This window comes from Vibrio sp. 1078-1 (genome assembly GCF_033340475.1).
On sequence record NZ_JAWOWM010000006.1, the window covers coordinates 1 to 57,671 of the forward strand.

Consider the following 57,671-nt stretch of genomic DNA (forward strand, 5'->3'; position numbering starts at 1 on the left):
TACGGCCAAGAGCAAGAAATCAACATCAGCGCAAAAGCGGGTGACGATATCGAAGAGCTTGCGACTTACATTAACGGCCAAACTGACCTAGTGAAAGCCTCTGTAGACCAAGACGGTAAACTGCAAATCTTCGCTGGCAACAACAAAGTTGAGGGCGAGGTCGAGTTTTCAGGCGGTCTATCTGGTGAACTAGGTTTGGGCGAAGGCAAAAAAGTAACGGTAGATACTATCGACGTAACCTCAGTTGGTGGCGCACAAGAATCTGTTGCTATCATCGATGCAGCACTGAAATACGTAGACAGCCACCGCGCAGAGCTAGGTGCATTCCAGAACCGTTTCAACCACGCAATCAGCAACTTGGACAACATTAACGAGAACGTGAATGCGTCGAAGAGCCGTATCAAAGATACAGATTTCGCGAAAGAAACGACGGCAATGACCAAGTCACAAATTCTATCGCAAGCGTCAAGCTCAATCCTTGCGCAAGCGAAACAAGCGCCAAACTCAGCGCTAAGTCTGCTAGGTTAATTTCAAACCTAAGACGAGAACCTCATTGGCTCGTGGTGAGAGATGAGCGAGTAAACCCAGCTTCGGCTGGGTTTTTTTCTGTCTTTTGGGGCCCCAGGATTTCTGCGAATCACGACATTAGAGCTTCATCACATTTCAGTAAGCCAAAGAAAATAATCGCAAAAAATTGAAAATTTCTTCTAAAGGATATTCATCGGTCGCCGTTAAAGGGACTGAGAGAAATGAGATGTACCTAAGTGAGGTGAGAGACACGACGGTACATTCACTAAAGCCTTAAGGAGATCAATTATGGCGATTAACGTTAATACTAACGTTTCTGCGATGACTGCACAGCGTTACCTAAACCAGGCAGCTGACGGTCAACAAAAATCAATGGAGCGTTTGTCTTCGGGTTATAAAATCAATAGCGCGAAAGACGATGCTGCAGGTCTACAGATTTCAAACCGCTTGAATGCACAAAGCCGTGGCCTAGACATGGCAGTGAAAAACGCAAACGACGGTATTTCTATTGCACAGGTTGCTGAAGGTGCAATGAATGAATCTACCAACATCCTACAACGTATGCGTGATCTTTCGCTTCAATCGGCGAACGGCTCTAACTCAAAAGCAGAACGTGTAGCGATCCAAGAAGAAGTAACAGCGCTAAACGACGAGCTAAACCGTATTGCTGAAACTACCTCTTTCGGTGGTAACAAGCTTCTAAACGGTACTTACGGTACTCAGTCTTTCCAAATCGGGGCGGACTCAGGTGAAGCAGTGATGCTTTCTATGGGTAACCTACGCTCAGACACTTCAGCAATGGGTGGTAAGAGCTACGCAGCAGAAGAGGGTAAAGACGCATCTTGGACTGTTGGTGAGAAAACAGAGTTCAAAATGAGCTACACCAACAAGCAGGGTGAAGAGAAAGAGCTATCAATCAGCGCTAAGCAAGGCGATGATATTGAACAGCTAGCGACATACATCAACGGTCAAAACGATGATGTAAAAGCCTCTGTTGGCGAAGATGGCAAACTACAAGTATTTGCTTCTTCTCAAAAAGTTGAAGGTGATGTTGAGTTTTCTGGCAACCTAGCAGACGAGATCGGCTTTGGTGGTCCGAAAGACGTAACAGTGAAAGACATCGACGTAACCACAGTAGCTGGCTCTCAAGAAGCAGTAGCGGTTATCGACGGCGCTCTTAAGTCCGTAGACAGCCAACGAGCTTCACTCGGTGCTTTCCAAAACCGCTTCAACCACGCAATCAGCAACCTAGACAACATTAACGAGAACGTTAACGCGTCTAAAAGCCGTATTAAAGATACTGATTACGCGAAGGAAACCACTGCGATGACTAAGTCGCAAATTCTTCAGCAAGCAAGTACTTCAATCCTGGCTCAAGCGAAGCAGTCTCCATCTGCAGCGCTAAGCTTGTTGGGCTAAGTGGTAAACCCAGCCTGAGGTCAACACCTTAGTGCTGGGGCACCAAAGCGATAGATTCTATCGTTAGCCCATAAGGTGGAAGGGAGATTGTAATGGATATATCCTCCTACGCATCGAACATCCAGCCTTACGGCACGCCAAATGGCACAAAGTTTGCAAATAAAAATGGCAATGATATAGGCACGTCTAGCCCAGCAAATTCAAATGGTGAGATTTCGCCGCAAAAAGCGAAAAACACCGAATACGACTTCTCTGTTCAAGCTGCGATCGAGATGGCTGAAAGTCGTCAAGAACTGAACAAAGAAGAACGTGAAAAATTGGTCGCACAAATGAATGAATTTGTAACGTCCATAAACAAAGGAGTCGCATTTCGAGTGGATGAAGAATCCGGACGAGATGTGGTGACGATTTATGAAGCCAATACCGGTGACGTGATTCGTCAAATTCCTGATGAAGAAATGCTAGTGGTATTGCGTCGCCTAGCTGAGCACACAGCCAACAGCGGGTTGTTGACTGAAAAAGTGTAAGTCGTTTTTAGAGGTGATTTGATGAGTTTAGGCCCTTTGGGGATGTCTGGCGGCATGGATATTAATTCCATGGTCAGCAAAATTGTGGATGCCGAACGCGTACCAAAGCAGCAACGCATCGACAACGAACGCACGACAATTAATGCCAGTATCAGTGCTTACGGGCGACTCAGAGAATCATTGGATACGATGAAAAATCTCATGGCGAACTTTCGTCAGGAGAAAGCATTTGCCGTTCGCACCGTCGAAACGACCAATGACAATATTGTATCTGCCACGGCAACCACAGATGCTATCGCTGGCAAATATGCTATCGATGTGTTGCAGCTTGCTCAGAGCCATAAAGTCGCTTCTGACGTATTGCCAGAAGACGCAAAATTTGGCCCTGGTAAGCTGCAGATTTCGCTTGGTGACGAGCGTTTTAATATCGATGTTCGTTCCCGATCTAAGCTCATCGATGTCGTACGCGGCATTAATGGCGCTAAAGATAACCCTGGCGTTCGTGCATCTCTTATTAACGACGTCGAAGGTCCACGCCTTATCCTTGCTTCTAACCTCTCTGGTAAGGATCATCAAATCAGAGTCAGTGTGGAGGCAGAAAAAGGCAACCCTCTTAAATATTTCGAATACCAAACACTTGAAGACCGCGTCAACGCGCTTGAAGAAGCTCGTTCAGCGGCGGAAGATGTCTTAGGTCCTCTTAAATTTCCGGAACAACCAGCAGAAGAGCTGGATGCAAACGGCAATCCTCTACCTCCAGAAGAGCAAAAAGCGGCAGACGATGTACAAGATGATGCATCGCAAGCGCCAATCTCTGCGGCGGGTGCAGAAGCAGCCAAAGCTGGTCAAGAAGCCATTGATGAAGCCAACCGACGCGCGAGTTTACGCCCTGAAGACAGAATTCCAGGGTGGACAGAAACTGCGTCAGGTACTTTGTTGGACTCTTATGAAGAACCAGAGCTCGAACTCGACGAAAAGGCAATAGAGAAGGCACCAGATGTACCAGGCTGGAATAATGCCGCATCGGGCACCCTAACCGATTCTTACGTTACGACGAAAGAGGCTAAGCAGCTTCTTGAGCAAGAAAAAGCGGAAATCGAGCAAAAAATTGCGAGTGAAAAGCAAGCGTTAGACGAAAAAGTGGCACGTGGTGAACTTTCCGAAGCGCAAGCTAAGCAAATTCATCGCGCTAAACTTGATCCTCAAGAACGTGAGCGTCTGGAAAAAATTGATGAAGCAGAAGCGAAAATCGCAAAGGCACAATCTGCTTTTGAACAATACCTTGGAATGACAGAAGTACAAGCAGGGCAAGATTCAGAAGTTCTGCTTGATGGCGTGGCAAAGCTATCTAGCCACAACAATGTGATTGAAGATGCGATCGAAGGTGTTGATTTAACACTAAAAGGCAAATCAGAACCGAATAAACCGCCTGCTGAAATTGGTGTCGAGTACGACCGTCAAAGTGTACGCAACGATATCGAAAACTTTGTGGCAGCGTATAACTCGTTTTATCAAACCTCCCAAGCGTTGGCGAGTGTGGATCCGGTAACTGGTCAAAAAGGGCCGTTGTCAGGTGACAGCACCGTACGCAGTGCAGATTCACGATTAAAATCGGTCTTTTCTACTCGAATCGATAAGGCGCCTGAAAACCTAAAGTCCTTAACAGAATTTGGCATTACGACCACACGTCAAGGCACCCTAGAAATCAACTATGACATGCTAGATCGCCAGTTGAACAATAACTTCAACGAGTTAGAAAAGTTCTTCGGTGGCAACACAGGTTTTGCTAAACGAGTAGAAGATGCGATTCACGGTATCACAGGTATTACAGGCAGTATTCGTACTCGAGAAAAAAGTCTCACAGAACAAAACTACCGTTTGAGTGACGATCAAGCGGCATTAGATCGCCGCATGGAAAGCCTAGAGAAGCGTACTCATGCGAAGTTTACCGCGATGCAAGATGCGACCGGTAAAATGCAAGGCCAGTTAGGCGCTTTGATGAGTGCGTTGGGTTAATAAATGCAAAAAGAACTCATGGAAATTAGTGATATAGATCAACTAATTACGCAAGAATTAGAAAAAATTGATTTTAATGCTGAAGAAATTCTTCGCTTGGTCGATATCAGGGAACGGTTATTGCAAAACCTGTTACCAATTATTCATCAAAATCCTTTGGTTAAGCAGGATGCAGAGTGGCAAGCATTGCTAACTCGTACCAAAAGAATTGTCGAGCTGATGCAATCGGAAACGTCAAAGGTCGGAAAAGAGCTCCATAAGTTTCGTTATGGCCAGCGTTCACTTCAGCAGTACAAAAAATTTATTTAAAAGAGGATTACTATGCGCGGTTCTTTGCAAGCATACAAAAAGGTATCAGTCGACAGCCAGCTTAGCGCGGCTTCTCCGCACAAAGTCATTCAAATGCTTATGGCTGGTGCGATTGAGCGCCTTATTCAAGGTAAAGCAGCCATGCAAGCAGGCAATATTCCAGCAAAAGGTGAGCGCTTGGGTAAAGCGTTAGACATCATTATCGCGCTACGCAGCTGTCTATCTATGGATGACGGTGGTGATATTGCTTCAAACTTAGATTCACTGTATGAGTTTATGATCACGCAAATTTCTGCTGCTAACCATCAAAATGAGCCTCAGCTGATCGACGACGTTATCGACATTATCCGTGAGATCAAGTCCGCTTGGGACCAAATCCCAACAGAGTTTCATAATCTTACCGCTGCTGAAGTTGGTATTTAATAGTCAAAACAATGCGTTAAGATACTAGACGAATATATTTGTCAATTGCGCAACGAGTTGTGTAGCAAAGTTTCTATCAAGCTCACACCTCTCCATTGCTTGGTTGCCTTATTTTTATATTCAAATAAAATAGAAGCCATTAGTAGCCCTAATGGCTTTTTTGTTGCTGATTTTCCTATTTTGTCTATCGTAAATTGAGTGTGGTGGTTCTGCCTTCTTTAGCACCCAATTGCGCAAATCAAGGTTTGGCCGCAACGCACCTAAAATAAAGGCAATCATTCTTACTTATGCATGGTTTGGCAAAGCTGCTTGTAATTGATGATGACGCATCAAGTCGTTTAAATTTAAGCAATATATTGGAATTTGTTGGAGAAAATTGCGAAGCGGTCAGTTCTGATCAGCTCAGCGTTGTTGATTGGTCTAGCGTATGGTCGTGCTGTATTGTTGGTAATATTCCAGCAGGTCAAGCGGCGAGTACGGTTATCTCTCATTTAAACAGCGCTTACCACATCCCTCTTCTAGTCATGGGCCGTTTTCCTTTGCCTGTTGATGATCTTCCAAATTTTGTTGGTGAACTAGAGCTGCCGCTTAATTACCCACAGCTTAGTGAAGCGTTACGCCACTGCAAAGATTTTCTGGGGCGAAAAGGAGTGAATGTTGTTGCTAGTGCACGCAAAAACACGCTTTTTCGCAGCTTAGTTGGTCAAAGTAGAGGTATTCAAGAAGTTCGACACCTGATTGAGCAAGTATCAAACACGGAAGCAAACGTGTTGATCTTAGGTGAGTCCGGTACAGGTAAAGAAGTTGTTGCGCGTAACATCCACTATCACTCTTCATACCGCGATGGCGCATTTGTACCTATTAACTGTGGTGCAATACCGCCTGAGCTCCTAGAAAGCGAATTATTTGGTCACGAAAAAGGCGCGTTTACTGGTGCGTTAACTGCCCGTAAAGGTCGATTTGAGCTCGCAGACGGTGGCACGATCTTTCTTGATGAGATTGGCGATATGCCAATGTCGATGCAAGTAAAGTTGCTTCGTGTATTGCAAGAACGCTGCTTTGAACGTGTAGGTGGCAATAGTACCATCAAGGTAAATGTTCGAGTTGTGGCGGCGACACACCGTAATCTAGAAAATATGATTGAAGAAGGTACGTTCCGAGAAGACTTGTTCTATCGTCTGAACGTGTTTCCAATTGAGATGCCAGCGCTGAAAGAGCGCAAACAAGATATACCATTGCTGCTGCAAGAACTGATGACACGTTTAGAGGCGGAGGGCGGACAACCTATCTGCTTTACACCTCGTGCAATCAACTCACTGATGGAGCATAACTGGCCGGGCAACGTACGCGAGTTGGCTAATCTTGTTGAGCGAATGATTATTCTGTATCCAAATAGCTTGGTGGATGTAAACCATCTACCAACCAAATATCGCTACAGTGACATCCCAGAGTTCCAACCAGAGAGCAACCCATTTGTTTCGGTGGAAGAGCAAGAGCGTGATGTATTCCAAGATATCTTCTCTGAAGATTTTAGCTTTGAAGATCAAGACGACCTTGATCACAGCATGAACGCCCCGCAAGCGCTGCCACCGGAAGGGGTTAATTTGAAAGAGCTGCTGGCTGATTTAGAAGTTAATATGATCAGCCAAGCATTAGAAGCGCAGGGTGGCGTTGTAGCAAGAGCGGCCGACATGCTGGGTATGCGACGTACTACGCTGGTGGAAAAAATGCGTAAGTACAACTTACAGCGCTAGGTAAAGTGAAGTTTTAAGACGATATCTGAATAATCACTTGGGCTGGTTAACATCGTTTTTCTGGCATCCAAAACCGTTATCTCTGAGTGTCAACTTATTGTCGATAGCTTAACGTCCTGATAAATATAGAAAATAGCTTGGTATGCTAATTGCTTACCAAGCTATTTTAGTTTTAGCGGCGATATTTCGACAGGCAGTAATGGATAACAACACCAATCAATCCCATTTAGATTCCGTAGAGAATCAGGTTGAGCGCTACAAACAGGTGCTCGATGTGATGCCTGCTGGAGTGATTTTGCTCGATACGTACGGAGTAGTGCGTGAAGCAAATCCAGAAGCGCACCGAATTCTTGAGATTCCACTGGTTAACGAAAAATGGTTCAACGTTATCCAGGCGGTGTTTGACCCACGTGAAGATGATGGCCACGAAGTTTCATTACGTAATGGCCGTAAAGTTCGACTCGCCATCTCGGCGTCCACAACAGGTCAATTGATCCTGATTACCGATTTAACCGAAACCCGTTTACTTCAAGCTCGTGTCAGTGATTTACAGCGCTTATCGTCGTTAGGACGTATGGTTGCGTCGCTTGCTCACCAAGTAAGAACGCCGCTGTCGAGCGCTATGTTATATGCATCCAATTTGGGAGCGCCAAATCTTCCTCCAGCGACAAAAGATCGCTTCCAAACCAAATTAATGGATCGACTGCACGATTTGGAAAAGCAGGTTAATGATATGCTGCTTTTTGCTAAAGGTGGTGATAATAAAGTCATTAAGCCATTCACGATTGCCCAGTTGGTAGCGGAATATCAGCCGATGGTCGAAACCGCGCTAAAAAACAACAGTATTGATTACTGCCTAGAAGTGGAAGAAGAACAAACTGAGCTACTAGGCAATGCGAACGCCATTGCATCCGCATTAAGTAATCTGGTCATGAATGCGATTCAAATGTCTGGTAAAGAATCGCAAGTCGATATTTTTTTCCGCCCGGTAAATGGTGAGTTACGCATTTCTGTGCAAGACAGCGGACCGGGAGTGCCCGAAGAACTGCAAGCCAAAATCATGGAGCCATTTTTTACCACACGTTCTCAAGGAACTGGATTAGGGTTGGCAGTTGTTCAAATGGTTTGCCGTGCCCATGACGGTCGATTGGAACTTATTTCAGAGCAGGGTGATGGAGCCTGCTTCACCATGTGCATTCCGCTAGAGCGAGTGCAAACAGAAGCGCAATAAGCGGCTTTTGGTAATAACAATTTCTGGAGAATCATAATGGCGCAAAGCAAAGTGCTGATCGTAGAAGACGATGAAGGTCTTCGTGAAGCCCTAGTCGATACTCTGGCTCTGGCAGGGTATGAGTGGTTGGAAGCGGACTGTGCTGAAGATGCACTTTTAAAGCTGAAATCGAATACGGTTGATATCGTCGTTTCTGATGTGCAAATGGCGGGTATGGGTGGTTTAGCTCTGCTCAAAAGCATCAAGCAGAATTGGCCTAACTTACCAGTATTGCTAATGACGGCGTACGCCAATATTGAAGATGCCGTGTCGGCAATGAAAGACGGCGCGATTGACTACATGGCGAAACCATTTGCACCAGAAGTATTGCTGAACATGGTCAGTCGATATGCACCGATCAAAAGCGATGACAATGGTGACGCGGTCGTGGCAGATGAAAAAAGTCTGCGTCTACTTGCGTTGGCCGATAAAGTGGCACGTACAGATGCGAATGTTATGGTGCTAGGTCCTAGTGGCTCAGGTAAAGAAGTGATGTCGCGCTATATTCACAACGCGTCAAATCGTAAAAATGGTCCTTTTGTCGCAATTAACTGTGCTGCGATTCCTGACAATATGCTCGAAGCAACACTGTTTGGCTATGAAAAGGGCGCATTTACTGGTGCTGTTCAGGCATGCCCAGGAAAGTTCGAACAAGCACAAGGTGGCACAATCTTACTTGATGAAATCAGCGAAATGGACCTGAACCTGCAAGCGAAGTTGTTGCGTGTTTTGCAAGAGCGAGAAGTAGAGCGCCTAGGCAGTCGCAAAAGCATCAAGTTAGATGTTCGTGTGTTAGCGACGAGTAACCGTGATCTTAAGCAATACGTGTCAGAAGGAAACTTCAGAGAGGACTTATATTACCGCCTGAATGTATTCCCAATTGCGTGGCCTGCACTTAAAGAACGTAAAGGCGATATTGCACCGCTTGCCAAGCATCTTGCTGAGCGTCATTGCAGCAAAATGGGCATGCCAGTGCCTCAATTCTCGACCGTTGCGTTAGAAAAACTATTGCAATACCCTTGGCCGGGTAATGTTCGTGAATTGGATAACGTGGTTCAACGAGCGCTGATATTAAGTGAAAATGGCGACATCGATGCAGAGCACATTTTGCTCGAGGGCGTAGACTGGCAAGATGCCAATAGCTTGCAACACGTGGTGCAAAATGCAGATATGGTCGTGCCCAATGTTAAGCCAGTTGCTCAAGCTGAGAGTGTCAGCCGCCCAGTAACTGGTGGAGAAGGCTTAGGCAGCGAGCTGCGCGATCAAGAATACGCCATTATTTTGGAGACTTTGGTTGAGTGTAATGGTCGACGCAAAGAAATGGCGGAGAAACTGGGTATAAGCCCTCGAACCTTGCGCTATAAGCTTGCCAAAATGCGTGATGCTGGTATAGATATCCCGAATTAACACAGACCACGGCCATAAGACAAAAAGTGTAAGTGAATTGATTGCTAATGTCTTATGGCACGTTAATTGCTGTGTCAATAATCAGTTTTGTTAATAGTCAATCTTTTGGCTTAGAGGTGCTAATGAAAATTGATGGTATTCAGGCAGAAATGCGCGCCATGATGGTAGAAGCAACCAATACGGCTCCTACTGCAAGTGGGGCGAAAGTTGGAGCAGATTTTAACGATCTCCTAACTAAAGCCATCAATAACGTGAACACACTTCAAAAAGCATCTGGTGATTTACAAACCCGTTTTGATCGTGGTGATGCCGATGTATCCCTTTCTGACGTTATGATCGCTCGTAACAAGTCTAGTGTCGCTTTTGATGCGACGGTTCAAATTCGCAATAAACTCGTTGAGGCATATAAAGACCTCATGAACATGCCAGTGTAATTTAGGTAATAAGTGTGGCAGACAAGTCTACAGATTTAACCGTCACTGAAGGCGGCTCAGATGGTGCACTGGTAGCAAGTTCCGATGTGGATGTGGAGAGTCAAAATCCAGATCTAGAGGAGCGCAGTGCGTCAAAATTCGATATGGCAGTGGGCGACCTCGATTTACTTCGTCAGGTTGTGCTTGTGCTGTCGATATCCATCTGTGTTGCATTGATCGTGATGCTGTTCTTTTGGGTCAAAGAACCGGAGATGCGCCCACTTGGTGCGTATGAGACCGAAGAATTGATCCCCGTTCTGGATTATCTGGACCAGCAGAAAATCAATTATAAGCTTGATGGTAATACTGTTTCTGTTGAATCGAGTGAGTACAACTCGATCAAACTTGGCATGGTTCGTTCCGGCGTTAACCAAGCTACAGAAGCGGGCGATGATATTTTGCTGCAAGACATGGGTTTTGGTGTTTCACAACGTCTCGAGCAAGAGCGTCTCAAACTCAGTCGAGAGCGCCAATTGGCTCAAGCAATTGAAGAAATGAAGCAAGTTCGCAAAGCACGAGTGTTATTGGCACTGCCAAAGCACAGCGTGTTTGTGCGTCATAACCAAGAAGCTTCTGCGTCGGTATTTTTGACATTGTCGACAGGCACGAACCTTAAGCAGCAAGAAGTGGATTCTATTGTCGACATGGTAGCGAGTGCCGTGCCGGGAATGAAAACTTCTCGAATTACCGTCACAGATCAGCATGGCCGCTTACTCAGCTCAGGCTCCCAAGATCCTGCTTCTGCGGCGCGACGCAAAGAACAAGAATTAGAACGCAGCCAAGAGCAAGCGCTGCGCGAAAAAATTGATTCCGTACTATTACCGATTTTAGGTTATGGCAACTATACGGCGCAGGTTGATATACAAATGGATTTCAGTGCGGTTGAACAAACTCGCAAACGCTTTGATCCGAACACCCCTGCGACCCGCAGTGAGTACGCACTCGAAGATTACAATAACGGTAACATGGTAGCGGGTATTCCGGGTGCGTTGAGTAATCAGCCTCCAGCGGATGCCTCAATTCCGCAAGATGTGGCTCAAATGAAAGATGGTTCTGTCATGGGGCAGGGGTCAGTTCGTAAAGAGTCCACGCGTAACTTTGAGCTAGATACCACCATCAGCCACGAGCGAAAGCAGACTGGGACGGTGGCTCGTCAGACCGTTTCTGTTGCGATTAAAGACCGTCGTCAAGTTAACCCTGATACGGGTGAAGTGACTTATACCCCAATGTCCGAATCTGAAATCAATGCCATTCGCCAAGTATTAATTGGTACTGTTGGCTTTGATCAAGGCCGTGGCGATTTGCTGAATGTATTGAGTGTAAAGTTTGCTGAGCCAGAGGCTGAGCAGCTAGAAGAACCACCAATTTGGGAGCACCCTAACTTCAGTGATTGGGTTCGTTGGTTCGCAAGTGCATTAGTGATTATTGTGGTTGTGTTGGTTCTGGTTCGCCCAGCAATGAAGAAATTGCTTAACCCTACCAGCGATGATGAAGACGAAATGTACGGACCAGACGGCTTGCCGATTGGTGCGGATGGTGAAACTAGCTTGATTGGCAGTGACATCGAAAGCAGCGAACTGTTCGAGTTTGGCTCAAGTATTGATTTGCCAAACCTTCATAAAGATGAAGATGTATTGAAAGCGGTTCGCGCTCTGGTTGCGAATGAACCTGAACTGGCTGCTCAAGTAGTGAAAAACTGGATGAATGACAATGGCTAACGATATCGTACCTCAAGATGACAACGCCGCGGGAATGCCAGTAGAGCTGGATGTTTCAACCATTACCGGCGAAGAAAAAGCGGCAATTTTACTACTGAGCCTTAATGAACAAGATGCAGCTGGCATTATCCGTCACCTAGAACCAAAACAGGTTCAGCGTGTTGGTAGTGCGATGGCTCGCGCGAAGGATCTCAGCCAAGACAAGGTATCTGCTGTTCATCGTGCGTTTTTGGAGGATATCCAGAAATACACCAACATTGGTATGGGCAGCGAAGACTTTATGCGTAATGCACTGGTTGCCGCTCTTGGTGAAGACAAAGCCAACAACTTAGTTGACCAGATCCTACTTGGTACGGGCTCAAAAGGTTTGGATTCTTTGAAATGGATGGACCCACGCCAAGTGGCGAGCATTATTGTCAATGAACACCCACAGATTCAAACTATCGTACTGTCTTATTTAGAAGCAGACCAATCTGCAGAGATTTTGTCTCAGTTCCCTGAGCGCGTGCGTTTGGATCTGATGATGCGTATTGCCAACCTTGAAGAAGTTCAGCCATCAGCATTGGCAGAGCTGAACGAAATCATGGAGAAACAGTTCGCGGGTCAAGCGGGTGCACAAGCAGCCAAAATTGGCGGCCTGAAAGCAGCAGCGGAGATCATGAACTACCTAGACAACAACGTCGAAGGTTTGTTGATGGAACAAATTCGCGATCAGGACGAAGACATGGCGACGCAAATCCAAGACCTAATGTTTGTCTTCGAAAACTTAGTCGAAGTGGACGACCAAGGTATTCAGAAGTTGCTGCGTGACGTACCACAAGACGTGTTGCAAAAAGCACTCAAAGGTGCAGATGACTCGTTACGTGAGAAAGTCTTCAAGAACATGTCTAAACGTGCTGCTGATATGATGCGTGATGATATAGAAGCGATGCCGCCAGTACGAGTGGCAGATGTAGAAGCCGCTCAGAAAGAAATCTTAGCAATTGCCCGTCGAATGGCGGATGCTGGTGAGCTCATGTTGTCTGGCGGTGCTGACGAATTCTTATAATTTCTATTGCTTCGCAATTATCCTATTGCGGAGCACCCTCACTTCTTAATCGAACACACAATAGGTAACCCATGGCTGGCGATAGAAAACGTGGATTTATCCGTCCTGATGAAGATGATTCGATGATCGAACCTCAACGTTGGGGGCTGCCTGATTATGGCGAGCCTAAAGCCAAACAAGCAAAACAAACCGCGTTCAACTATGACCCGGGATGGGTGCCGAATTTTGATGAGCCTGAAGAAGAGCAGCCACTTGCGCTAACCGAAGAGCAAATTGAACTGATTAAGCAAGGCGCTTATCAAGAAGGCTTACATCAAGGTCAGGAAGCTGGCTTTAAGCAAGGTTACGACAAAGGTAAAGAAGAAGGGTTGCAAGCCGGCCATGCTGAAGGTCTCGAGCTCGGAAAAGCTGAAGGGGTAACTGCAGGGCAAGAATACATTCAGCAGCAAGTTGAAACCTTTATGAACTTGGCCAATCAGTTTGCTCAACCTTTGGAGTTGATGAATGCTCAGGTTGAAAAGCAGCTGGTGGATATGGTGCTCTGTTTAGTTAAAGAAGTGGTGCACGTTGAAGTACAAACCAACCCTCAAATTATTTTAGATACGGTGAAGCAGTCGGTCGAAGCGCTACCAATATCAGGCCACCCTATTACCTTGCACCTGAATCCAGAAGATGTCGCGATTATTCGTTCAGCTTATGGTGAAGAAGACCTTAATTGTCGCAACTGGACGTTAGTTGCTGAGCCATCGCTCAATCGAGGTGACGTCCAGATTGAAGCCGGTGAATCAAGCATTAATTATCGCATGGAAGAACGCGTCAAAAGCGTATTGCACAGCTTTTGTGGCGCAAACCGTCATCAAGAGGGTGAGTAATCCATGCAAGCACTCGCTGACCGCTTAAAAAGCTACAAAGTTGAAGGCCTTACGACGCGCCCTGTCGCCTCTGGCAAACTGGTGCGTGTGGTTGGGTTAACGTTGGAAGCAACCGGCTGTCGCGCACCAATTGGCAGTTTATGCTTAGTGGAAACCATGTCAGGTCAGATGGAAGCCGAGGTTGTCGGCTTTTCAGGTGACAACCTATTTTTAATGCCAAGCGAACAAATTACGGGCATTTTACCTGGCGCGAGAGTCACCCCTTTAACCAGTGACGCTGGTTTGCCTGTCGGCATGGAGTTACTTGGGCGCGTGATAGACGGGGTTGGGAATCCACTTGATGGACTTGGCCCTTTGTATACCGATCACCGTGCCTCTTTTAATGCCGAGCCGATCAACCCGTTGGCTCGAAAACCAATTTCTGAACCGCTCGATGTTGGCCTAAAAGCCATCAATGGTTTGTTGACGGTTGGTAAAGGTCAGCGTATCGGTCTGTTTGCAGGTTCTGGTGTGGGTAAATCGGTCACGCTTGGCATGATGACGCGAGGCACCACCGCACAGGTTGTGGTCGTCGGCCTGATAGGTGAGCGTGGACGTGAAGTTAAAGAGTTCATCGAAGAGATCTTGGGTGAGGACGGTCGTCGCCGCTCAGTGGTGGTCGCGGCGCCTGCCGATGCTTCACCTCTAATGCGCTTAAAGGGGTGCCAAACGGCATTAACGATTGCTGAATACTTCAGGGACCAAGGGTTAGATGTTCTGCTATTGATGGATTCGTTGACTCGTTTTGCACAAGCACAGCGTGAAATCGCACTTTCTGTTGGTGAGCCGCCAGCGACGAAAGGTTACCCGCCTTCTGTATTTGCCAAGCTGCCAGCGCTGGTTGAGCGAGCGGGTAATGGAAGTGCCGAGCAAGGCTCGATTACGGCGTTCTTTACCGTGTTGACCGAAGGGGATGATTTGCAAGATCCGATAGCGGACGCATCGCGAGCCATTCTTGATGGCCATATTGTACTTTCTCGTGAAATGGCGGATGCAGGCCATTATCCGGCGATTGATGTCGAGAAGTCGGTGAGCCGTGTTATGCCGCAAATCACGACCGAAGAGCACGTTCTGATGTCAAAAGCGGTGCGACAGGTCTTGTCTATTTGTCGCAAGAATCAAGATTTGGTCTCGATTGGAGCGTACAAACCGGGTACCGATCCTGCTATTGATGGCGCATTTACTTTGAAACCGAAGTTAGACGAATACTTGCAGCAGAGCATGAAAGAATCGGTGCCATACGATATGTGCGTCAATATGCTTAGAAACATTTTGGGTGGGTGATAGCGCATGAATAATGCGATGGAGTTTCTACTTGAGCAAACTAAGGATCGTGAAGACCAAGCTGTGCTTGCACTGAACAAAGCGCGTTCTGAACTCGAAGATTATTACCGTCAGGTTGAACAAATTGAAAAGTATCGGCTTGATTATTGCCAGCAACTCGTCGACCGTGGTCAGGCGGGCCTAACGGCAAGTCAATATGGACACTTAAATCGATTCCTTACCCAGCTAGATGAAACTTTATCTAAGCAAAAGCAAGCAGAAAGTCATTTCAAAGAGCAGGTTGAAAACTGTAAAGAATATTGGTTAACCGTGCGTAAAGAACGCAAATCCTATGAGTGGATGATAGACAAACGCGAAAAAGAGAAACAACTTGCTGAAGCTAAGCGCGAACAAAAGCAAATGGACGAGTTTTCCACCTTACTTTACAGTCGAAAACCACATCGTTTCTAAACGTTATCGGTTCGATATTGCATTACGGTGTTGCAGCTGACTACATCTCTACCGATTCAAGTAAGGTAACTTTGATTGAGTCTTGTTCAATTAACTCAAACACCTTCGGTCGAATCTCGCGAACCCACCACTCGTTGTATGTTTTTTCGTAGAGAGCCTGGCGTGCTTGTTCATTGTCGAACTCTCTAAGCCAAACAAAATAGTCATGTCCATCATCACCAGTGTGGACGTAAGTATTCAGTACACGCATGCCTTGTGAACGTTGATAGGGCAACAGTTCTTCCTTCATCCAACTTAGCCACTGTTCTGTTTTGCCTGCTCTGATTCTATATTGGCGTAATTCTGTGATCTTCAAAGTGATTCCTTAATTGTTAAGTCAAATGTCTGTTTACGCTTATCGTTTTTCAAAGTCAATCAAGTAGCTGTACATCATGTTAGGAACCAGGTTATCGGATAGTATTGTTGATGTTTGTTCCATAAACATGCCATCTATTAGCTTGCCGAGAATTGGCTCAATATTGTGGTGTGATTTTTGCATTTTAGCTGTCAGTGTCGGGTCTTTTTGACCTTAGTTTGCCGCCAGTATTGCTGCCTGCCAGCGATATACTCAGAGCCACGAGAACGAGAGTTTCTAAATGAGTGTGAATTTGTCCCATGTATCTGCGACTACCAAGACGCCAGTTTCTGATGTGTCCGCTAAAGCGTCCGCAGAGAGCACTGAGAGCAAGGGATTTTTAGAAACGTTAACCGATGCGTTTGCTGGTAAACAAAAGCCCGAAAAAGTAGCAACAGAATCGACAGTGGTTGAAGAAAAAGAAAGAGCGGATGTAGGCAGTACTTCTTCTGCTAACGTCTCGGACGAATTGTTGGCGCAAGAAAGCCAAGAATCCGTCAGTGACGAGCCCCATGGTTTTGATGAAATATCAGCAAACAAACCGAATGCAACCTTAAGTGAAGAAGCAAGTTTACAAAAGGCGAGTAACAGCACACCTTTGGAGAATGATGTTGAAGCTATTGAAAAAGTGAAATCAACATCAATCGATACGAGCAACCCATCAAATACAGTGGACGTAAAAAGCACGATGGGCGAAGGACAACAGCTTCTTGGTCGAATTGAACAAGCGAATCAAACCCTGAATGCGAGTAATGCATCCATCGATAGTGGCAAAGTTTTGCCTCAGAGAGCAAATTTAGTGCATTCGTTCCACGAGCAAGCAACCGTTTCGACAAACCTTGATGAGCTGGCTTTGAATGAAACGCCATTAGTTCATTCGCTTGAACAAGCACAGATGATCCCAGGACAAGACTTAGAGCCAATTTTAGATAAGAGTGGTCAACCTATCGATGTCGACAAACTCTCGTCTGAGTTTGCTGCTTGGCAAGAGCTAGCGAAACAAGCCAGCCATCCGACGACTAAGAGCGCAGTCAGTGGTGAAGTAGCTAATGATCTGTCGCCGTTGTTAACAGACGTTGATGGTTCCAACATCGACGCGCTTCCACGAGTCTCCTTGGATGAACTTGAAATTATAGATACCAAGTTGGCGCAAGGAAAACCACTGACTCAGCAAGAAGCTCAGATCATTGAAGGGTTGAAACAAGGAACGATCACGGCGGATATTCCTGAGCAAGACCTTGCCCAATTTGTTGCGCTCCCTAATGACATTAAACAGATTCTCGCAGAGCAACAAGTACAACATAATTTAACTCGCCAGGCTGGACCTATGGCAGTGTCTCAGCAAATCCAGCATACAGCGGCTCAAGTACCCCAGCCACAAACTGCTCATAGTGGAGAAAAAGTCGCATTATCTCCAACGCCTGATACGTTGATAGCCGCGCAAGTGCCGACGTCGCTTCAAGGTGTGAAAGACGGAGAGATTAGCCAGAAAGTAATGAACGCAGCATTGGCGACTGGTGCGCTAAAGGCGACTGCGGATAAACAAGATAAGCCGGACCTCCAACATGGCTTCGCTGGACAGCTTCAGGCTATGGCAGGTCAGCAAGGAATTAATGTGCAGCAACAAGCGCGTATTGATGCTGCACAACAAGCTCAGCTTCCGTTGCAACTAACTAAAGAGCTAGCCAACGAGCAAGTTGCGGAAAAAGTGCAAATGATGATGTCGAAGAATCTGAAAAATCTCGATATTCGTCTTGATCCACCAGAGTTAGGTCGTATGCAAATTCGTATGACCATGAATAACGACGTTGCCAATGTACATTTTACAGTGAACAACCCGCAAGCTCGTGACATTATTGAACAGACGCTCCCTCGTTTGAGAGAAATGCTAGCGCAACAAGGTATGCAGCTGGCTGATTCTTCCGTCCAGCAACAAAACAGCGGGCAACAGCAAGGTAGGTATACTGCTGAACAACATGGTCAAAGCGCGCAAAGTGGCGGTTTTTCTGGACAGTCCGAAGAGGGTTTTGAATCTGATGTCAATCTGGATTTGAATGTCGCTTCAAAGCGTGATGGAATTAGTTTTTACGCATAAAAGGCCGTTTAACGGCAATGGCATACGGTTACCAAGCAACTCACTAAAACGTCTTGGTAACTCAAAAGAACAATAAGAGACAAGAATGGCAGAAGAACAGTTACAAGGGGCCGATGCGCCGAAAGGAAAAAGCAAGTTACTTATCATCATCATCGCTGTTGTAGTATTACTACTTGGTGGCGGGGCAGCGGCATTTTTTCTAATGGGCTCTGATGAACCTGCTCAGGCTGAATCGTCTCAACAGGCTCAAGTGAAGGCATCGAATGCTGCGCCCATCGCGTATGTGAATCTTCCTCAGGCATTTGTATTTAACGTTACTGGGGATAGCCGCGATAGGCTGGTTCAAATTAAAGCGCAGTTAATGGTTCGCGGTGCAGAAAATGAAGAGTTGGCGCGGTATCATTCGCCACTGATTGAAAGCTCTATGCTATCAACGTTTGCTTCCGCGACGGTTGATCAATTGCGCTCTCCTACAGGACGAGTGGAATTGCGCGATCGTGCTTCCGAAGATATCAAAGCAGCGCTGAATGCTGCGGTCGGTAAGCCAGTGATTGAAAAAGTACTGTTTACAGATTTTGTTATTCAATAGGTAAAACGTGACCGATCTATTAAGCCAAGACGAAATTGATGCGCTATTGCATGGGGTTGACGATGTTGATGACGTCGATGAACCGATAGAAAACGACACTGAGGGTGCCGTCAATTTTGATTTCTCGTCGCAAGACAGAATCGTACGTGGTCGAATGCCGACGCTCGAACTTATCAACGAGCGCTTTGCACGGCACATGCGTATTAGTCTGTTTAATATGCTGCGTAAAACGGCAGAGGTGTCGATCAATGGCGTGCAGATGATGAAGTTTGGTGAATACCAGAACACATTGTACGTGCCAACCAGTTTGAACATGGTGCGTTTTCGTCCGTTAAAAGGCACTGCGTTGATCACCATGGAGGCTCGTTTAGTCTTTATTCTGGTAGAAAACTTCTTTGGCGGTGATGGTCGATTCCACGCCAAAATCGAAGGCCGCGAATTTACCCCAACGGAACGCCGCATCATTCAGTTGTTACTGAAAATTGTATTTGAAGATTATAAAGAAGCGTGGTCGCCAGTGATGGGGGTAGAGTTCGAATATCTCGACTCTGAAGTAAACCCAAGCATGGCAAACATTGTCAGCCCGACAGAAGTGATTGTCGTGAGTTCATTCCATATAGAAGTTGACGGCGGTGGCGGCGATTTTCATGTCGTTATGCCTTACTCCATGGTTGAGCCTATCCGTGAACTATTGGATGCAGGTGTTCAGTCCGACAAGATGGAAACGGACGTTCGCTGGAGCTCAGCACTACGTGAAGAGATCATGGATTGTCCGGTTAACTTCCGCGTGAACTTGCTCGAAAAAGACATTTCTTTGCGTGATCTCATGGAGCTGCAACCGGGCGACATCATCCCGATTGAAATGCCAGAACATGCGACGATGTTTGTAGAAGACCTACCGACCTATCGCGTAAAAATGGGTCGTTCGGAAGACAAATTAGCGGTGCAAATTTCTGAGGAAATTGAGCGCCCACATGTCGTCAAAACAGATTTAGCTTTCTTAGGTAAAGACATCATGTCCGAGCTTGAGAATGAAGACGATATAGACCATTAAGATACCTTATTAAACAGACATGCTATGGCATGAGTAAGGCGTAACACAGGATAGAAAAATGGAACCAAGTGACGATCAAAAGCTAGCAGACGAATGGGCAGCCGCTCTTGGCGAAGACCCGTCTGCCCCTTCTGTAGACGTAGATGAAGTATTGGCTGCGCCACTGGAAGAGCTAAAAGACACTTCAAGCCCAATTAGCGAAGATGAGCGTCGTAAACTCGACACTATTATGGATATCCCGGTGACGATTTCGATGGAAGTCGGTCGTTCTCAAATTAGCATTCGGAACCTGTTGCAGCTTAACCAAGGTTCGGTTGTTGAGTTGGATCGTCTAGCCGGTGAGTCGCTCGACGTATTGGTTAACGGTACTTTGATTGCTCACGGCGAAGTCGTGGTCGTCAACGATAAGTTTGGTATCCGTTTGACGGATGTGATCAGCCAAACTGAACGAATTAAGAAGCTGCGTTAAGATGAGTCGTTCAATCAAAATGCGATTGAAGCAAATCACTGGAGCACTGAGCTTAATGCTAAGTGCTCCTTATGCATTTGCTGCCGCACCAAATAATCTGGATCTTGCGACGACACTTGGCTCGCTTGTGCTTGTAATCGGCGTGATTCTTTTGCTGGCTTGGTTGCTGAAACGTATGCAAGTGCCAGCGATGGGACAACAAAAGGGCTTGCGTATAGTGAGTCAGTTGCCAGTGGGTACAAAAGAAAGAATCGCAGTAGTTCAAGTGGGTGAAGAACAGTTTTTGGTTGGGATTACTAGCCAATCGATCCAAACTTTAGCCAAGTTAGATAAGCCACTGAAAGAGGAAGAGTTGGCGACCAATGCTTTTGCGACTCAATTTAGCCAGCTGATTAAAAAACATGACAAAGGGTAATCCAATTCGTTTGCTCCTGAGTACGTTGTTACTTTTTGTCGGCGTGCTGTTTTCTTCATTTACCTTTGCTGAAGCAGAGGAGTCAGCGCTGCCAGATAACTTAGCCGATGGAAGTGGTGTTACAGTTCAGGCTATGCAAAGTGATACTGGTGCTAGCCGTGCTATGTCCGTTTCTAGTGGCGGTGGTATTCCAGCATTCACCATGACCACGAACCCTGATGGCAGTGAAGACTACTCGGTTACACTACAAATTTTAGCGTTAATGACCATGCTTGGCTTCTTGCCTGCCATGGTGATTCTGATGACCTCGTTCACTCGAATTGTGGTGGTGATGTCGATATTGCGTCAGGCAATGGGTTTGCAACAAACGCCTTCTAATCAGGTTATTATTGGTATTGCGCTGTTTTTGACCTTTTTTGTTATGTCTCCTGTCCTGAACGAAATCAACGACAAAGCTGTTCAGCCTTATTTGAACGAGCAAGTTACGGCGCGAGAAGCGTTTGATGCTGCACAAGCGCCAATGAAAGCATTTATGCTTAAGCAGACCCGAATCAAAGATTTGGAGACGTTCGTAACCATGTCAGGAGAGCAAGTCGAGAATCCAGAAGATGTGTCGATGGCGGTGTTGATTCCGGCTTTTATCACCTCAGAGCTAAAAACTGCATTCCAAATTGGCTTTATGCTCTTCTTGCCGTTTTTGATTATTGACCTTGTAGTCGCTTCGGTACTGATGGCAATGGGTATGATGATGTTGTCACCAATGATTGTTTCGTTGCCGTTCAAGTTGATGTTGTTCGTATTGGTCGATGGTTGGAACTTGATACTCTCGACACTTGCGGGCAGCTTTGCCCTTTAGATAAGCGCAGATAGAGGATAAGACATGACACCAGAAATGTTTGTCGAGCTTTTCCGTGAAGCACTTTGGATGGTGCTTATCATGGTCTGCGCTATTATCATCCCAAGCTTGCTTATCGGCCTTGTAGTTGCGATTTTTCAAGCTGCGACATCCATCAACGAACAAACATTGAGCTTCTTACCGCGTTTGATTGTCACGCTTTTGGCCCTGATGCTGTTTGGGCATTGGATGACGCAAATGTTGATGGAATATTTCTATGGCTTGATTGAACGCTTACCTCAGGTGCTTTATTAGAGGCGCCTATGGAGTACCCCACTAGCGTTGTCTTAGATTGGATCGCAAACTACTTCTGGCCCTATGTTCGTATCTCATCCATGTTGATGGTGATGACAGTAACCGGGGCCCGATTTGTTTCGCCAAGAATCCGCCTTTACCTCGGTTTAGCCATCACTTTCGCTGTCATGCCAGCCATCCCCGCCGTACCTCAGGACATTGAGCTACTCTCGTTTCGTGGCTTCATGACCATTGCCGAGCAAATGATCATCGGCATAGCGATGGGTATGGTTACTCAATTTATGATTCAAACCTTTGTCCTACTTGGTCAAATATTGGGTATGCAATCAAGTTTGGGCTTTGCTTCTATGGTTGATCCCGCAAATGGTCAGAACACGCCATTGCTTGGCCAGTTATTCATGTTCTTAACGACAATGTTTTTCCTTGCCACCGATGGACACTTAAAAATGCTGCAATTGGTGGTGTTCAGTTTTAAAACTTTGCCGATTGGCTCCGGCTCGCTCAACGCGGTTGATTTCCGTGAAATGGCAGGCTGGCTTGGTATTATGTTCCAAACTGCATTGAGTATGTCTCTATCCGGCATTATTGCACTACTGACCATTAACTTGTCGTTTGGTGTAATGACCCGTGCCGCACCACAGCTGAATATCTTCTCGCTTGGTTTTGCTTTTGCTTTGATGGTGGGTCTATTACTTTGTTGGTACATACTGGCTGGTCTATACAGTCATTATGAAATGTTCTGGACAGTGGGTGAGGCGCAGATTTGTCGGCTCATTCGCTTGGAGTGCTAAGATTTGGCAGAATCAGACGGTCAGGAACGCACCGAAGAAGCCACGCCCCGACGGTTACAACAAGCCAGAGAAAAGGGGCAGGTCGCTCGATCTAAAGAGCTTGCATCAGCATCTGTGCTGATCGTTGGCGCCATTTCATTGATGTGGTTTGGCGAGGCGTTAGCACGTTCATTGTTTTCCATCATGAGCCGTTTATTTGATCTTCAACGAGAAGAGATTTTCGATACTGCAAAACTGTTTGATATCGCTTTGGGCGCGATGAGTGATTTGTTGTTCCCACTATTTTTGGTGTTAGCGACATTGTTTACCGCCGCCATGATTGGAGCAGCAGGTGTGGGAGGAATCAGTTTTTCTGCCCAAGCGGCCATGCCCAAGCTGTCGAAAATGAATCCACTTAGCGGCTTAAAGCGAATGGTTGGCATGCAAAGCTGGGTAGAGTTGATCAAATCAATCCTTAAAGTGGTTCTGGTCACTGGTGTCGCCATCTATTTGATCCAAGCATCGCAGGCCGATCTGATTCAATTGAGCATGGATGTGTATCCGCAAAACATCTTCCATGCTTTAGATATTTTGCTGAACTTTATTTTGCTGATCAGTTGCTCGCTATTGATTGTGGTTGCCATCGATATTCCATTTCAAATTTGGCAGCACGCCGATCAGTTAAAAATGACCAAGCAAGAAGTCAAAGACGAATACAAAGAGACTGAAGGTAAGCCGGAAGTGAAAGGCCGTATTCGTATGTTGCAAAGGGAAGCGGCTCAACGTCGAATGATGGCGGACGTTCCTCAAGCTGATGTTATTGTTACTAACCCAGAGCACTTCTCGGTAGCGCTTCGTTATAAACAGAAGACAGACCGTGCGCCAGTCGTGATCGCTAAAGGTACTGACCACATGGCGATGAAGATTCGAGAAGTCGCCCGCGAACATGACATTACGATTGTGCCCGCACCACCTTTGGCTCGTGCGTTGTACCACACGACAGAGCTCGAGCAAGAGATCCCCGATGGGTTATTTACTGCCGTCGCTCAGGTTTTGGCATTTGTATTCCAATTGAAGCAATACCGAAAACGAGGTGGACAGCGCCCGAAAATTCAAGATTATGATTTGCCAATCCCGCCCGAGCACCGTCATTGATACGAAAAGCGGTAAAGCCTTAAAAAAGCTCGTTTGATCAAAAGCTAAGCTCTATTTGAGTGTTTAGTCATTATTTTGGCGCTAATTATGGTACATAGATTGCTTAAAACGCTTTAATTATCAACCCTACCTAAACTTTTAGGCTAAAGCGGTCGCGTATTAATAGTAAGAGCTTACGTGACGCTTCAATCGATTGAGATCTCTCGCAGTATGAAGTTAAGCCTGCCGTTTGCAGATAAATTGCCACGAATCCCTCAACGTGAAATGCCAGCTATTGGTGCTCCGGTGATGGTTTTGGCCACCCTAGCGATGGTGGTACTGCCGATTCCAGCATTTTTGCTGGATATGTTCTTCACCTTTAACATCGCGCTGTCGATGGTGGTGTTGTTAGTGACCGTTTACACACGTCGCCCTTTGGACTTCGCTGCTTTTCCAACGGTATTGCTGATCGCCACGTTGCTCCGCTTGGCTTTGAACGTTGCCTCGACTCGTGTCGTCTTACTGCATGGTCATGAAGGCGGTAATGCGGCAGGTAACGTAATTGAGGCGTTCGGTAACGTCGTTATTGGTGGTAACTACGCGGTCGGCCTAGTGGTTTTCCTCATCTTAATGATCATCAACTTTATGGTGGTGACCAAAGGTGCGGGTCGTATCTCTGAGGTAAGTGCTCGCTTTACGCTTGATGCGTTGCCGGGTAAGCAAATGGCGATTGATGCCGACTTGAATGCCGGATTGATAGACCAAGAGCAGGCAAGAGTTCGTCGTTTTGAAGTGACCAAAGAAGCGGATTTCTATGGCTCGATGGATGGTGCCTCGAAGTTCGTAAAAGGTGACGCGATTGCCGGTATTTTGATTCTGTTTATCAACATCGTCGGCGGTCTGTCGATCGGTATGGCGCAGTATGGATTGGGTTTCGGTGAAGCGATTGAAATCTATACCTTACTGACAATCGGTGATGGTTTGGTCGCACAAATCCCATCGCTATTGCTGTCGATTGCAGCGGCAATGATGGTGACGCGCCAAAACACCGATGAAGACATGGGGGAACAACTGGTCTTCCAGATGTTCGACAACCCAAAAGCGCTGATGATTACTGCGGCTATTCTTGGTGTGATGGGCATCGTACCGGGCATGCCACACTTTGCGTTTTTGAGCCTGGCAGTCGCGGCCGGTGCAGCGGCATATTTCATCGACAAACGGCAGAAGCAGAAAGCGAAAGAGCCCGCTTTACCAGCAACAGCAGACGAAGGTACAGAACCTTCCTCACAGCGCGAACTGTCTTGGGATGACGTCCAGCCAGTCGATATTATTGGCTTGGAAGTCGGTTATCGCTTAATCCCTTTGGTGGACAGAGACCAAGGTGGGGAACTGCTAGAGCGCGTAAAAGGCGTGCGTAAAAAGTTATCGCAAGATTTTGGGTTCCTAATTCCAGCGGTTCATATTCGTGACAATCTTGAGCTGACCCCAAACAGTTACCGAATTACATTGATGGGGGTTGCGGTGGGCGAAGCAGAGATTCGTCCGGATCAAGAGCTAGCGATTAACCCAGGTCAGGTGTATGGCATGATTGATGGTGAACCAACCATTGACCCTGCTTTTGGACTGGAAGCCGTATGGATCCGAGAAGATCAGCGTGAGCACGCGCAGGCTCTGGGTTATACGGTTGTTGATTCATCAACGGTATTAGCGACGCACCTAAGCCAGCTATTGACCAACAACGCATCACAGCTAATTGGCCATGAAGAAGTAGAGAATTTATTAGAAATGTTGGGACGCAGCGCGCCTAAGTTGGTCGAGAACTTTGTTCCTGACCAATTACCATTAGGTGTGGTGGTGAAAGTCCTACAAAACTTGTTAAACGAGGCCATTCCAATCCGCGATATTCGCACGATTGTTCAAACTTTGGCTGAGTACTCAAGTAAGAGTCAAGAAGCTGACATATTGACGGCAGCAGTTCGAATTAGTCTTAAACGTCTAATTGTTCAAGAAATCAATGGTATAGAGCCTGAGTTACCAGTGATCACCTTGATACCCGAACTGGAACAAATATTGCATCAAACTATGCAAGCATCAGGAGGCGAATCCGCGGGGATTGAACCGGGACTCGCTGAGCGATTGCAGTCTTCACTAAGCCAAGCGACACAGGAACAAGAACTGAAAGGCGAACCTGCCGTTCTGCTTACTTCCGGTGTATTACGCTCGACGTTGGCGAAATTTGTGAAGAACACAATACCTAATCTCCGGGTACTGTCTTACCAAGAAATCCCGGATGAAAAACAGATCAGAATTGTGCAAGCCGTGGGTAACTGATCTCACGCATCATTAATGGATTCATAGTTTGAAAATAAAGCGATTTTTTGCCAAAGACATGAGAACGGCGCTGCTCCAAGTGAAAGAGGACTTAGGCGCGGAAGCGGTGATCATGTCAAACAAGAAAGTGGCTGGTGGAGTAGCGATTGTTGCGGCGATAGATAGTGAATCTAATCCGTCTCAAGCAAGCGCAGCGTCACAGCAAAATCGCGGTGCTTCTCAATCGAATCGCTATAACGAACATCGTCAAATGTCATCGTCTTCTGCTGATCGTTACCAAGATCGTCATTTAGATGAAGATAAAATTAGCCTGAACAGTAATAACAGTAACAATGAAAAAACAGGCTCAATGACGCAGCGATTCGCTAATATGCTTAAGCAATATAGCGGTGGTGCAGCAGATGCTGACGATCACGTAGCAGAAAATGAAGATTCGCTCTCTGCTTTGCTGCAACGCCAAAATAAGCATCGCGACGGCTACAACCAAGAAAAGCCAGCGCCATATCAACCAGATTCACCTTTGGCGAAGCTAATCGCACAGGACAATCGATTTGAACGTCCGACGCCCAAGCTGGACCCGACGCGCTATGACCGACGTCGCCCAAGTGATGAGCGTGACGAATCGGCCGATGAGCTAGAAAGCATGCGCGAAGAGATGACGTCAATTCGTCGTCTGTTGGAGCACCAAGTTTCTGGCCTGATGTGGCAAGAAGTAGAACGCCGTGAGCCGCTAAGAGCTATGCTGATTAAGCGCTTAGAGCGAATGGGCGTTTCTCCGGAGTTAGCAGACCAGATGGCCTGTTATATCCCGGAAGATACAAAGCCAGCGCGAGCGTGGAAAGCGTTATTGTCGCTGGTGGCGGATCAAATCAATATTCCTAAACAGGACATTTTAAAACGTGGTGGCGTAGTCGCATTGTTGGGTCCGACGGGGGTTGGGAAAACAACAACCGTAGCGAAACTCGCAGCACGCGCAGCCATGGAATACGGTGCCGACAATGTGGCCCTTGTGACAACAGACACATATCGCATAGGTGCACATGAGCAGCTCTCAATTTACGGAAGAATCATGGGTTGTCCCGTAAGAGTTGCTAAAGATTCTAACGAGTTAGCCGATGTTATATATCAGCTAAGAAACAGAAGACTGATTTTGGTCGATACGGCAGGGATGGGGCAACGAGATGTGAGGCTTTCCGAGCAGCTCGACACTCTAATGCAAGAGAGCGGAGAAGTGATTCACAGCTACCTTGTTTTGCCGGCTACCGCACAACGTCGTGTTCTACAAGAAACGCTGGATCACTTCCGACGTATACCACTTTCGGGTTGTATTATGACGAAGCTTGATGAGTCATTAAGCCTAGGCGAATTCATCAGTGTAGTGATTCAAAACGCAATGCCAGTAGCTTACATCGCTAATGGTCAGCGCGTACCAGAAGACATTGTGATAGCGCAACCAAAATATATGCTTGCGAAAGCAAATGAACTGTTAGAGAAGTCGACAGAGAACGAACCTCACTTTTGGAACAGTGACAGTGAAGGACTCTAAGGCGGCGGACTACTATGACTGAGAATATGATACACGATCAAGCAAGCGGCCTCCGTCGCTTAACACAACCATCGTTGACCAAAGTGATTGCTGTTACTGGCGGCAAAGGTGGTGTGGGGAAATCAAACGTAACACTGGGTCTGGCGATTTGTATGGCTCGCCAAGGCAAGAAGGTGATGGTTCTCGACGCTGATTTAGGTCTGGCCAATGTGGACGTGATGCTCGGAATTCGTGCAAAACGTAATCTAGGACATGTCTTAGCGGGTGAATGTGAGCTAAAAGATGCGATTGTCGAAGGGCCTTATGGTATAAAGATAATTCCTGCAACTTCTGGCACACAGAGCATGACAGAGCTTTCTCACGCTCAGCATGCCGGACTCATCCGAGCATTTGGTAGTCTTGAAGACGAAATGGATGTCCTGCTGATTGATACCGCTGCTGGTATCTCTGACATGGTAATCAGTTTTTCGCGAGCAGCTCAAGATGTGGTTGTAGTTGTGTGTGATGAACCGACGTCAATCACAGATGCCTATGCATTAATCAAGCTGTTGAGTAAAGAACACCAAGTTCAACGCTTTAAAGTTGTAGCAAATATGGTCAGAAGCTACCGTGAAGGGCGAGAATTGTTTGCAAAGTTGACACTAGTCACAGAGCGATTCTTGAATGTTAGCCTTGAACTCGTAGCATGTATTCCATTAGATGATAAAGTACGACAGGCTGTAAAAAGACAAAAAATTGTCGTTGATGCGTTCCCACGCTCGCCTGCCGCTTTAGCTATCAGCTCACTAGCAAACAAAGCGTTGACGTGGCCACTACCGAAAACACCAAGTGGACACTTGGAATTTTTTGTGGAAAGGTTGCTAAATCGTACCGAATTCGCAGAGGACCCTTTTGGTGAATAAAGCGATAACCTATGACCAACATGGCAAATTTAATAGCCAGCAGGCGTTCATTGAACGTTATTCAGTGTTGGTTAAGCGCATTGCTCACCACCTACTAGGCCGTTTACCGCCGAGTGTTCAGGTAGAGGATTTAATTCAGGCCGGCATGATCGGTCTTATCGAAGCTCAGCAGAATTATGATGGTTCTAAAGGTGCGAGCTTTGAAACTTATGCAGGTATCCGTATTCGTGGCGCAATGTTAGATGACATGCGTAAAGGCGATTGGGTACCGCGTTCTGTTCATAAAAATAATCGAGAGATTAACCAAGCGATTGCGGAGCTGGAAGGCGAATTAAATCGAGATCCTACTGATTCTGAAGTAGCCACGCATCTCGGTATGACACTGGATCAATATCATAGTGCTCTTACCGATATCAACTGCTCAAAATTAGTCGGTATTGAAGATTTAGGCGTTTCTGATGATGTGATTTCACCGGCGGATGAAACCGATGACAGCAACCCATTCAAAGGGGTAGTTGATGAATCATTTCGAAAAGCACTGGTTGAATCAATAAAACAGCTTCCAGAGCGTGAAGCTTTGGTTCTTTCGCTTTATTATGATGAAGAACTCAATTTGAAAGAAATTGGCGATGTGTTAGGCGTAAGCGAATCTCGCGTAAGTCAAATACTGAGTCAAGCGATGCAACGTTTACGTACCAAGCTCAGTGCGTGGACACAAAATGACTAAAAACACTGATTTTACGATTCAGTGGAGGCAATTTTGAATAAAAACATGAAGATCCTTATTGTTGATGATTTCTCAACAATGCGCCGTATTGTTAAAAACCTGCTTCGTGACTTGGGTTTCAATAACACTCAAGAAGCGGACGATGGTTTAACCGCATTACCAATGCTGAAAAAAGGTGACTTCGATTTTGTTGTAACTGACTGGAACATGCCAGGTATGCAAGGCATCGATTTGCTTAAACACATCCGCGCGGATGCAGAACTTAAGCATCTGCCAGTTCTAATGATCACGGCTGAAGCGAAGCGTGAGCAGATCATTGAAGCTGCTCAAGCAGGTGTAAACGGCTACATTGTTAAGCCATTTACTGCTGCAACATTAAAAGAAAAATTAGATAAAATTTTCGAGCGTTTATAACTCTCTCTTTCTCTTTGTTATTCGAGTCATTCATACCAATTATTAAATACCTATTAAATGACTCGTTTAGCGTTTTCAAAGTGATAAGAAGAACTAAACGTAAAAGGGTCTATTCAGAATGATCTCACTAGAGCAGGCGAAGTCACTCGTTCAAATGCTAGAAAACGGGGAACAAGACCAAGCCAATATGCTTGTTGCCTCGATCTACGAAGGTGCCGATAACCCAATGCTGCAAGAAATTGGAGCGTTAACTCGAGACCTTCACGAATCACTCAAGCAGTTCAGTCTCGATCAGCGCATGACCGAAATTGCGAAAGACGAAATCCCTAACGCTAGGGATCGTCTCAATTATGTGATCGAGAAGACAGAGCTTGCAGCCAACAAAACAATGGATGCGGTCGACTGCTGCCTTCCTATCGCTGATAACCTGCATGATTGCCTTCTAAAAGTTCGTCCTCAATGGAATGAACTCATGCACGGGCGCATAGAATTAAGCGAATTTAAAGCACTGTGCCACCGAATTGACGGGCTATTAGTGCAAGTCGAAGGTGACAGCACTGAATTGCGCGGCCAATTGACCGAAATTCTCATGGCGCAAGACTTCCAAGACCTAACTGGCCAAATCATTCGCCGCGTAATTACGTTGGTTAATGAAGTTGAAGGCCGCTTAGTGGAAATCCTAACCGTATTCTCTGGAAATAAACTTGAAGAACACATTCAAGTTTTGTCAGAACCGGCAGATAAAAAGAATACACAAACAAGCGAAGCCGAAGGCCCGATTCTTCATCCAGAACTGAGAGAAGATGCGGTTTCATCGCAGGACGAAGTCGATGACTTGTTGTCCAGTCTTGGATTTTAAAGGTAACGTATGAGCTACGATTTAGACGAAGATATTCTTCAGGACTTTCTCATTGAGGCTGGGGAAATTCTCGAGCTGCTTTCTGAGCAGTTGGTTGAATTGGAAAATAACCCAGAAGACAAAGACTTACTTAATGCTATTTTCCGCGGGTTTCATACCGTAAAAGGCGGTGCCGGCTTCCTTTCATTGGCAGAGCTAGTCGATACTTGTCATGGTGCGGAGAACGTGTTCGACGTTTTACGAAACGGTCAACGCACGGTAACGCAAAACTTAATGGATACGATGCTAAAAGCCTTGGATACGGTTAATACCCAGTTCCAGGCTGTTCAAGATCGTGAGCCGTTAGAAGCTGCGGACCCTGAGCTTCTTGAAGAACTTCATCGTCTATGCAAACCTGAGTCAGAAGATGAAGTAGCGGCAACCGTAGTTGAAGAACCAGTGGCTACTCCAGAACCTATTATTCCCGAGCCTATCATCGAAGAACCTGCTGCACCGTCAGCACCATCAAGTGTCGGCTCTGTTGATGAAATTACCCAAGACGAATTCGAAAAGCTATTGGATGAGCTTCATGGTAAAGGTTCAGCGCCAGGCAACTCAATGTCTGCGACACCTACAACGCCATCTGAACCGCCTCAATCGAGTGCACCATCAGTTGAAAGTGGTGATATCACTGATGATGAGTTTGAACGTTTACTCGATGAACTGCACGGTGTAGGAAAAAGCCCTTCTACGGCAGAGGCTGCTGCATCTGTACCAGTAGAGCCACCTAAAGCGGCAGAGCCTTCCGCTCCAGTGGCATCTTCATCAAATCAAGACAGTGACTTAATGACGGACGAAGAGTTCGAAAAGTTACTCGATGAGCTACATGGTTCAGGTAAAGGTCCAACGCTAGAAGAATTGGACATGGCAACGAAGCCTGCTTCAGCAAACGTAGAGCAAAGCCCTGCGAAACCTGAGCCTGTTGCTAAGCCAGCACCTGTTCAAGCAGCGCCAGCACCAAAGCCAGAATCTAAACCAGTCGCGGTAAAAGAAGAAGCCAAAGCACCAGCGGTTAAAAAACCTCAGGCTGAAGCAACCGTTCGTGTTGATACCTCGACGCTTGATACCATCATGAACATGGTGGGTGAGCTCGTATTGGTGCGTAACCGTCTACTAAGCCTTGGTTTGAATAGCGACAACGAAGAGATGTCCAAAGCGGTCGCTAACCTTGATGTGGTAACTGCGGATCTACAAGGCGCGGTAATGAAAACGCGTATGCAGCCAATTAAGAAAGTGTTTGGCCGTTTCCCACGCGTTGTCCGTGACTTGGCTCGTAACCTAAATAAAGACATCGTGCTAGAAATGCGCGGTGAAGAAACCGATCTCGATAAAAACCTTGTAGAAGCATTGGCCGATCCGTTGATTCACTTGGTGCGTAACTCGGTTGATCACGGTATTGAAATGCCAGACGCACGCGCGAAGGCAGGCAAATCACGCACAGGTAAAGTGATTTTGTCAGCATCGCAAGAAGGGGACCATATTGAACTATCCATCGTAGATGATGGTGGCGGTATGGACCCGAACAAACTGCGTGGCATCGCGGTGAAGCGTGGCATGATGGATGAAGATGCGGCGGCACGTTTAACAGATAAAGAGTGCTTCAACCTTATCTTCGCACCTGGCTTCTCAAGTAAAGATAAAATTTCTGACATTTCTGGTCGTGGTGTGGGTATGGACGTGGTTAAGACGGCGATCAATACCTTAAACGGTTCAATCGATATCGATTCTGAGCTAGGCAAGGGCACTAAGATTACGATCAAAGTACCACTAACGTTAGCGATTTTACCGACTCTGATGGTTGGTGTTGGCGGTCATCCTTTTGCTCTACCACTGGCTTCGGTGAGTGAAATTTTCCACTTGGATCTTAGTCGTACAAACGTGGTAGATGGTCAGCTGACGATCATTGTGCGTGAGAAATCTATCCCACTATTTTACTTACAAAACTGGTTGGCATCCAAATCGCAAAACGTTCAAGAGCGTACTGGTCACGGTCACGTGGTGATTGTACAGATTGGTAACCAGCGCGTTGGTTTTGTTGTGGATACGCTTATTGGTCAAGAAGAAGTGGTTATTAAGCCACTCGATAATCTATTACAAGGCACTCCAGGTATGGCTGGTGCGACAATTACTAGCGATGGCCATATTGCATTAATTCTAGATGTGCCTGATTTACTTAAGCGATATGCTGCGGCTTCACGCCTTTAAGCAAAGCTGACGTTATTAAAAGGAATAAGATGGCGATTAAAGTACTAGTCGTTGATGATTCGAGTTTTTTCCGACGTCGCGTGAGCGAAATCATCAACTCAGAATCGCGCCTAGAAGTGATTGACGTTGCGGTAAATGGTAGAGAGGCGGTTGAGAAAGCCAAATCTCTCAAACCTGACGTCATCACGATGGATATTGAAATGCCAGTGATGGATGGCATTACAGCTGTACGTGAAATTATGGCCGCTGCTCCAACGCCAATTCTAATGTTTTCGTCCCTGACCCACGACGGGGCGAAAGCTACGCTTGATGCGCTAGATGCGGGCGCATTGGACTTCTTACCGAAAAAGTTTGAGGACATTGCGCGTAACCGTGAAGAAGCGGTGTCATTACTTCAACAGCGTGTGATTCAGATTGCCTCGAAGCGCGCTTTCATGCGTCGACCTATCGCTCGCCCAACAGCGAGTACCAGCACGACTACTCGATCATTAGGTTCAAGAACGGCTTCACCTGTGACTCCAACACCAACTCGACCTGCTGCGACAAAGTACCGTGCTTCTGGTAAGAAGTATCAACTGACGGCAATTGGCACATCAACAGGTGGCCCCGTTGCTCTACAAAAAATTCTGACGCGTTTGCCGATGAACTATCCGCATCCGATTGTATTGATTCAACACATGCCAGCAACGTTTACTGCTGCGTTTGCCAGTCGTTTGAACACCTTGTGTAAGATTCAAGTGAAAGAAGCACAAGATGGCGATGTGTTACAGCCCGGTGTGGCATACCTTGCACCAGGTGGGAAACAAATGATGGTAGATGGACGAGCGGGCGCTGCTCGTCTTCGCATTATTGATGGCGGTGATCGCATGAACTACAAACCATGTGTGGATGTGACTTTTGGTTCTGCCGCAAAAGTATATGGCGACAAAGTGCTCTCTTTAGTGTTGACAGGCATGGGTGCAGACGGTCGTGAGGGCGCTCGCATGTTGAAGTCTTCAGGCTCAACAATTTGGGCACAAGATGAAGAAAGTTGTGTTGTTTATGGCATGCCCCAAGCGGTTGCTAAAGCAGGCATTTCTTCAGAAGATTTACCGCTTGACCGCATTGCTGAACGCATGTTGGTGGAAGTTGGCCTAGCTTAGGATTCATCATGATTGTTTGGAGTGTAGCTAACCAGAAAGGAGGCGTGGGTAAAACCACCTCAACAGTGACATTGGCGGGCTTATTGAGCCAGAAAGGCCATCGAGTATTGATGGTTGATACTGATCCTCACGCCTCACTGACTACTTATCTCGGTTATGATCCTGATGCAGTAACTTCGAGCCTATTTGATTTATTCCAGTTGAAGACGTTTTCTCGTGAGACGGTTAAGCCGTTGATTTTAGAAACAGAGCTGGAAGGAATGGATATCATTCCCGCGCATATGTCCCTTGCCACGCTTGATCGCGTAATGGGTAATCGCAGTGGTATGGGATTAATCTTAAAACGGGCGCTGCAAACTGTCTCACAAGACTATGACTATGTGTTGATTGATTGTCCGCCAATCCTTGGCGTGATGATGGTGAACGCGTTGGCAGCCAGTGACCGAATTTTGATTCCTGTTCAAACAGAGTTTTTGGCGATGAAAGGTCTAGAGCGCATGATGCGTACGCTAACCATTATGCAAAAATCTCGCCCGGGCGGTTTCAAAGTGACTATCGTCCCAACCATGTACGATAAGCGCACGAAAGCGTCATTGCAGACATTGATGCAACTGAAAAAAGATTACCCAAATCAAGTGTGGACCTCAGCGGTGCCTATTGATACCAAGTTCCGCGATGCCAGTTTAAAGCACTTGCCAGCGTCGCATTTTGCATCTGGTAGTCGTGGTGTGTTTGCCTATAAACAGCTACTGATTTATCTGGAGAGGTTGGCGTTCGATGAGCAGTAATGATGTGCTGTCCAGTGAACAAGCACTTGATGACTACTTTAATGCATTACTGGATGATGAAACTGAAATAACGACTCTTGAGGAAGACCTTGACCTGTTGGCTCAAGAAGTATCATCTGCAGAGCCAGAGCCAGAGCCAGAGCCAGAGCCAGAGCCAGAGCCAGAGCCAGAGCCAGAGCCAGAGCCAGAGCCAGAGCCAGAATTACAGCTACAATACTCGGAGCCAGAAACGTACCAGTTTCAAGAAACATATCCGCCAGAGTTGGAAGCTCCAAACCTGGAAGATGTTCAAAGGCTATTAAGTCAGCTTGAAGCAAGCAACCCAGTGGCTGAGTTGGATATTGATAGTATTCTTGAACAAAATACGATTGATATTGCCGCAGAGATAAAAGCGGCTGAGCCTGAGGTACAAACCTTTAGTGAGGTGCCTGAGCTTCAGGGTGTTGAGGAAATACAGGACTGGGTGATTGATGAGCCAGTTTTTGAGGAAGCGCAACCAGAGGTGGATGAACCTCACGCAGTGATCGAACAAAGTATCAATATAGAATCGAACGTCGATACTGAACTCGAAACACAAGCAGATTCCGATATACCAACGGTCTGGGAAAGCACGAAGCGAAGTGAGGACTTCCAAGTTCTTTACTTTGATGTGAATGGTGTCACGTTTGCTGTACCTCTTGATGAATTAGGTGGTATTCATCGCATTAGCGAGCTTAACCATTTGATAGGAAAACCCGCCTGGTATTTGGGGCTACAAACAAATCGCGAGCAGCAGTTTGATGTCATCGATACCGCGAAATGGGTGATGGCAGATAAGCTTCGTGATGATAGCTATAAAGATAACTACCAATATGTCGTCATGCTTGGTGAGAGCATGTGGGGGTTGGCCAGTAACCAATTAATGGGGACTGAAACGCTTAATATCGACAAGGTTCGCTGGCGTGAGCAGGCGGGTAAACGCCCTTGGCTAGCGGGCATGGTAAAAGAAAAAATGTGTGCCTTAATTCATGTCCAGGCGCTCATTGACATGCTAAACGCCGGTTTAGATGTCAAATCACTGAATTAGATTTAAGTCGGGAACGACATTAACGAGGATTAACTATGTCTCAAGCTTTTGAAGTAGAAGTGAAGAAAGATGCATCGAATGACGAAGTTCTTCAGTGGGTGACGTTCCAGCTAGAAGAAGAAACGTACGGCATCAACGTAATGCAAGTTCGTGAAGTACTTCGTTATACTGAAATTGCCCCTGTTCCAGGTGCACCAGATTATGTACTTGGTATCATCAACCTACGCGGTAATGTAGTTACTGTTATCGATACACGTTCACGTTTTGGCCTGATGGAAGGCGAAGTCACCGACAACACTCGTATTATTGTGATCGAGTCTGAGCGTCAAGTGATTGGTATCTTAGTAGATAGCGTGGCAGAAGTCGTTTATCTGCGTTCTTCTGAAATTGATACGACGCCTTCAGTTGGTACCGACGAGAGTGCGAAGTTCATCCAGGGTGTGAGCAACCGTGACGGCAAGCTTCTTATCCTTGTGGATTTGAACAAGCTGCTAACAGATGACGAGTGGGACGAGATGGCTCACCTTTAATGGCTGAATGATGATGGCTGAAGAGACTCTTTTATCTGCTCCATTCCTTGCGGGTGGCGTCGCTTTTATCGTGTTAGTATTGGTTGTTTTGCAACTGCGGATTCGCTCGGGGTTACAAAAGCAGTTAGACCAACAACGAGCTCAATCTCGACACGCAGATAAAGAAGTGCAAAAGTTGAGTAAGCAGTTACTCGAAGTGCGCTCGGTTGTCGTTGGTCTTGGGCAAAAAGTGACGGAGCAACAAGACATTATCCAGCACTTAAACGAGAGAATTCGCGAACTCGAACACGCTGATACTGATGGTCGCTTGTACAGTCGCGCTTCTAAAATGGTACAGCTTGGCGCTGATATCAACGAGCTGATTGAAGAGTGCGAACTACCAAAAGCCGAAGCTGAGTTGATGCTTTCACTGCAGAAGAAACTGGCAGGGAAAGAGAAGATTCCACCATTAAGTGGTCAGCCATCAGATGACGCAGAATATCCAGCGCGTGGACGTCGTCGACGCTAAAGGTTATCAAGCGATAAAAAAGAGGCGTTATTACGCCTCTTTTTTTGTTTTTAGCCGCTAATGCTCTTCTTAAATACACCCCTAGATAACCTTCAGTCGATCTTGCTCTTAGCTCTGGCCTCTCAAATTCAAAATGAGCGCTTATAACTACTTATAGTTAATTTTATTAAAGTGTGATGATTAATTAACAAAAATACATGAACTTACATGTAACCTAGCCCTCTTATCCTGTTTTGTCATAACTAAGCTGTGCTAATATAGCGGCTCGTTCATTTTTTAGTTGAAGCTCTATGTTAGAAGTGTCTAACCTGACAGCAATCCGTGATGAAAGGGTTCTGTTTGAAAACCTGCAGTTTGAAATTAAGCCTGGTGAATTGGTCCAGATCGAAGGGCGTAATGGTACTGGTAAAACTACATTGCTACGGATTGTGACAGGGTTAGGTGATAGAGAAGAAGGTGTCATTAAATGGAAAGGCGAAGAGGTTGAAAAATCTCGTGATGTTTTCCATCAAGATCTGCTTTTCTTAGGACATCAAACAGGAGTGAAACGAGAGCTTACCGCATTAGAAAACTTACGTTTTTATCAATCTATTCAAAATAATCGCTCTTCAGACGAAGAAATCTTCATCGCTTTGACTCAAGTAGGATTAGCTGGCCGAGAAGATGTGCCTGTAGCACAACTTTCCGCAGGTCAGCAACGACGAGTCGCATTGGCAAGGTTATGGCTCAGTAAGCAAATTTTATGGATCTTAGATGAGCCGTTGACTGCCATTGATAAGCAAGGTGTCAAGGTGCTTGAATCTTTGTTCGCAAGTCATGCTGATAATGGCGGTATTGTTGTGTTGACGACGCATCAAGATATGTTTGCGGACAGCCCGAAACTTAGAAAAATAAAGCTGGGTGACTGATATGATTTCCTCGATGACCACCATCATTCGTCGTGAGCTCTTAATCGCATTTCGCCGTCAGGCAGACATTCTGAACCCGCTGTGGTTCTTTATTATTGTCATTACTCTCTTTCCTCTGAGTATTGGACCAGAACCTAATTTGTTAGCACGTATTGCAGCGGGCATCGTTTGGGTTGCCGCATTGCTGTCCGCCTTATTATCATTAGAGCGTCTATTTCGTGATGATTTTCAAGACGGTGCACTAGAACAAATGATGCTAATGCCGATTCCATTGCAACTTGTCGTGGTTTCAAAGGTCATAGCACATTGGTTGTTAACAGGGTTACCTCTGATTTTAATTAGCCCATTATTGGCGGTTTTACTTTCGCTCGACTTCAATACTTGGCTATCGGTTGTATTAACCTTGATGATCGGTACACCAACACTAAGTTTTATTGGCGCCATTGGTGTGGCGTTGACTGTTGGGTTGCAAAAGGGTGGCGTTCTTTTGAGTTTGCTTATTCTTCCGCTCTACATCCCAATTTTGATTTTCGCAACATCGGCAATTGATGCTGCGGCACTCGGTATGGCGTATAACGGTCAACTAGCGATTTTAGGTGCGATGCTAATGGGGGCGATGACATTAACGCCTTTTGCCATCAGTGCCGCATTGCGAGTTAGTGTTAACTAACTCAATAAAGTGCCAATGAAGCGGCGCTTGATCAAAGAATTATTATTAAAGCACTGCTACGGTCTCAACCCTTTAGACAGTGTCCCTGAAGTAAGAGTGAGAACAAAACATGTGGAAATGGCTACATCCTTATGCCAAGCCAGAAGCAGCTTATCGTTTGAGTGGTAAGTTTCTGCCTTGGTTTTCTGTATTGGCCCTCGTATGCTTATCGGTTGGTACGGTTTGGGGGCTTGCATTTGCGCCTTCAGATTACCAACAAGGTGACAGTTTCCGAATCATCTACATTCATGTCCCATCAGCTATTTGGTCTATGGGCGTTTATATGTCGATGGCGATCGCTGCATTTATTGGCCTAGTATGGCAAGTTCGCCTATCTGATATGGCGGCACTTGCGATGGCTCCGATTGGTGCAGTATTTACTTTTATTGCTCTACTTACAGGTGCTGTTTGGGGCAAGCCTATGTGGGGCACTTGGTGGGTATGGGATGCCCGTCTTACATCTGAATTGATTCTTCTATTTCTCTACCTTGGTGTGATTGCGCTTTACCATGCGTTTGACGATCAAAAAACCGCCGCAAAAGCTGCTGGTATTTTAGCGATCGTAGGCGTAGTAAACCTACCTATCATTCACTTTTCCGTGGAATGGTGGAACACGCTTCATCAAGGTGCGACGATCACGAAATTTGAACAACCTTCTATTTCATCCGACATGCTTTGGCCGTTATTGCTGAACATCTTTGGCTTTGCGTTCTTCTTTGGTGCCGTGACGATGGTCCGTTTTCGTAACGAAATCATCAGTAAAGAAAGTCACCGCCCCTGGGTGCGCAAACTCGCAACAGAACAAACTCAGTGAGGTAACTGATTATGCATTTTGAATCTCTGAGCGACTTTTTTGCCATGGGTGGCTACGCATCATACGTATGGAGTGCGTTTGGTATTACTTTCTTATCCATGCTGATTCTTCTGATCACTAGCCTTCGCCGCGGTGATGCATTATTGAAAGAAGTGAAAGCAAAAATTGACCGTCAAGCTCGTATCGACGCAGCGAAGAACATGGAGAACACCTTATGAACCCGAGACGTAAAAAGAGGCTAGGTATTGTACTAGCGATCTTTATCGGTATTAGTGCCACCATTGGTTTGATACTTTATGCGCTTAACCAAAATATGGACCTTTTCTACACTCCAACGGAATTGGTTAATGGTAAGCCAGATGGCACCAAGCCAGAAGTAGGCCAGCGTCTGCGTATCGGTGGAATGGTGGTTGTGGGCTCAGTTCGTCGAGATCCTAATTCTTTGAAAGTGAGTTTTGACCTGCACGATGTCGGTCCGAAAGTGACGATTACCTATGACGGTATTCTTCCTGACTTGTTCCGCGAAGGGCAGGGTATTGTTGCTCAAGGTGTACTGAAAGATGCCACGACAGTTGAGGCATTTGAGGTCCTAGCGAAGCACGATGAAGAATACATGCCACCAGAAATTGCAGAAGCGATGAAGAAAACGCATGAACCGCTTCAATACAGCACCGAACAGAAACAAGGAAGCGGCCAATGATTGCTGAAATCGGTCACTTTGCTCTCATTCTTTCGCTTGCAATGGCTGTGCTGTTGAGCGTATTGCCATTGTGGGGAGCATCGAATAATAACACCATGCTCATGAACACAGCGCGACCGCTATCTTGGTCTATGTTCCTGATGCTGTTGTTCTCTTTCGCCATTTTATGTTGGGGATTTTATACCAACGACTTCACGTTACAGTATGTAGCGAGCAACTCGAATAGTCAGCTTCCTTGGTACTACCGTTTAACCGCAGTATGGGGTGCGCACGAAGGTTCACTGTTGCTATGGGTTTTAATCCAAGCTGCTTGGACTGTCGCTGTAGCGACGTTTAGTCGTGGTATGCCGCAAGAGTCGGTTGCACGTGTACTTGCTGTTATGGGCATGATCTCAGTAGGTTTCCTACTGTTTATCATCCTAACGTCAAACCCATTCCTACGTACGTTACCGTTCTTCCCGGTTGACGGACGTGACTTGAACCCTCTGCTTCAAGATCCTGGTTTGATTGTTCACCCGCCAATGCTTTACATGGGCTATGTTGGTTTCTCGGTTGCATTCTCTTTTGCGATCGCATCCCTAATGACCGGACGCCTTGATACGGCTTGGGCTCGTTGGTCTCGTCCTTGGACAACCGCAGCCTGGGTATTCTTAACACTTGGTATCGCACTAGGTTCTTGGTGGGCTTACTACGAACTTGGCTGGGGTGGCTGGTGGTTCTGGGACCCAGTAGAAAACGCATCATTCATGCCTTGGTTAGCGGGTACCGCATTAATGCACTCTCTTGCCGTGACAGAAAAACGCGGCACATTTAAAGCGTGGACGGTACTATTGGCAATCTCTGCATTTTCGTTGAGTTTGTTGGGCACCTTCTTAGTCCGTTCCGGTATTTTAGTATCGGTGCACGCGTTCGCGTCTGACCCGTCGCGCGGTATGTTTATTCTAGGCTTCCTCGTTTTCGTTATCGGCGGCTCTTTATTGCTGTTTGCCGTAAAAGGGGCAGCAGTGCGTGTACGAGGTAACTTCGACTTAGTCTCACGTGAAAATGCGCTCTTAGCCAACAACGTATTACTTATCGCCGCTCTTGTTGTGGTGTTAGTGGGGACACTGTTGCCGCTCGTACACAAGCAGCTTGGTTTGGGGTCGGTCTCTATCGGTGCGCCATTCTTTGACATGCTATTTGCGTGGTTAATGATGCCATTTGCTTTCCTGCTTGGTATTGGCCCTCTTATTCGTTGGAAGCGAGACAATTTATCTAAACTTGTGAAGCCAATGCTCGTCTCAGGTGTGCTTGCTTTCGCCTTGGCCGCGCTATGCGTGTACCTGTTTGCCGATTTCTTCTCAACCATGGCTTACATTGGTTGGGTGATGGCGATTTGGATTATTGCGATGCATGGCTTTGAACTGTACGAGCGCGCAACGCACCGTCATAACTTTAGTGAAGGTGTTCGCAAGCTGCAACGTAGCCACTGGGCAATGATGTTGGGTCATGTTGGTCTGGCGGTATCTGTTATCGGTATTGCGATGGTACAGAACTACAGCATCGAGCGTGATGTACGTTTAGCACCTGGTGAACACTTCCAAATTCAAGGCTATGATTTCTATTTCTCAGGCTTGCGTGATAAAGATGGTCCAAACTACGATGGCTACATCGCAGACTTTGAGATCACACACAATGGCAAATACGTGAATACGCTTCACGCAGAGAAGCGCTTCTACCGTACGGCTAAGTCTATGATGACTGAAGCAGCCATTGACCGTGGTATTAGCCGCGACCTATACATTGCAATGGGTGAACGTTTAGACGACAACCGATCTTGGGCTGTTCGTATTTACTATAAACCGTTCGTTCGTTGGATTTGGGCTGGCTCTTTGATTATGGCATTAGGCGGCGCACTAGCGATTTCTGATAAACGCTACCGCTTCCGTAAATCGCCGAAGAAAAACGCGAAGTCAAAAGAGCAGGAGGCATAACATGAATAAGAAAATCTTATTTATTCCGCTTGTCGCTTTCATGATTCTAGCGGGCATTTTCGCAACCCAATTAATGCGTAACCAAGAGGGCGATGATCCAACTAAATTGGAGTCGGTTTTGGTTGGTAAGCCAGTTCCTGAATTTCATTTAGAAGATCTGGCTGAGCCTGGAAAACAGTACGACCAATCAATTTTTAAAGGTGAACCGTTGCTCTTGAACGTTTGGGCAACGTGGTGCCCAACGTGTTATGCAGAGCATAAATACCTAAACGAATTGGCGGGTAAGGGCGTTAAGATCATCGGTATGAATTACAAAGATGATCGTAATAAAGCAATAGGTTGGCTGAATGATCTCGGCAACCCGTACTTGATCAGCCTATTTGATGGCAGTGGTATGCTTGGCCTTGACCTTGGTGTTTATGGTGCTCCAGAAACATTCATTATTGATGCAAATGGTGTGATTCGCTATCGCCATGTAGGGGATGTAAACCCACGTAATTGGTCAGAAACACTGGAGCCGCTTTACAACAAATTGGTTGAGGAGGCGAAGCAATGAGAAAGCTAATTCTTGCCGTTTTTGCTGCGATGACATTATCTCTTGCTGCTCATGCGGCCATTGAAGTGTACGAGTTTGATAATTTGGAACAAGAACAGCAGTTCAAAGAGTTAAGCCATACGCTCCGTTGCCCTAAATGTCAGAACAACACGATCTCGGATTCTAACGCTGAACTTGCTCAGGACTTACGCCATAAGGTGTACGAAATGACCAAAGAAGGTAAGTCCAAAGATGAGATTGTTGATTACATGATCGCCCGTTACGGTAACTTCGTGACTTACAATCCACCATTTACGGTCGCGACTGCGATTTTGTGGCTAGGGCCACTCGCTGTAGTACTGGGTGGTTTTGGTTTGATTGTGCTGCGTAGCCGTAAATCTAAAGTTAAGGCAAAAGCGAGCAGTGACGAGCAATGGGATGAGCAAAAAGAAGCTCGTTTAAAAGCATTGCTTGAAGAAGAGAACAACGGAGATAAGAAGTAATGACACTATTTTGGATTTCCACCGTTGCTCTCACGCTTATTGCTTGTGCGCTGGTGGCTTTGCCGCTGCTTAAACAAAAAGCGAACAATGATGATGTGTTACGCGATGAGCTCAACAAGGCATTTTATAAAGACCGACTATCTGAGCTTGCAGAAGAAACTGACGAAGGTCTGGTTGAAAGTGAAGACGAACTGATTTCTGATCTAAAGCAATCACTGCTTGATGATATCCCTGGTGATAAAGCGCAAAAAGAAACCAAGGTTTCTCCAATCGCGGTTTTAGTTCCATCGGTAATTCTGACGGTGGTGCTGAGCTATGGCTTGTATTATAAATTTGGCGCGTCAGACGATATTGTTCAATGGCAAGAAGTGTCTGCAAATCTACCTGAGTTATCGAAAAAGCTGATGTCGGCTTCTTCTGAGCCGCTGAGTGACGATGAAATGGCGGATTTGACCCTAGCCCTTCGAACTCGCTTACATTACCAGCCGGAAGACTCGACAGGTTGGTTACTGCTAGGTCGTATTGCGTTAGCAAATCGTGATGTCACCACAGCTATCGATGCGATGGAAAAATCGTACCGCCTAGAGCCAAAAGACCCAGATGTGATGTTGGGTTATGCACAAGCTCTGATGCTGTCTCAAGAGGAAATGGATCAAGCGACGGCTCGCTCATTACTCGGCAAGCTGATGCAGCAAGACTATGTCGATCTGCGTGTGTTTTCTTTGTTAGCGTTCGATGCGTTTGAGCGTCAAGACTTCCCGGTAGCCATAAAGTACTGGGGAATCATGCAGCAAATGATTGGTCCAGAAGATAGCCGCTACGAGATGTTGTCACGCAGTATTGAGAGTGCTCGTAAGCAAATGGGCGAAGCGGTTTCACCGGATAAGAGTGTAGCTGTGACAATTAATGTGGCACCAAATGCTCAGTTGGATCCAAACGCAGTTCTGATTGTGTCAGTACATCGTTCAGATGGCTCTCCAATGCCTGTGGCTGCTGCTCGTTATCCGCTAGGTACTTTCCCTCGCACAGTCGTATTAGATGATGGCAATGCCATGATGCAAGGGCAAAAGTTATCTTCACTCGATAAGCTAATCGTCCGTGTGCGTGTAGATTCTGACGGTAACGTAGCAACGCGTGATCAAGATTGGCACGGAGAAAGTGACGTCGTTGAATTTGGCGCACCAGTAGAAGTGACCATTGATCAGCAGTATTAATTGTTAACATCTGTCTCTGAAACATGACAACGAGGTAGAGTCAGTTGCCTTTAGTGGTATGACTCTAAACGATCGAGTAGAATACCGAAGGCCAGCGATTGCTGGCCTTTATTTATTCCCATATCTGAGTCATCTTTACTATGTATCCTGCTCAACATACGTACAATGGTTAATCGGGGTGACTTAGGTACATTAATAGTCGTTATGGAAAATAAAATGTATAACAAGGGTAAATCTACCTTCTTGTTGCTGTTAGCCGTTGGACTGGTTGGCTGTTCAAGTGCGCCTGATGAAGCAGTAACAGGACAAGAAACAAATCAAACGACTTCTGATGTGTATGACCCGTTGGAAGGCTTTAACCGAACCATGTGGGAACTCAACTACGAATATTTAGATCCGTATTTGGTTCGTCCTGTATCACTTGCGTATGTAGAATACACGCCAGTTCCTATTCGTTCTGGTATCGCTAACTTCTTATCGAACTTAGATGAGCCAGCAAGCATGGTTAATAACTTAATCATGGGTAATGGTACGAAAGCCGTGGACCACTTTAACCGTTTTTGGATTAACTCGACGTTCGGTATTTTCGGTTTATTCGATATTGCAAGTGCCGCGGGTATTACGAAGTACGACGAGAAAGCGTTCAGTGATGCGGTAGGCCACTATGGTGTTGGAAATGGTCCTTACTTCATGGTTCCGGGTTATGGTCCGTATACCTTACGTGAAGTGACAGATACCGTAGATAGTACGTATTTACCCCTCTCTTATCTCAACTTCTGGGCGAGTTTGGGTAAGTGGGCGTTTGAAGGAATGGAGAAGCGTGCTTTATTAGTACCGCAAGAAGCGCAGCTAGACTCGTCGCCGGATCCATATATTCTAACTCGCGATGTTTATATCCAGCGTCAAAACTTTAAAGCAGAAGTTGAAACGGTAGAAGCAGTTAACATCGAAGAAGAAGAGTATTTAGATGAATATCTAGAAGACTTTTAAGCGTTGTTCTTCACAATAGAGAAATGAAAAAAGGCTTAGCTGATACTAAGCCTTTTTTGTATTTTGCAGCTTGGTTAGAAACGGTAGTTTGCTTGAACACCGATTAGCCAAACATTACCCGTAGTTTCGCCTACGAATTGGCCGCCGACTTGTTCTGCAGTGTCGTCTGACTTGTAACCACGAGACTCAACGATTGGTGCGTCTTTCGCAAAAATATAGGTGAAGCCAGCGTCTAGGCTGAAGTCTTTCGTCCAATCGTACGTTGCGCCAATACTTAGCCAAGTGCGGTCAGTTTCTGGAATAGTGATCGTACGGTTTTTGTCGCTTACCGCTGAAGTATCGTATGCAATACCAGTGCGTAGCGCTAGCTTAGGATCAAGCTGGTAAGTAGCACCAACAGCAAAGCGATAATTATCTTCCCAGTTTTCTACTTTAACCATATGCGTGCCTGCAGTATCTAGACGTGCTTCCAATTTCTCGAAAGAGCTCCAATCCGTCCAGTTAACGCTTGCGTGTAACGCAAGTTGGTCTGTTACTTGGTGGAAGCTTGCCAACTCAGCCGTTGCAGGCAGGTTTAGATACATGTAGCCGTTGTCGCGTTCAGAAGTACCGAAGCCAAAACCAAGACCTTCAGCATGGCCTTCAAGCTTCAGTTCAACTTCAGATTTGTACGCGAAGCCGATACGGTTATTTTCATTGATCTGCCATGCTGTACCAACTTGCCAGCCCCAAGCGGTATCGTCACCTTCCATGTATTTTAGAGCGGTACCTTGAGGAACACTGATTGGTTGATTAGTTTCAGGATTTAACCCTACAACGTTATTCTTAGGAGCTGCTGCGCCAAAGCTGCCTTCGCCGATGATGTAACGGATACCACCACCAACGCTGATTGATTCATTGACTTTGTAAGCTGCGTTCAAGTTCGCTTCCATTGTCGTTACGCTTGCTTCATTGCCGAAGTGCGAGGCACCAAAGCCTTTACCTAAATCGGTTTCCATGCCGTAGTTGGTGCCAAATGCCAAACCAATCGCGAATTTCTCATTATATTGGTGTGATAGGTAGAAGTTTGGAATGATTGCATCATGTGCGAAATCATCTGAAGATGCAGAAGAAGTACTACCGTGGAAGTTTACATCACCTTCAATATCAATATTTGGGTTCACATAGATTGCACCAACGGACACTTGAGTGCCTTCCAAATAAGTTAGCATTGCTGGGTTACGCCATTGTGCACTTGCGTTGTCAGCCATTGCTGCTTCACCAGCATATGCTCGACCTAGGCCTGTTGCAGAATATTCAGCAAGTTGGAAACCTGCTGCGTTAGCCATGCCCGTTGCGCCAAGTAGGCTTAATGCCACTGCTGTTGATAGAAGAGTCTTGTTGGTTTTCATTCGAATGTTCGCTGATTTGTTTATAACGTGGGACAAAAGTTTAAAGGTAGAGTTTTTACTTTAGAAATGAAAATCCAGCGTAAGTGGTCATTTGGAATATTATGCTTTTAAATGTTATTTGTGCGGTTTAATAATCTAACTGTGAAAGGCTTGTAAACGGAATTCAGCGAACAGCTGTGCGTCCTAATTGTGAGATTTAGATACACGTGTTCACTCAAATTGAGTGGGCAATAAATCGCAGATATGAAAAAAGGCTGGAAATCCAGCCTTTTATATAAAGTATTTTTCTACTAACTAACAGCGAAGCGTTTAGAAGCTACGGCTGTATTGTAAGCCGAATAGAATTGCATCAGCATGAGTTGTTGCTGTTACACCGGTAGAAAGAACAGGAGATAATTGAGTATTCTCATTAACTTTTACATCTTCACCTAACAAGTACGTGAAGCCAAAATCGATGTTTGAGCTATTATCAATATGGTAAGAGAAACCTGTGGAGAACCACTGGCGATCAGAGTCTGGTACCGAGATAGACGTTACTTTATCTTGAGCGCTTGTGTCGTACATGTAACCAGCACGAAGTGTCCAGTTGTTGTTTAGGTAGTAAGTACCACCAATTGCGTAGTGCCAGCCATCTTGCCATTGATAGTCTTTCGAGTAACCACCTTTAAGTAAACCCTGATTTAGGTTCTCAAAATCAATTTGGTCGAAATCTTTCCAGCCGATGTATTGGATGCTGTAGTGTACAGCAAACTTAGTGTCTTGGATTTTGTGGAAACCAGAAAACTCGGCCATATCTGGTAGAGGTAGCGTGATTTCCTGACCTTTGTCGTCTTTCGCCGTAAATTCAGGGCTGTAACGATACGCTAGACCAAAACGGTTGTTTTCATCTAGTTCGTACACAGTACCTACGTTAAAACCAACAGCCCAACCATCAGCTTTATCTACGTCCAGAATTTTTTGACCGCCAACCCTTGGGACTGAAGAGCTAGTTGTACGCTTCATTGTGCCTTGGCCGTAGATTAAATCTAAACCAGCACCAAAGCTCCATTGTTCGTTTAAACGGTAAGAACCCGCCAATCCAAAGTTGAAGCTTTTTACATCCGTAAGACCACCGTACTCTGTTGCGGTGTAGTTATCTGAAAATTCAGTTTTAGTGCCGAAATTAGAGTATGCGTTTACGCCCCATGCAAACTTGTCATTTACTGGAACGATTAGGTGAATGTTTGGAGCTATTGACGTATCACCCACATCATCAGTATCAGCAACACTTACAGTATTGGAGCCCAAAGGAGTATTAACGTTATATTTCGCATCTTTCACTTCAATCATTGAAGTAATGCTTTCGAAACCTAGCGAAAGTTCCATTTTATCAAACAGAGCCATTGCTGCTGGGTTACGAGCCATTACTGCTGCATTATCTGCGATTACTGCATCACCAGCAAATGCACGGCCGATGCCAGTTGCTGATTGAGCGTTGATTTGGAAACCCGCTGCCATCGATTGACCTGAGGCAAAAGCTACCGTTACTGCTAGGAGAGTCTTTTTAAACAGACGCGTGTTCTGAGTCATTTGTTTTTCCTTATTAGATTCGTCTCTTTGGACGATAAATTGAGCTTTTGCTCAGTGGCGCAGATAGTAGTATCAATAATTGCTTGGACAAATCCGACCATTGGATAAAATTGAATAAAAATTGCAGAAATGATGTCTAAAAGACGGGAAATTGCACTTAAAATGCATAATTTAGAGTTTAAGCTCTAAATGCTATAGCGGTGGTGAATGTTTTGTGCTATATTTATACAAAAATGCCGCTAAATAAGATCATTTAGCGGCATTTAACCTTTTGAAAGCTGGAAATCGTCGAAGTTGTTACATCGGCTTAATCATTGATGCAAGAGTCGTAGCGATAGCATCAATATTTTCACCTTCTTCCCCGACTAAAATCAGGCTTGAACTCCCAACGGGCTGAACGACTCCGGTCATGCCATCCTTACTAAAGTCGGTACTTTGTTCGCTTGGAATACCAGTAATAAATAACGTTACTTTACCTTTTGGACCTTGGAACACCATATGCACCGCATTGGATTCGCCAAAACCGCAGTGGTTTAGGTAGTAAACGTGATATGGAAAGTTTTCACTAAACTGGTAATGAAATGGCGACATTTTCGCATTAATTTGCGAGCTCGGTACATCCTCATCAAGATGACGAACAAACGGTTCTTCATGAATAACGTGTTTCATCGCGGTATCCGCTAAACTGGCTTGTGCTGGAGACACCAAAACATTTCCCCAGTTTACTTGGCCAACTAATAACCCTGCGGTGAACGCAATAGAAGCGGCAAGTGCCATTGCTTTGCGGACAAAGTTTGGTCTTACGACCTTCTCTTCATCAAGTGCACTCGACGTCTGGCTAAATAAAATCTTATCTGCGAGATCTTCGGGTACATCCACATTCATGGCTTGTTTAATTTTTACATCGAGATCCAAAACGTCATCAACAAACTTATTGTTGGCGTCGCTACCAGCTAAAGCTTGCAGAATCTCTTCATCCTTTTGTTTTGGATCCGACAAAATACGACGACGAAATTCTAAATCATCCATTCTTTTGTCCTCTCTTGGTATCTTGAGAATCCAACATCTCTTTAAGTTGATTACGAGCGCGAAATAGTCGAGTCATCACTGTGTTTTTATTTAAATCAAGAATGTCGCCAATCTCTTCTCCACTGAAACCACCGACAACTTGGAGAAATAAAGGCTCACGGTATTCAACATCGAGCTTCATGATCTGTGCCTGCAGCCATTCTTGCTGATGATGTGAGTCATCGCTGACTTTAGCATCATTGCCGTAATCATCGATATCAACTAAATCAAATTGTTTACGTTCGAAGCGGCGCGCATTTTCTCGTCTCAATATTGTGATGAGCCAAGACTTGGCAGCTTTTTCGTCTTGGAGGCTATCGAGTGACTTCCAAGCTCTAAGACAGGTTTCCTGAACTAGATCTTCCGCGACCGCTTTATCTTTGCACAACCAATATGCGTAGCGGTACAAGTCACGATGATACCCTCGGACGAGCGCTTCGTATTTTCTTTGCTTGTCCATATCAGAGTTGACCGGACTGTTGGAATTTTTCTTTCCAAACATTTTTAATATGGCCACAGGAGCCTCCATCCTCGCTCTGTGAGTTTCTTACTTGTTCTGAGCATGACTTTACTTGTTTCATCGCTTAGCGGTTTTGGTTGCAGGATTTGTCATGCAACCCCTTTGACACAATAAGCCATGTGGTTACCTAAAAGTGTATACGCAAATGTCAGATATCATCGAACACGAATTGATATATATTGTTAACAATATCATCATTAGTAATCAATGGCTTGGATAAGTTCACTCGATGGAGCATTAAAAGGGACTTCTGATGGTGGATTCTTGAATTGTTTTGAATCAATAATCGTTCTAGATGAGCTTAAAACTCGTAAAATCACTATAAAATTGATCTATTTCAAAATATCAAGCAGTGAAGGGGTTATAGTACACCTTGTCATCTCGTTAGTCATTGCGACTAACATGTTGAGCAAGATGACACTTCCTTTTGAAGGCTGACTTTACTTTCTCCTAATCAGGAAACTGATTACTTTTCAATTGGCGTAAGTTAATTGTTTTATAGATATTCCGACCACACAGCTATGTGTGGTTTTTTTTTGCTTCGATTTTACTTTCCGTATACCTCTTACCGTTTTAACTCTCTATAGTTAACCATTAGTAATCGCATAAGAATCAAAGAAGTAGAGTAATTGAACTACTTGCTTCACGTTTATTTAAACGCACGTTTGATAAATTTAACAAATTCATTACAATGCGTCAGGTCAGACCTCTTGTATTTAAGGAGAAACAATGGGCAAGCAGGAAGTAAAAACACGCAATGGTGAGCGTGTCGCTATTGTCGCGGGGCTTCGAACTCCCTTTGCTCGTCAAAGCACGGAATTTAGCCAAGTGCCAGCGGTCGATTTAGGGAAAATGGTAGTAAGCGAAATGCTTGCTCGAACAGATATTGATCCGAAGCTAATCGAACAAGTGGTATTTGGACAAGTAGTACAAATGCCTGAAGCGCCAAACATCGCACGAGAAATCGTGTTAGGCACTGGTATGAACATCCATACTGATGCATACAGTGTGACTCGAGCGTGTGCGACGAGTTTTCAAGCGGCGGTTAATGTCGCAGAAAGCATCATGGCGGGAACCATTGATATTGGTATTGCTGGCGGTGCAGACTCTTCTTCCGTCCTGCCTATTGGCGTATCAAAGAAACTGGCCGCTAATCTGCTTGCTCTTAGTAAGACAAAAACAATGGGTCAGAAGCTTAGTATCCTCAAAAACTTGAGCTTTAAAGACCTGATGCCAGTGCCACCAGCAGTAGCAGAGTACTCTACGGGTTTATCCATGGGACAAACTGCAGAGCAAATGGCTAAAACACATGGTATTTCTCGCGCAGAACAGGATGCGCTTGCACATCGTTCTCATACGCTGGCTTCTCAAGCTTGGAAAGAAGGAAAAATCCAAGATGAAGTGATGACGGCTTTCCCTGAACCATACAAAAAGTGGATTTCGGAAGATAACAATATTCGTCATGACTCAACGGTTGAGGGATACGCGAAATTGCGACCTGCGTTTGATCGTCAGTATGGCAGTGTTACGGCTGCGAACAGTACGCCATTGACTGATGGTGGTGCGGCAGTGATGTTGATGCGAGAAGGTAAAGCGAAAGAGCTCGGAATGGAGATCCTTGGTTACATCCGAGGTTATGCATTCTCTGCTATCGGCGTGGAAAAGGACATGCTGATGGGGCCGACTTATGCCACAGCGAAAGTGCTTGAAAATACAGGCTTGGAACTGTCAGACCTGACGTTGATCGACATGCACGAGGCTTTTGCTGCTCAAGCATTGGCGAATGTGAAGATGTTTGCTTCCGATAAGTTTGCTCAAGAAAACCTTGGTCGCTCAAAAGCGATTGGTGAAATTGATATGGATAAGTTCAACGTGCTTGGCGGATCAATTGCTTATGGTCACCCATTTGCTGCGACTGGTGCGCGTATGATGACGCAAACCCTACGAGAGCTAAAACGCCGTGGCGGTGGTACTGCATTGAATACTGCATGTGCTGCTGGTGGTCTTGGTGCGGCAATGATTCTGGAGGTTGAGTAATGAGCGAGCAAAAAGCATTTAGTCTAAAGGTTGATGAGCAAAATATTGCTTGGTTAGCCATCGATGTTCCTAATGAAAAAATGAATACGCTGCAGGCGGCTTTTGCTGACGAAATGAAAGAAATTTTTGCTCAGCTAAAAGACTCCAGTGGTATTAAAGGGATGATCATCCACTCCCTAAAACCGGACAATTTTGTTGCGGGCGCAGATGTTAGAATGCTAGAAGCATGCACCACAGCAAGTGAAGCGGAAGCCTTAGCAAGGCAGGGTCAGGAGTTGTTCCAGCAGCTATCGGACTTACCTTATCCTGTCGTTGCGGCTATTCATGGCCCATGTTTGGGCGGTGGTTTAGAACTGGCTCTTGCATGTGATTATCGTGTTTGTACGGATTCTGACAAAACGCGTTTAGGTCTGCCAGAAGTACAACTTGGTTTATTGCCAGGTTCTGGTGGTACTCAGCGTCTGCCACGTTTGATTGGCCTGTTACCGTCGTTGGACTTGATCCTGACGGGTAAACAACTTCGTGCGAAGAAAGCTAAAAAACTGGGCGTTGTGGACGCCTGTGTGCCGGACACCATTTTGCTCGACGTAGCAAAACAGTTTATCGACAAAGGTAAAAACAAGGGTACGAAAAAGCTATCGACGAAAGAAAAGGTGATGTCTGGTAGCGGGCTAGGGCGCAAGTTTGTATTTGAGCAAGCTGCGAAGAAAACGAATCAAAAAACCCGTGGTAACTATCCAGCAACGGTTGCAATTCTAGAAGTTATTCAACATGGCTTAGAGAAAGGCTTCGCTAAAGGCCAAGAACTTGAAGCGAAGCGCTTCGGTGAGCTTGTAATGAGCTCAGAGTCAAAAGCGCTCCGTTCGATCTTCTTTGCCACAACAGAAATGAAGAAAGAAAATGGCACGGATGCGAAACCAGCACCAGTTCATAAAGTTGGTGTGCTTGGTGGTGGTCTGATGGGCGCCGGAATCAGCCATGTGTCTGTTGCAAAAGCAAAAGTACCTGTTCGCATCAAAGACGTTAGCAACGATGGCGTTTTAAACGCGCTCAACTACAACTACAAGTTATTTGAGAAACAGCGCAAACGTCGCATTCTATCCAAGGCCGACCTGCAAGCGAAAATGCTGCAACTGTCTGGTGGTGTCGACTTTACCAGTTTTAATCATATTGATGTCGTAATTGAAGCCGTTTTTGAAGACCTAGATCTTAAGCAAAAAATGGTGGCGGACATTGAAGCGAACGCTAAGACAGAAACTATCTTTGCGACCAATACTTCTTCGTTGCCTATCCACAAAATTGCAGAAAAAGCGGAGCGTCCAGAAAACGTAGTGGGTTTGCATTACTTCAGCCCGGTAGAAAAAATGCCGTTGGTGGAAGTGATTCCGCATGAAACGACGTCAGATGAAACCGTTTCAACAGTTGTTGCACTTGCTAAGAAGCAAGGTAAAACCCCGATCGTAGTGAAAGACAAAGCGGGCTTTTACGTGAACCGCATTCTTGCTCCATACATGAACGAAGCGGCGCATATTTTGTTGGCTAACGAACCGATCGAAAAGATTGATACGGCGTTGCTTGATTTTGGTTTCCCTGTTGGCCCGATTACCTTGTTGGATGAAGTTGGTGTCGACATTGGCGCGAAAATTATGCCGATCCTGGTTAATGAGTTAGGTGACCGATTCAAAGGGCCGGATGTGTTTGATATCTTGTTAAATGATGGACGTAAAGGACGCAAGAGTGGTAAGGGGTTTTACACTTATAAGGGCAAGAAGAAAGATGTCGACAAATCGGTTTACAAACTGCTTAAGCTCGACCCTGAATCTAAGCTAAGCGATAACGATATTGCGTTGCGCTGTGTGCTGCCAATGCTGAATGAAGCGGTACGTTGTTTGGATGATGGCATCATTCGCTCGCCACGTGACGGTGATATTGGCGCGATATTTGGTATTGGTTTCCCACCGTTCTTGGGTGGTCCGTTCCGTTACATGGACCAATTTGGCATTAAAGAGCTCGTAGAGAAAATGAATGAGTTTGCATCGAAGTATGGCGATCGTTACGCGCCATGTGATGGTTTGCTTACTCGAGCTGGTGAAGGGACAACGTTCTATTAAACGTTGCTTCGGTAGAGAAAAAGGCTTGCCAGTGGCAAGCCTTTTTCATAAAGAAGAAATGGTTACTTCTTCTTGTCTTTATCATTCCACTGCTTTGAAGAGCAATCATCTGATTTGATGGATACATTGTCTCCGCTAAGGCGCACACAGTCGTCACTTAATTCGAAGCCATCGCCTTTGACTGAGATTTCAGCGTGAGCAGATGCCAATGGCAGTATAAGAGCCACAAGTAAAAGTGCTTTTTTCATGATTACCTCATTAAGTTATTTTTAGTGCGGTAATTAGAGCATAAGCCGCAATGGCGTAATTTCAATTTTCTGCCAATTATGGTGCCGATTCAATCTATGAGACCGACAACCTCATGGGTTTGTAGGTTCATTCTAGTAATCGACAATTTTATTTCTGTGCAACTAGATCACCCCAAGCCGCAATCTTTTGGCCGAAGTTGGAACTCTTCAATCGATCCTATTTCTTGTCCTAGATGGATGCGCGGAGCCTCCGAATGCGCTTGACCTTGAGAGTGCATGATCAAACGATTTGCAGTACGAGGTTTCAATTCGTTCACAACGAAGCGAATCATGTCTGCGCGCGTCAGCTTCTTCAACTCCGCAAGTACCTTGTCACGTTGGTTAAACTCAGTGTCTTTGTTTCCTATCGCAACCCAAAGACGTTGAGCCCGTCCTCGAAGTGTGGTGTCCGGCGTTGCTATTTGGTTCCACAAGCCGCGCTTACTGCTGTGCCATTGGTAATCGTTTAACTCTAACAGCACCATATAAAAGGCATTTAAAAACTCATCGATTGAGGTAACCAGCTCGGCAGGTGCTGCATTAGGTGACTGCACATACAGTACAATACCAGGGTGACGATTTAGCGGCATATTGCCAGTGCCTACCATGTAACCTAATTGCTGCTTGGTACGGATTTCGTGGAAAAACGTTGCCGACATAAGGTGATTGGCCAATGAGTATAGCGCGATACTACGAGGCTCAATATCCTCGCACTGGTGGTAAATAACGACCGCGGAATCTTGCTGGTTACAATGCACCTCACGTTGAAAACTGCCATTTTTACCTAGCATAATGAGCGGACGAAGTGCCTCTTCATAACGTTGCTCGTTAACTCTTAGAGCATCCTTCAAGGTCGTAGCCATGTCATGGGCTTGCTGGCGTTGCCAGTCTCCGTAAACAAACATTTCAACGTGCAGTTCTGCAAGAATGGATTCTACGAATACCGAGAGTTCATCGACTTCGATTTCTTCTAGCGCTTCGACTAAGGTTGCGAAAGGCGGGTTATTGGGTTGAAGTAACCCAGTAAGTGCGTTAAACAGCTGCGAAATAGGGCGATCTTGTGAAGCATTTCTCCAGTTTCGTAACAGTTGTTGTTTGATGGTTTCAAAGCGAGCAGGGCTGAAATCTCGAGAAGCAAAACGGTGTAGAATCATTTCTAGCAACTGAGGCAGCTTTTGACTGAACCCTGAGAGGGTTAAGGTCACGCCACCTTGGTGAGCGTACATGTTGTAACCCATCCCTGCGATTTCTGCTTGATAGGTTTCTTTTGCTAGCGAATCGAGGAACATCTCTACACATAAGCGCGTTTTGACGATGTTCTTTGGTGATGCAACGGCATGAGAGCTGTCGATAGCGACATAAACGACACCTTTTGGCACGCGAAACTCGTCATCTTGCAAATGCCACAGCCGAAACCCTTCGAGATCCTCAATCAACTCTGGCAGTGAATCACCATTTTCGAGTGGCATGGGGTCGAGGTCGTAGCAAATATAAGGGTTCTTTTCCGGTAAGACGAATTGCCAGCTTGGGTCGATTTGTTGATAGAAACGACGTTGGTCTTCACTAAAAGGTGTGACGGAGTACGGGGTAAAGTACCATTCGGCAGTACGGTTGTATTCCAGGCCTTTAGCAATCAAAGTGACGCGTACATTATCGATGGTTAAGTATCGCAGCAATGAACGCTGTAACTCCTCATCGTAGCCCGCCATTTTGTAGTCACCATAAACCGTGTCTTCCGGTTGATAGTGCTGCATGTTGATCACCAGATGGCTGACGAGATCCATTGGGCGCGATGGCTCTTGGAAGCGAAAAGCCGATTCTAATACCGCTTGTTTTTCGAGATAGCGCCATTCATCTAACCCGTCTTGTTTGATCATCGAGAGGTATTGAAAAACTGCTTGAACGATATCATCAACATGATCTAAGCCGTTTGGCGTCAGGGTGCAGCTTACGGTAAAGTCTCGGTAGTTACTGCCACTCGCGCCGCCGCCCGCTGAGAGAGAAGTAATCCAGCCTTTTTCTTTGAGTTGAAGCATCAAACTGCCTTCTCCTTCATAACCCAACAGGTGAGCAAAGTAGGAGAGTGGCTTCACGCTATAATGCGCATCCATTCCCGGCATGGGGAATGTGAGAATCAGTTTACGGAACTCTTTGAGCGGCTCGACTTGAACCAAAATGCCCGTGCTTTCCTCAGTGCCTATCGGTACATCAATCGATTTTCCACGAAGGTGGTGATTTGGGATGTCGGCAAACATGGTTTCTACCCAAGCTTGCTGTTCATCGAGCGACTGTGGCCCAAATAGAGTCAGTGTCATCAAATCGGCGGAATACTGAGAGTGGTGAAACTCCACAATTTCGTCGCGGATGGATTTACCATCTCGGTCGCCAAGAGTATCTAAGTTTCCGACAGAGAATTTTGAAAACGGGTGCTCTGGATTGATGACTTCTTTGTTAACTTGATACAGGCGACGAGAATCATCATTGAGTTTGAGCTTGTATTCGGAGTCGACAGCCTGGCGTTCTTTGTCTAATGCTTCTTCGTTAAACAAAGGTGCGGTAAAGAATTGGCTAAATCGATCTAAGGCACTTTCAAAGGCATTTGGAGCAATGTTGAAAAAGAAACAAGTGTGCTCTGTACCAGTCCAAGCGTTGTTTGTTCCACCGTGTTGGCTAATATAGCTTTGAAACTCGCCCACTTTAGGGTATTTTTCCGTACCCAAAAAAAGCATGTGTTCTAAATAGTGTGCCAGACCTTGGCGATCGTTTGGGTCGTCGAAGTGTCCAACGTTCACTGCCAGAGCAGCTGCCGACTGTTGAGCTGTATCGGAATGAATCAGCAGTACACGCAGTTCATTGCTCAAGGTAATGTAGCGGTATTGATTTGAATCGTTAGGACTTAGATGCACGATGCGTCTCCAGATTTCGCATTACAGTAATTTAGGCTCCCCTCGCGGGGGGCGCAAAGTTTGCGTTTCGACAAATACTGCTTGCCGTATTTTTGTTATTCGTAGACTTCTGCACAGGCCCATCGCGTTTGCGTATGGGGAAGAACTGTTTGAGTGAATGCTCTGAACTCATTGCACAGTTAAATAGTGTGATGAACTGAGTACATTCTTTTAATAGATTGTTAAGAAAGTCGCTATCTTTAACAAGCGAATTGGTATAATGAACAGATAATTATATCAGTATTTTTGTTTCGTCATTGTTAAAGTTAGCCCCGTCTATCTAATAAAGATAGCAGTCAACCTTTTGGTAGCGTTAGCTATCCCTAGGAAATAACATGAAAATATTCATCATGCGTCACGGTGAAGCCGAGCATTTTGCAGATTCAGACGCAGCACGACAATTGACCCCAAGAGGCAGAGTCGAATCAGAAGCGGTTGCGAGAGCCTGTAAAGAACAGGGTTTTGCGCAATTCGATAAAGTGTTGGTGAGTCCGTACATTAGAGCTCAACAAACTTGGCAAGAGATCAGTGCGTATTTCTCTGCAAAAAGCATTGAAACTTGTGAAGATATTACACCTTATGGCCAGTCCGAGCATGTCTTCGATTTCGCAAGTGCGTTAATAGAAGTCGAACAATTGGACTCGCTTTTGTTCGTATCGCATTTGCCTTTGGTCGGTTATCTGACTTCAGAGTTTGTAAAAGACATGACACCACCGATGTTTCCTACATCAGG

General features: G+C 45.7%; 55 protein-coding genes and 1 pseudogene (1 of these 56 running past the window's edge). 49 read left to right on the plus strand and 7 right to left on the minus strand.

The window, feature by feature from the left end; genetic code table 11:
- The 15 genes from R7190_RS13410 to fliJ form a co-directional block, all read left to right on the plus strand.
- Positions 1-528 (plus strand): flagellin (locus R7190_RS13410; protein ID WP_206946719.1); only part of this gene is annotated, 528 nt, incomplete at its 5' end.
- A gap of 288 nt (positions 529-816) precedes the next feature.
- Complete coding sequence (locus tag R7190_RS13415; protein ID WP_005380449.1) at positions 817-1,947, plus strand: flagellin; 1,131 nt, start codon at positions 817-819, stop codon at positions 1,945-1,947.
- 92 nt (positions 1,948-2,039) lie between these two features.
- Positions 2,040-2,474 carry a flagellar protein FlaG gene (gene flaG / locus R7190_RS13420; protein ID WP_005384493.1) on the plus strand — a complete coding sequence of 145 codons (435 nt, stop codon included), beginning with the start codon at positions 2,040-2,042 and terminating at the stop codon, positions 2,472-2,474.
- Between the two features lie 21 nt (positions 2,475-2,495).
- Positions 2,496-4,490 carry a flagellar filament capping protein FliD gene (gene fliD, locus R7190_RS13425; protein WP_005384492.1) on the plus strand — a complete coding sequence of 665 codons (1,995 nt, stop codon included), beginning with the start codon at positions 2,496-2,498 and terminating at the stop codon, positions 4,488-4,490.
- A gap of 3 nt (positions 4,491-4,493) precedes the next feature.
- Entirely contained in the window at positions 4,494-4,799 is a 306-nt protein-coding gene (locus R7190_RS13430; RefSeq protein WP_005380456.1) for a flagellar protein FliT, read from the plus strand.
- 12 nt (positions 4,800-4,811) lie between these two features.
- Positions 4,812-5,222, plus strand: coding sequence for a flagellar export chaperone FliS (gene fliS / locus R7190_RS13435; protein ID WP_005380457.1), 411 nt, complete (start codon positions 4,812-4,814; stop codon positions 5,220-5,222).
- Between the two features lie 287 nt (positions 5,223-5,509).
- Entirely contained in the window at positions 5,510-6,976 is a 1,467-nt protein-coding gene (locus R7190_RS13440; RefSeq protein ID WP_053304424.1) for a sigma-54 dependent transcriptional regulator, read from the plus strand.
- A gap of 199 nt (positions 6,977-7,175) precedes the next feature.
- Positions 7,176-8,207 carry a sensor histidine kinase gene (locus R7190_RS13445; RefSeq protein ID WP_005380459.1) on the plus strand — a complete coding sequence of 344 codons (1,032 nt, stop codon included), beginning with the start codon at positions 7,176-7,178 and terminating at the stop codon, positions 8,205-8,207.
- A gap of 36 nt (positions 8,208-8,243) precedes the next feature.
- A complete protein-coding gene (locus R7190_RS13450) occupies positions 8,244-9,653 on the plus strand; it encodes a sigma-54-dependent transcriptional regulator (RefSeq protein ID WP_053349543.1) in 1,410 nt (469 codons plus the stop codon).
- Between the two features lie 122 nt (positions 9,654-9,775).
- A complete protein-coding gene (gene fliE / locus R7190_RS13455; RefSeq protein ID WP_005384482.1) occupies positions 9,776-10,087 on the plus strand; it encodes a flagellar hook-basal body complex protein FliE in 312 nt (103 codons plus the stop codon).
- Between the two features lie 14 nt (positions 10,088-10,101).
- The gene (gene fliF / locus R7190_RS13460) at positions 10,102-11,844 is read left to right on the plus strand and encodes a flagellar basal-body MS-ring/collar protein FliF (protein ID WP_005380462.1); all 1,743 of its coding nucleotides are present in this window, start codon (positions 10,102-10,104) and stop codon (positions 11,842-11,844) included.
- Positions 11,837-12,892, plus strand: a complete 1,056-nt coding sequence (gene fliG, locus R7190_RS13465) for a flagellar motor switch protein FliG (RefSeq protein ID WP_005380470.1) — start codon at positions 11,837-11,839, stop codon at positions 12,890-12,892. Before fliF ends, fliG begins: the two co-directional genes overlap by 8 nt.
- Before the next feature lie 71 nt (positions 12,893-12,963).
- Complete coding sequence (gene fliH, locus R7190_RS13470; RefSeq protein ID WP_005394317.1) at positions 12,964-13,764, plus strand: flagellar assembly protein FliH; 801 nt, start codon at positions 12,964-12,966, stop codon at positions 13,762-13,764.
- Between the two features lie 3 nt (positions 13,765-13,767).
- Positions 13,768-15,087: a flagellar protein export ATPase FliI gene (gene fliI, locus R7190_RS13475; RefSeq protein WP_005384474.1), complete on the plus strand. Its 1,320-nt coding sequence runs from the start codon at positions 13,768-13,770 to the stop codon at positions 15,085-15,087.
- Between the two features lie 6 nt (positions 15,088-15,093).
- Entirely contained in the window at positions 15,094-15,537 is a 444-nt protein-coding gene (fliJ, locus tag R7190_RS13480) for a flagellar export protein FliJ (protein ID WP_005380474.1), read from the plus strand.
- Between the two features lie 40 nt (positions 15,538-15,577).
- On the opposite strand, the gene R7190_RS13485 is transcribed toward fliJ, so the two are convergent.
- Positions 15,578-15,892 (minus strand): NIPSNAP family protein, encoded by a 315-nt coding sequence (locus tag R7190_RS13485; RefSeq protein WP_005380475.1) that lies wholly within the window; start codon positions 15,890-15,892, stop codon positions 15,578-15,580.
- A 280-nt stretch (positions 15,893-16,172) separates the two neighbouring features.
- On the opposite strand from R7190_RS13485, the gene R7190_RS13490 reads away from it, so the two are divergent.
- The 31 genes from R7190_RS13490 to R7190_RS13640 all read left to right on the plus strand — a co-directional run bounded on the left by R7190_RS13490 (position 16,173) and on the right by R7190_RS13640 (position 45,010).
- Positions 16,173-18,026 carry a flagellar hook-length control protein FliK gene (locus R7190_RS13490; RefSeq protein ID WP_213986431.1) on the plus strand — a complete coding sequence of 618 codons (1,854 nt, stop codon included), beginning with the start codon at positions 16,173-16,175 and terminating at the stop codon, positions 18,024-18,026.
- Positions 18,027-18,111: 85 nt separating this feature from the next.
- Positions 18,112-18,615, plus strand: a complete 504-nt coding sequence (gene fliL, locus R7190_RS13495; RefSeq protein ID WP_104975528.1) for a flagellar basal body-associated protein FliL — start codon at positions 18,112-18,114, stop codon at positions 18,613-18,615.
- Between the two features lie 7 nt (positions 18,616-18,622).
- Positions 18,623-19,669, plus strand: coding sequence for a flagellar motor switch protein FliM (gene fliM / locus R7190_RS13500; RefSeq protein ID WP_017635951.1), 1,047 nt, complete (start codon positions 18,623-18,625; stop codon positions 19,667-19,669).
- 58 nt (positions 19,670-19,727) lie between these two features.
- Entirely contained in the window at positions 19,728-20,138 is a 411-nt protein-coding gene (fliN, locus tag R7190_RS13505; RefSeq protein WP_005380479.1) for a flagellar motor switch protein FliN, read from the plus strand.
- A 1-nt stretch (position 20,139) separates the two neighbouring features.
- The gene (fliO, locus tag R7190_RS13510) at positions 20,140-20,553 is read left to right on the plus strand and encodes a flagellar biosynthetic protein FliO (protein ID WP_005380480.1); all 414 of its coding nucleotides are present in this window, start codon (positions 20,140-20,142) and stop codon (positions 20,551-20,553) included.
- Complete coding sequence (fliP, locus tag R7190_RS13515; RefSeq protein WP_005394311.1) at positions 20,540-21,409, plus strand: flagellar type III secretion system pore protein FliP; 870 nt, start codon at positions 20,540-20,542, stop codon at positions 21,407-21,409. The genes fliO and fliP overlap by 14 nt, the downstream gene beginning before the upstream one ends.
- A gap of 24 nt (positions 21,410-21,433) precedes the next feature.
- Complete coding sequence (gene fliQ / locus R7190_RS13520) at positions 21,434-21,703, plus strand: flagellar biosynthesis protein FliQ (RefSeq protein ID WP_005380488.1); 270 nt, start codon at positions 21,434-21,436, stop codon at positions 21,701-21,703.
- An 8-nt stretch (positions 21,704-21,711) separates the two neighbouring features.
- A complete protein-coding gene (fliR, locus tag R7190_RS13525; RefSeq protein WP_005384463.1) occupies positions 21,712-22,494 on the plus strand; it encodes a flagellar biosynthetic protein FliR in 783 nt (260 codons plus the stop codon).
- Positions 22,495-22,497: 3 nt separating this feature from the next.
- Positions 22,498-23,628: a flagellar biosynthesis protein FlhB gene (gene flhB / locus R7190_RS13530; protein ID WP_005380490.1), complete on the plus strand. Its 1,131-nt coding sequence runs from the start codon at positions 22,498-22,500 to the stop codon at positions 23,626-23,628.
- Between the two features lie 210 nt (positions 23,629-23,838).
- Positions 23,839-25,938, plus strand: a complete 2,100-nt coding sequence (flhA, locus tag R7190_RS13535) for a flagellar biosynthesis protein FlhA (protein ID WP_025998722.1) — start codon at positions 23,839-23,841, stop codon at positions 25,936-25,938.
- A 28-nt stretch (positions 25,939-25,966) separates the two neighbouring features.
- On the plus strand, positions 25,967-27,484 hold the full coding sequence (gene flhF, locus R7190_RS13540; RefSeq protein WP_085569739.1) for a flagellar biosynthesis protein FlhF: 1,518 nt from the start codon (positions 25,967-25,969) through the stop codon (positions 27,482-27,484).
- Positions 27,485-27,498: 14 nt separating this feature from the next.
- Complete coding sequence (locus R7190_RS13545; protein WP_005380498.1) at positions 27,499-28,386, plus strand: MinD/ParA family protein; 888 nt, start codon at positions 27,499-27,501, stop codon at positions 28,384-28,386.
- Entirely contained in the window at positions 28,379-29,113 is a 735-nt protein-coding gene (locus R7190_RS13550; protein ID WP_005380499.1) for an RNA polymerase sigma factor FliA, read from the plus strand. Before R7190_RS13545 ends, R7190_RS13550 begins: the two co-directional genes overlap by 8 nt.
- A 45-nt stretch (positions 29,114-29,158) precedes the next feature.
- A complete protein-coding gene (cheY, locus tag R7190_RS13555) occupies positions 29,159-29,527 on the plus strand; it encodes a chemotaxis response regulator CheY (protein WP_017635949.1) in 369 nt (122 codons plus the stop codon).
- Positions 29,528-29,645: 118 nt separating this feature from the next.
- Positions 29,646-30,386: a protein phosphatase CheZ gene (locus R7190_RS13560; protein WP_005380502.1), complete on the plus strand. Its 741-nt coding sequence runs from the start codon at positions 29,646-29,648 to the stop codon at positions 30,384-30,386.
- Positions 30,387-30,395: 9 nt separating this feature from the next.
- A complete protein-coding gene (locus R7190_RS13565) occupies positions 30,396-32,630 on the plus strand; it encodes a chemotaxis protein CheA (RefSeq protein ID WP_186584733.1) in 2,235 nt (744 codons plus the stop codon).
- A gap of 29 nt (positions 32,631-32,659) precedes the next feature.
- A complete protein-coding gene (locus R7190_RS13570; protein WP_005380504.1) occupies positions 32,660-33,772 on the plus strand; it encodes a protein-glutamate methylesterase/protein-glutamine glutaminase in 1,113 nt (370 codons plus the stop codon).
- 8 nt (positions 33,773-33,780) lie between these two features.
- On the plus strand, positions 33,781-34,560 hold the full coding sequence (locus R7190_RS13575) for a ParA family protein (protein WP_005380505.1): 780 nt from the start codon (positions 33,781-33,783) through the stop codon (positions 34,558-34,560).
- Positions 34,550-35,626, plus strand: coding sequence for a chemotaxis protein CheW (locus R7190_RS13580; protein WP_171344353.1), 1,077 nt, complete (start codon positions 34,550-34,552; stop codon positions 35,624-35,626). Before R7190_RS13575 ends, R7190_RS13580 begins: the two co-directional genes overlap by 11 nt.
- Before the next feature lie 35 nt (positions 35,627-35,661).
- Positions 35,662-36,156 carry a chemotaxis protein CheW gene (locus tag R7190_RS13585; protein ID WP_005380507.1) on the plus strand — a complete coding sequence of 165 codons (495 nt, stop codon included), beginning with the start codon at positions 35,662-35,664 and terminating at the stop codon, positions 36,154-36,156.
- A 13-nt stretch (positions 36,157-36,169) separates the two neighbouring features.
- A complete protein-coding gene (locus R7190_RS13590) occupies positions 36,170-36,664 on the plus strand; it encodes a DUF2802 domain-containing protein (RefSeq protein ID WP_025998721.1) in 495 nt (164 codons plus the stop codon).
- 290 nt (positions 36,665-36,954) lie between these two features.
- Positions 36,955-37,572, plus strand: a complete 618-nt coding sequence (gene ccmA, locus R7190_RS13595) for a cytochrome c biogenesis heme-transporting ATPase CcmA (protein ID WP_005380511.1) — start codon at positions 36,955-36,957, stop codon at positions 37,570-37,572.
- A 1-nt stretch (position 37,573) separates the two neighbouring features.
- Positions 37,574-38,242: a heme exporter protein CcmB gene (gene ccmB, locus R7190_RS13600; RefSeq protein WP_005380512.1), complete on the plus strand. Its 669-nt coding sequence runs from the start codon at positions 37,574-37,576 to the stop codon at positions 38,240-38,242.
- 109 nt (positions 38,243-38,351) lie between these two features.
- A complete protein-coding gene (locus tag R7190_RS13605) occupies positions 38,352-39,095 on the plus strand; it encodes a heme ABC transporter permease (protein ID WP_005380513.1) in 744 nt (247 codons plus the stop codon).
- An 11-nt stretch (positions 39,096-39,106) separates the two neighbouring features.
- Positions 39,107-39,313, plus strand: a complete 207-nt coding sequence (ccmD, locus tag R7190_RS13610; RefSeq protein ID WP_005380515.1) for a heme exporter protein CcmD — start codon at positions 39,107-39,109, stop codon at positions 39,311-39,313.
- Complete coding sequence (gene ccmE / locus R7190_RS13615) at positions 39,310-39,795, plus strand: cytochrome c maturation protein CcmE (RefSeq protein WP_005380516.1); 486 nt, start codon at positions 39,310-39,312, stop codon at positions 39,793-39,795. The genes ccmD and ccmE overlap by 4 nt, the downstream gene beginning before the upstream one ends.
- On the plus strand, positions 39,792-41,768 hold the full coding sequence (locus tag R7190_RS13620) for a heme lyase CcmF/NrfE family subunit (RefSeq protein WP_186584735.1): 1,977 nt from the start codon (positions 39,792-39,794) through the stop codon (positions 41,766-41,768). The genes ccmE and R7190_RS13620 overlap by 4 nt, the downstream gene beginning before the upstream one ends.
- A gap of 1 nt (position 41,769) precedes the next feature.
- On the plus strand, positions 41,770-42,324 hold the full coding sequence (locus R7190_RS13625; protein ID WP_005380518.1) for a DsbE family thiol:disulfide interchange protein: 555 nt from the start codon (positions 41,770-41,772) through the stop codon (positions 42,322-42,324).
- The gene (locus R7190_RS13630) at positions 42,321-42,806 is read left to right on the plus strand and encodes a cytochrome c-type biogenesis protein (RefSeq protein ID WP_005380519.1); all 486 of its coding nucleotides are present in this window, start codon (positions 42,321-42,323) and stop codon (positions 42,804-42,806) included. The genes R7190_RS13625 and R7190_RS13630 overlap by 4 nt, the downstream gene beginning before the upstream one ends.
- Positions 42,806-44,020, plus strand: a complete 1,215-nt coding sequence (ccmI, locus tag R7190_RS13635) for a c-type cytochrome biogenesis protein CcmI (protein WP_186584737.1) — start codon at positions 42,806-42,808, stop codon at positions 44,018-44,020. The genes R7190_RS13630 and ccmI overlap by 1 nt, the downstream gene beginning before the upstream one ends.
- Before the next feature lie 216 nt (positions 44,021-44,236).
- Positions 44,237-45,010 (plus strand): VacJ family lipoprotein, encoded by a 774-nt coding sequence (locus R7190_RS13640; RefSeq protein ID WP_186584739.1) that lies wholly within the window; start codon positions 44,237-44,239, stop codon positions 45,008-45,010.
- Between the two features lie 74 nt (positions 45,011-45,084).
- On the opposite strand, the gene R7190_RS13645 is transcribed toward R7190_RS13640, so the two are convergent.
- The 4 genes from R7190_RS13645 to R7190_RS13660 form a co-directional block, all read right to left on the minus strand.
- On the minus strand, positions 45,085-46,401 hold the full coding sequence (locus R7190_RS13645) for an outer membrane protein transport protein (RefSeq protein WP_042522518.1): 1,317 nt from the start codon (positions 46,399-46,401) through the stop codon (positions 45,085-45,087).
- 309 nt (positions 46,402-46,710) lie between these two features.
- Positions 46,711-47,970, minus strand: coding sequence for an outer membrane protein transport protein (locus R7190_RS13650; protein ID WP_186584741.1), 1,260 nt, complete (start codon positions 47,968-47,970; stop codon positions 46,711-46,713).
- A 297-nt stretch (positions 47,971-48,267) separates the two neighbouring features.
- Entirely contained in the window at positions 48,268-48,999 is a 732-nt protein-coding gene (locus R7190_RS13655; RefSeq protein ID WP_186584743.1) for a DUF3379 domain-containing protein, read from the minus strand.
- Positions 48,992-49,567: a sigma-70 family RNA polymerase sigma factor gene (locus R7190_RS13660; RefSeq protein ID WP_005380528.1), complete on the minus strand. Its 576-nt coding sequence runs from the start codon at positions 49,565-49,567 to the stop codon at positions 48,992-48,994. The genes R7190_RS13655 and R7190_RS13660 overlap by 8 nt, the downstream gene beginning before the upstream one ends.
- Positions 49,568-50,287: 720 nt before the next feature.
- Here R7190_RS13660 and fadI point away from each other — a divergent pair.
- Both fadI and fadJ read left to right on the plus strand, forming a co-directional pair.
- The gene (gene fadI, locus R7190_RS13665; protein ID WP_186584745.1) at positions 50,288-51,595 is read left to right on the plus strand and encodes an acetyl-CoA C-acyltransferase FadI; all 1,308 of its coding nucleotides are present in this window, start codon (positions 50,288-50,290) and stop codon (positions 51,593-51,595) included.
- Positions 51,595-53,706, plus strand: a complete 2,112-nt coding sequence (gene fadJ / locus R7190_RS13670) for a fatty acid oxidation complex subunit alpha FadJ (protein WP_005384446.1) — start codon at positions 51,595-51,597, stop codon at positions 53,704-53,706. Before fadI ends, fadJ begins: the two co-directional genes overlap by 1 nt.
- A 68-nt stretch (positions 53,707-53,774) precedes the next feature.
- Here the strand turns inward: fadJ and R7190_RS13675 are convergent.
- Positions 53,775-53,954: pseudogene (locus R7190_RS13675) on the minus strand (CG2 omega domain protein); the annotation flags it as partial.
- Positions 53,955-54,121: 167 nt separating this feature from the next.
- Positions 54,122-56,899: an insulinase family protein gene (locus tag R7190_RS13680; protein WP_017635935.1), complete on the minus strand. Its 2,778-nt coding sequence runs from the start codon at positions 56,897-56,899 to the stop codon at positions 54,122-54,124.
- Between the two features lie 374 nt (positions 56,900-57,273).
- On the opposite strand from R7190_RS13680, the gene sixA reads away from it, so the two are divergent.
- Positions 57,274-57,671 carry the 5' portion of a phosphohistidine phosphatase SixA gene (sixA, locus tag R7190_RS13685; RefSeq protein ID WP_005380537.1) on the plus strand. 67 nt of this gene lie beyond the right edge of the window, so only the first 398 of its 465 coding nucleotides appear in the window; its start codon is at positions 57,274-57,276; its stop codon lies beyond the right edge, outside the window.

Bases quoted from the DNA above. Each gene is read 5' to 3' on its own strand.
- R7190_RS13415 (WP_005380449.1), top strand. From the start codon at position 817: ATGGCGATTAACGTTAATACTAACGTTTCTGCGATGACTGCACAGCGT.
- flaG (WP_005384493.1), top strand. From the start codon at position 2,040: ATGGATATATCCTCCTACGCATCGAACATCCAGCCTTACGGCACGCCA.
- fliD (WP_005384492.1), top strand. From the start codon at position 2,496: ATGAGTTTAGGCCCTTTGGGGATGTCTGGCGGCATGGATATTAATTCC.
- R7190_RS13430 (WP_005380456.1), top strand. From the start codon at position 4,494: ATGCAAAAAGAACTCATGGAAATTAGTGATATAGATCAACTAATTACG.
- fliS (WP_005380457.1), top strand. From the start codon at position 4,812: ATGCGCGGTTCTTTGCAAGCATACAAAAAGGTATCAGTCGACAGCCAG.
- R7190_RS13440 (WP_053304424.1), top strand. From the start codon at position 5,510: ATGCATGGTTTGGCAAAGCTGCTTGTAATTGATGATGACGCATCAAGT.
- R7190_RS13445 (WP_005380459.1), top strand. From the start codon at position 7,176: ATGGATAACAACACCAATCAATCCCATTTAGATTCCGTAGAGAATCAG.
- R7190_RS13450 (WP_053349543.1), top strand. From the start codon at position 8,244: ATGGCGCAAAGCAAAGTGCTGATCGTAGAAGACGATGAAGGTCTTCGT.
- fliE (WP_005384482.1), top strand. From the start codon at position 9,776: ATGAAAATTGATGGTATTCAGGCAGAAATGCGCGCCATGATGGTAGAA.
- fliG (WP_005380470.1), top strand. From the start codon at position 11,837: ATGGCTAACGATATCGTACCTCAAGATGACAACGCCGCGGGAATGCCA.
- fliH (WP_005394317.1), top strand. From the start codon at position 12,964: ATGGCTGGCGATAGAAAACGTGGATTTATCCGTCCTGATGAAGATGAT.
- fliI (WP_005384474.1), top strand. From the start codon at position 13,768: ATGCAAGCACTCGCTGACCGCTTAAAAAGCTACAAAGTTGAAGGCCTT.
- fliJ (WP_005380474.1), top strand. From the start codon at position 15,094: ATGAATAATGCGATGGAGTTTCTACTTGAGCAAACTAAGGATCGTGAA.
- R7190_RS13490 (WP_213986431.1), top strand. From the start codon at position 16,173: ATGAGTGTGAATTTGTCCCATGTATCTGCGACTACCAAGACGCCAGTT.
- fliL (WP_104975528.1), top strand. From the start codon at position 18,112: ATGGCAGAAGAACAGTTACAAGGGGCCGATGCGCCGAAAGGAAAAAGC.
- fliN (WP_005380479.1), top strand. From the start codon at position 19,728: ATGGAACCAAGTGACGATCAAAAGCTAGCAGACGAATGGGCAGCCGCT.
- fliO (WP_005380480.1), top strand. From the start codon at position 20,140: ATGAGTCGTTCAATCAAAATGCGATTGAAGCAAATCACTGGAGCACTG.
- fliP (WP_005394311.1), top strand. From the start codon at position 20,540: ATGACAAAGGGTAATCCAATTCGTTTGCTCCTGAGTACGTTGTTACTT.
- fliQ (WP_005380488.1), top strand. From the start codon at position 21,434: ATGACACCAGAAATGTTTGTCGAGCTTTTCCGTGAAGCACTTTGGATG.
- fliR (WP_005384463.1), top strand. From the start codon at position 21,712: ATGGAGTACCCCACTAGCGTTGTCTTAGATTGGATCGCAAACTACTTC.
- flhA (WP_025998722.1), top strand. From the start codon at position 23,839: ATGAAGTTAAGCCTGCCGTTTGCAGATAAATTGCCACGAATCCCTCAA.
- R7190_RS13545 (WP_005380498.1), top strand. From the start codon at position 27,499: ATGACTGAGAATATGATACACGATCAAGCAAGCGGCCTCCGTCGCTTA.
- cheY (WP_017635949.1), top strand. From the start codon at position 29,159: ATGAAGATCCTTATTGTTGATGATTTCTCAACAATGCGCCGTATTGTT.
- R7190_RS13560 (WP_005380502.1), top strand. From the start codon at position 29,646: ATGATCTCACTAGAGCAGGCGAAGTCACTCGTTCAAATGCTAGAAAAC.
- R7190_RS13565 (WP_186584733.1), top strand. From the start codon at position 30,396: ATGAGCTACGATTTAGACGAAGATATTCTTCAGGACTTTCTCATTGAG.
- R7190_RS13570 (WP_005380504.1), top strand. From the start codon at position 32,660: ATGGCGATTAAAGTACTAGTCGTTGATGATTCGAGTTTTTTCCGACGT.
- R7190_RS13575 (WP_005380505.1), top strand. From the start codon at position 33,781: ATGATTGTTTGGAGTGTAGCTAACCAGAAAGGAGGCGTGGGTAAAACC.
- R7190_RS13580 (WP_171344353.1), top strand. From the start codon at position 34,550: ATGAGCAGTAATGATGTGCTGTCCAGTGAACAAGCACTTGATGACTAC.
- R7190_RS13585 (WP_005380507.1), top strand. From the start codon at position 35,662: ATGTCTCAAGCTTTTGAAGTAGAAGTGAAGAAAGATGCATCGAATGAC.
- R7190_RS13590 (WP_025998721.1), top strand. From the start codon at position 36,170: ATGGCTGAAGAGACTCTTTTATCTGCTCCATTCCTTGCGGGTGGCGTC.
- ccmA (WP_005380511.1), top strand. From the start codon at position 36,955: ATGTTAGAAGTGTCTAACCTGACAGCAATCCGTGATGAAAGGGTTCTG.
- ccmB (WP_005380512.1), top strand. From the start codon at position 37,574: ATGATTTCCTCGATGACCACCATCATTCGTCGTGAGCTCTTAATCGCA.
- R7190_RS13605 (WP_005380513.1), top strand. From the start codon at position 38,352: ATGTGGAAATGGCTACATCCTTATGCCAAGCCAGAAGCAGCTTATCGT.
- ccmD (WP_005380515.1), top strand. From the start codon at position 39,107: ATGCATTTTGAATCTCTGAGCGACTTTTTTGCCATGGGTGGCTACGCA.
- ccmE (WP_005380516.1), top strand. From the start codon at position 39,310: ATGAACCCGAGACGTAAAAAGAGGCTAGGTATTGTACTAGCGATCTTT.
- R7190_RS13620 (WP_186584735.1), top strand. From the start codon at position 39,792: ATGATTGCTGAAATCGGTCACTTTGCTCTCATTCTTTCGCTTGCAATG.
- R7190_RS13625 (WP_005380518.1), top strand. From the start codon at position 41,770: ATGAATAAGAAAATCTTATTTATTCCGCTTGTCGCTTTCATGATTCTA.
- R7190_RS13630 (WP_005380519.1), top strand. From the start codon at position 42,321: ATGAGAAAGCTAATTCTTGCCGTTTTTGCTGCGATGACATTATCTCTT.
- ccmI (WP_186584737.1), top strand. From the start codon at position 42,806: ATGACACTATTTTGGATTTCCACCGTTGCTCTCACGCTTATTGCTTGT.
- R7190_RS13640 (WP_186584739.1), top strand. From the start codon at position 44,237: ATGTATAACAAGGGTAAATCTACCTTCTTGTTGCTGTTAGCCGTTGGA.
- R7190_RS13645 (WP_042522518.1), bottom strand. From the start codon at position 46,401: ATGAAAACCAACAAGACTCTTCTATCAACAGCAGTGGCATTAAGCCTA.
- R7190_RS13650 (WP_186584741.1), bottom strand. From the start codon at position 47,970: ATGACTCAGAACACGCGTCTGTTTAAAAAGACTCTCCTAGCAGTAACG.
- R7190_RS13655 (WP_186584743.1), bottom strand. From the start codon at position 48,999: ATGGATGATTTAGAATTTCGTCGTCGTATTTTGTCGGATCCAAAACAA.
- R7190_RS13660 (WP_005380528.1), bottom strand. From the start codon at position 49,567: ATGGAGGCTCCTGTGGCCATATTAAAAATGTTTGGAAAGAAAAATTCC.
- fadI (WP_186584745.1), top strand. From the start codon at position 50,288: ATGGGCAAGCAGGAAGTAAAAACACGCAATGGTGAGCGTGTCGCTATT.
- fadJ (WP_005384446.1), top strand. From the start codon at position 51,595: ATGAGCGAGCAAAAAGCATTTAGTCTAAAGGTTGATGAGCAAAATATT.